Below are 57,335 nucleotides of genomic sequence, written 5' to 3' on the forward strand. Positions count from 1 at the left end.
AGGAAACCTCCAAGACCTTCACCTTCGGCGCGGTGTTCTCGATCCCCGCGATCGAGGGCCTGAACTTCGCGGTCGACTACTTCCAGGTCGAGGTCGAGGACGCGATCACCAGCATCAGCGCCAACCAGATGCTGAGCGACTGCTTCAGCCGCCTGGATCCGGATTCGCCGAGCTGCCAGGCCATCGTGCGCCTGCCCAACGGCCAGATCGACGACGTCCGCTCGACCCTGCAGAACATCGGCCTGCTCAAGGCGAGCGGGCTCGACTTCCAGGCCGACTACCGCTTCCCGGTCTCGTGGGGCCTGGGCGGGAACGAGGGCCAGGTGTCGCTGACCCTGCTCACGAGCTGGCTGTTCGAGCGCTCGATGCAGGTGATCGCCGACCAGGGCGAGGTCGATTGCGCCGGCTTCATGGGCGGCGGCTGCGGCGGCGGCACCGGCAACATCCTGATCCCGGACCTGAAGGTGAACTTCTCGGCCGGCTACCGCAGCGGCCCGCTGTCGGCCCGGCTGCAGGCCAGGATGATCAACGACTTCCGGCTGCGGGAGGGCATCACCGCCGCGGTCCAGGAGTCGCCGCGGACGTGGTACTTCGACGCCAACGCCAGCTACGACGTGACCGGGAAGCTGCAGCTGTTCGGCGGCGTCGACAACCTGTTCGACCGCGATCCGCCGCTGCTGGGCACCGCCCTGGCGGGCGACGCCAACACCGACGTCGGCGTCTACGACGTGCTCGGACGGCGCTACTTCGTGGGTGTGCGCCTGAAGTTCTGACCGGGTCGGGGGGGCCGCGCGCGGCCCCCTCCCTTCGTTTCCACGCGAACCGCCGCCGCCTCCTCCCCGAACTCCCCGGCGGCGGCGGTTCCATTTCCCATCGCCATCGGAGGTCGACTTGATCCGCCTGGTCCGTTTCCTGTGTTGCGCGTTCGCGCTGGCCATGGCGCCGGCGGCGGCCGCGCCCGATTCGCGTGCGCAGATCCCGGCGCGCGACGCCGGCGAAGGGCCCTACGAGCGCCTGGTGATCCGCAACGTGAACGTGATCGACGGGACCGGTGCGCCGATGCAGGGCCCGTTCGACGTGGTGGTCGTGCGCGACCGGATCGCGGAGATCGTGCCGATCGGCGCCCCGGGGGCGATCGTGCCGTCGCGGCGGGCCGCGGCGGGCGACCGCGAGATCGATGGCACCGGCTTCACCCTGATGCCCGGGTTCGTCGACACCCACGTCCACCTGCACACGCTCGACGACGGCCAGGGCGTGCCCCCGGAATACGTGCTCAAGCTGTGGATGGCGCATGGCGTGACCAGCGTGCGCGAGCTGGGCAGTGGCCGCCCGATCGAGTGGCTGGTCGACGTCAAGCGGCGCAGCGAGCGCAACGAGATCGTCGCCCCGCGCATCGACGTCTATCCGTTCTTCAACGCCATCCAGCCCGGGATCAACGACGCGGACACCGCGCGCCAGGCGGTCCGCAACGCCCGCCGCCGCGGCGCCGACGGCATCAAGTTCATCGGCTCGATCCCGGAGGACGTGCTCTACGCCGCCCTGGACGAGGCCGAGGCGATCGGCATGCGCACCACGATGCACCACGCCCAGCAGCTGGTGGCGTACGCCAACGTGCTGCAGACCTCGGCGCGCGGCCTCGACTCGATGGAGCACTGGTACGGCCTGCCCGAGGCCATGTTCACCGACCGCCGGCTGCAGCGCTGGCCGGCGGAGTTCAACAACACCGATGAGCAGATGCGCTTCGCCGAGGCCGGGCGGCTGTGGGAACAGGCGGCCGAGCCGGGCTCGCCGCGCTGGAACGAGGTGATGGAGACCCTGCTCGAGCGCGGCTTCGGCCTCAGCCCGACCTTCACCGCCTACCTGGCCAGCCGCGACCTGATGCGCATGACCAACGCCACCTGGCACGCGCAGTACACGATGCCGGCGCTGTGGGACTTCTACCGCCCCAGCCGCCTGCACCACGGCTCCTACTGGTTCGACTGGACCACCGAGTTCGAGATGGACTGGAGGCGCAACTACCGGCTCTGGATGCAGTTCGTGAACGAGTACAAGAACCGCGGCGGGATGGTCGGCATCGGCAGCGACTGCGGCTACATCTACAACCTGTACGGCTTCGGCTACGTGCAGGAGATGGAGCTGCTGCGCGAGGCCGGGTTCAGCCCGCTCGAGGTGATCCACGCCGCCACCGGCATGGGCGCGAGGATCCTCGGGCGCGAAGACAGCGTCGGCAGCGTGCGCGTCGGCCGCAAGGCCGACCTGGTGCTGGTGCGCGGCAACCCGCTGGCCAACCTCAAGCTGCTGTTCGGTACCGGCACCATCCGCCTGGACGACGACGACCGCGTCGAGCAGGTCGGCGGCGTCGACTACACGATCAAGGACGGCATCGTCTACGATGCCGCGGCGCTGCGCGCGGACGTGCGCGCGATGGTCCGCGAGGCCAAGGCCGCGCGCGGCCTGCCGGACGGGCCGATGCCGCTGGTCGCGGCCCCGCACGCGGAGCACTGAGCCATGCAGACAGGTTCCCGTTCGCTTGCGCCGACCCGGGCCCCCGATAATCGCCGGGATCCGGCGGGCGCCCCGCCGGCCGATGCCGGCCGCCGCCGCTTCCTCGCCTGGAGCGCGGCGGCGCTGGCGCTGGGCTGGAGCGGGTTCGCCGGCCGCGTGCTGGCCTTCGCCCCGGGGCGGGTGGCGCCACCGGCGCCCGGCAGCGTCAGGCTGCTGCCCTCGCTGTTCTCCGAGTCGGTGGCGGCCACCCGTCGCTACCTGATGCGGCTCGACCCGGGTCGCCTGCTCCACAACTTCCACCAGCAGGCCGGGCTGCCCCCGCAGGGGGAGGCGTACGGCGGCTGGGAAGGCGACACCATCGCCGGCCACACCCTCGGCCACTACCTGAGCGCACTGGCGCTGATGCACGAGGGCAGCGGCGACGCCGAGTGCCGCGAGCGCGTGGACGCGATCGTCGCCGAGCTCGCGCGCTGCCAGGAGGCCGGCGGCGACGGCTACGTCGCCGGCTTCACCCGCAAGCGGGCCGACGGCGTGGTCGAAGGCGGCCGCGCGGTGTTCGACGAGATCGAGCAGGGCCGGATCGAGGCGCTGCCGTTCCGGCTCAACGGCAGCTGGGCGCCGTTCTATACCTGGCACAAGCTGTTCGCCGGCCTGCTCGACGCGCACCGCTGCTGCGGCAACGATCTCGCGCTGGAGGTCGCGGTGCGGCTGGCCGGGTACGTCGAGCGCAAGCTCGCGCCGCTGGACCACGCGCAGATGCAGCAGGTGCTCGAATGCGAGTTCGGCGGCATGCCCGAAAGCCTGGCCGAGCTGTCGCAGCGCACCGGCGACGCGCGCTGGCTGGCGCTGGCGCGGCGCTTCCGCCACGACCGCGTGCTGGACCCGCTGGTGGCCGGGGAGGACCGCCTCAACCGGCTGCACGCCAACACCCAGATCCCCAAGCTGCTGGGCGCGGCGCGCGGCTTCGAGGCCGACGGCGACCGCGGCGACGCGGCCGCGGCGCTGTTCTTCTGGGAACGCGTGGTCCACCACCACAGCTACGCGATCGGCGGCAACTCCGACCGCGAGTACTTCCAGGAGCCCGGCACGCTGCCGCGCTACATCACCGAGCAGACCTGCGAGCACTGCAACACGCTCAACATGATGCGGCTCAGCCGGATCCTGCACGGCTGGAACGGCGAGGCGCGCTACTTCGACTTCTACGAGCGCGCGCTCTACAACCACGTGCTGTCGCAGCAGCATCCCGAGGGCGGGCGCTACACCTACATGACGCCGCTGCTCACCGGCGAGGCGCGCAGCTATTCCGACCCGGAAGGACAGTTCTGGTGCTGCGTGGGCACCGGGATGGAAAGCCACGCGCAGTACACCGACGGCATCTACGGTTTCCGCGACGGCGAGCTGCTGGTCAACCTCTACATCCCCTCGACCTGCGACGATTCCGCGCGCGGCGTGTCGCTGCGGATGGAGTCGGGACTGCCCGACGACGGGACCGTGCGCATCACGCTCGGGCCGCTGCGTGAGGGCGCCCTGCCGGCGCTGCGGCTGCGGGTGCCGGAATGGGCCGGCGACTGCCGGATCCGGGTCAACGGGCGCGAGGTGAAGCCCGAGATGCGCGATGGCTACGCGCGGATCCGCCGCGCCTGGCGCGAGGGCGACCGGATCGAGGTCGGGTTCGCGATGCCGCTGCGGCTCGAGCCGTGCGGGGACCACTCCACGCTGGTGTCGCTGCGCCGCGGCCCGTGCGTGATCGCGGCCGACCTGGGCCCGGCCGACGCGCCGTGGGACGGGATCGAGCCCTGGCTTCCCGACGGCATCGAGACCGCGTTCGGCGAGCCCGAGGGCGGGCGCTGGCGCGTGGCCCTGCCCACCCACCCGCAGGGGCTGGAGTTCGTCGCCTTCCACGCCCTGCACGACCGGCGGCAGGCGGTGTACTTCCATCGCTTCGACGCCGCGCAGCGCCAGCGTCACGAGGCCCGGCAGGCCGAGCGCCGGTCCCGGGAACAGGCCCTGCGCGAACGCAGCCTGGACCACATCGAGCTCGGCGACGGCGACAGCGAACAGGCCCACGCGCTGGCGGTCACCGGTGATTCGTATGCGGCCAGCTACCGCCGGGTGAGCGGCCGCGACGTCCGCGACGGCGGGACGCTGGAGTTCACCCTGCGCGGCGATCGTCCGGCGGCGGCGCTGCGCCTGCGCTACTGGGGCGAGGAGCACCGTCGCCGCTTCGCGATCGAGGTCAATGGGCGCGCGGTCGCCCACGAGGTGCTCGACGGCGGCCGCGGCCACGAGTTCGTGATGGTCGACTATCCGCTGCCGGCGAACCTGCGCGCCCCTTCGCCTTCGGGGTGGCGGGTGCGTATCGTGCCCGATGCCGGCTACTCCGCCGGCCCGGTGTTCGGCGCCTGGCTGCTGGCGGGCTGACCACGGCGAAGCCGACGCCTCCCGCGACGCGGGAGGCGGTGCGGGGCGCGGCTACTCCAGCAGCGCCACCAGGTCGGCGTGCAGCGCGGCGGGGATCCGGACACCCTCGGCCAGGCTGCGCTCGCGCGCCTGGTAGCGGCGTTGCGAGGGCAGGCGTGCGCCGGTCCCGTCGAAGGCGTTGAGGAAGGCTTCGGCCCGTGCCAGGTGTTCCTGCGCGCGATCGCCCAGGAAACGCTGCGGGTCGAGCGCCAGCACCAGTTCGCCATGGTAGGGCGAGGCGCCCGCGCCGGCGTCGTACTCCATCGACTCCAGGCTGGTGAGGTCGCCGATCAGCGGGCCGGCGATCAGCTCGATCATCGTCGAAAGCGCCGAGCCCTTGTAGCCGCCGAAGGTGAGCATCGCGCCCTCGTCGAGGACCTTCGCCGGGTCGGTGGTGGGATTGCCCTGCGCATCGATGCCCCAGCCTTCGGGGATCGATTCCCCGGCCCGGCGACGCAGCTCGATCTCGCCCCGCGCCACCGCGCTGGTGGCGAAGTCGAACACGTACGGCGGCGCGCCGGTGCGCGGCCAGCCGAACGCGATCGGATTGGTCCCAAGCAGCGGCACGCGGCCGCCGGCGGGAGCGACCCAGGCATGGCTGGGATTGCACGCCAGCGCGACCAGGCCCATGTCGGTCAGGCGTTCGATCTCCGGCCACAGGGCGGAGAAGTGCACGCAGCGGTTGATCGCCATCGCCGCCAGTCCCTGCGAGCGTGCCTTCTCCGCCAGCAGCGGCAGGCCGGCCTCGAAGGCCAGCAGCGAGTAGCCGCCGCGCGCGTCCACGCGCACGATCGCCGGCGCCTGGTCGTGTACTTCCGGCTCGGCGTCGCCCACGACCTTGCCTGAGCGCAGCGAGTGCACGCACACCAGGGTGCGGTACAGGCCGTGCGCGGCGCAGCCGTCGCGTTCGCCCGACACCATCAGCCAGGTCAGCGTGCGCACGTGGCCTTCGCTGAAACCGGCCTTCCCGAGGATCGATGACACCAGGGCGCCGGCCTCTTCCAGGGTGAGCACCACCGAATCATTCATCTGCAATCACCTGTACGCGGAACACGGGGAGGGCAGGGGACTATTGCCCATCCACCATGCCAGTTGAAGCCCGCGCCGCGGTTTGTGCCGGAATGGCGGAAAAGCCGGTGGTTCGTTGCACAATGCGTGCATGGGCAGGCACCCGACCGGGCAGGTGAGGATCATCGGCGGCAAGTGGCGCAACACGCGCCTGCCGGTGGAGGACGCGCCCGGCCTGCGGCCCACGTCCGACCGCGCGCGCGAAACGCTGTTCAACTGGCTTCAGCCGATGCTGCCCGGCGCGCGCGTGCTCGACCTGTTCGCGGGCAGCGGTGCGCTGGGGTTGGAGGCGCTGTCGCGCGGTGCGCGGTCGGCGGTGCTGGTCGAGCGCGACCGCCGCCGCTGCGAGCGCCTGCGCGCCGTCGCCGACCGCCTGGACGGCGGTGGGGCGGCGAGGATCGTGCACGCCGATGCGCTGGGGTTCCTGCGCGCGCCGACCGGGGAACGCTTCGACCTCGCCTTCATCGATCCGCCGTTCGACCTCGACCTGTGGGGCGCGGCGATCGCGCAGCTCGATCCATGGCTGGCCGACGCCGCGTGGCTGTACGTGGAAGCGCCGTTGCAGCGCAACATGGCGCCACCGGACGGGTGGCACCTGCATCGCGAGGGCGCGACCCGCCACGCGCGCCACGCGCTGTACCGGCGGGGAGGCTGAACAGCGCCGCGCGGCGCTGCTACACTGGCCCGGTCCCGACATCCGCAGCGTCGACGCCTAGCGAACCCATGAGTCCGGCCCGCACCCGCACCGCGGTCTATCCCGGCACGTTCGACCCGATCACCAACGGGCACATCGACCTGGTGCATCGGGCCGCGCCGCTGTTCGAACGGCTGGTCCTGGGCGTGGCCGCGAGCCCGAGCAAGCGCCCCACGCTCCCGCTGGAACTGCGCGTGCGCCTGGCGCGCGAGGCGCTCGCGCAATACCCGAACGTGGAAGTGCAGCCGTTCGAGACCCTGCTGGCGGACTTCGTGCGCAAGATCGGTGGCGGCATCCTGCTGCGCGGGCTGCGCGCGGTGTCCGACTTCGAGTACGAATTCCAGATGGCGAGCATGAACCGCCGCCTGATCCCCGAGGTCGAGACCCTGTTCCTGACCCCGGCCGAGGAATACGGGTTCATTTCGTCGTCGCTGGTGCGCGAGATCTCGCGGCTCGGCGGCGACGTGTCGGGCTTCGTCCCGGCCGCGGTGGCCGAGGCGCTGCAGGCCGAATGGCGGCGCGAGCCCGGCTGATTTCGTCGTTCCACATCTCTAGAACGGGAGTACCACCATGAAACTGATGAAGACCCTGGCGCTGGCCGCGTGCCTGGTGCTGCCGCTCGCGGCCTGCAAGAAGGAGGAGGCGGTCGTGGCCGAGAAGGCGCCGGTGCCGGTCCCCACCACCGACGACAAGGCCGCCTGGCAGGCCTACCTGAGCGACCAGGTGCCGCGCCACATGGAAGGCATCACCGCCCAGCCCTACGTGTACCGGGTGCCGGCGAACCCGAACCCGGACGATCCGGAGGAATACAACCGGCTGCTCGACAAGGCCAAGCTCGACGTCGCGCGTGGCATCGTCAAGGGCAACATCCTGGCCTACGCCGGCCTGGATCCGACCAAGACCGCCGACCTGGTGGTGGCCGCGTTCGAGCAGGTCCCGCCCGACACCATGAAGGGCGTGCGCGTGGTCTACATCGGCGACGCGGCCAACAACGGGCGGGTCAAGGCGGCGGTCGAACCGGCGGGCGTCGACTACGTGTTCGTCGAGGCCAAGTAAGTCCCCGGTCGCGCCCGCCGGCGGGCGCGACCCCTTTACCGTGATCGAAGGGGGGGCCGTGCACGGCCCCCGTCCCGGGGAGGCAGGACCGGTCGGGCCCGGGCTGCGCCCTCCGGCTGACGCCGATCCCGCGCGGATGCGCACCGCCTTTTCCGGTGGTGGAACGGTGCCGCGGCGGCCAGCGCTTACAATGCGCGCATGGCCCTGAAGATCAACGAGCTCTGCGTCAACTGCGACGTCTGCGAGCCGGTGTGCCCGAACCGGGCGATCACGCAGGGCGAAACGATCTACGTCATCGATCCGGCGCTGTGCACCGAGTGCGTCGGCCATTTCGACGAACCGCAGTGCGTGGCCGTGTGCCCGGTCGAATGCATCGACCCGGACCCGGACCACCCGGAAAGCGAACCGCAGCTGCTGGCCAAGCTGCGCCGCCTGCAGCAGGAGTCCGCATGAACCGCATTCTTTCCCTTTTCCTCGCCGCCGCGTTGCTGGCGGCGGCGCCGCTGTCCGCGCGCGACGCGCGAGCGGATGCCCGCCCACCGGGCGCCGCCATCGCCTCGGCGCACGCACTGGCCACCGAGGCCGGGTTCGAGACCCTGGAGGCCGGCGGCAACGCCTTCGACGCCGCGGTCACCGTCTCGGCGGTGCTGTCGGTGGTCGAGCCGATCTCCTCGGGCCTGGGCGGCGGCGGCTTCTTCCTGCTGCACGATGCGCGCAGTGGGCGCGACGTGTTCGTCGATGCGCGGGAGACCGCGCCGGCCGCGGCCACCAGCGAGCGCTACCTCGCCGCCGACGGCAGCTTCGACCGCGACCGCGCGATCAACGGCCCGTGGTCGGCGGGGATCCCGGGCCTTCCCGCGGGCCTGGTGCACGTGGCGCAGACCTACGGCCGGCTGCCGCTGTCGGTATCGCTGGCGCCGGCGATTCGCATCGCCCGCGAAGGCTTCCCGGTGTACGAGCGCATGGCCCGCGGCTACGAGATGCGTCGCGAGGTGATGGAACGCTACCCGGGGACGCGCGAGGTGTTCCTGGCTGGCGGCGCGCCGCCGCGCGTAGGCGACCTGTTCCGCCAGCCTGACCTCGCCCGCACCCTCGAACTGCTCGCGCAGCACGGCCATGACGGCTTCTACCGCGGCGAGGTTGCACGCAAGCTGGTCGAGGGCGTGAACGCCGAAGGCGGGCAGTGGACCCTGGAGGAACTGGCGTCCTACACCGTCAAGGAGCGCGAACCGGTCCGCTTCCGCTACCGCGGCTGGGAGATCGTTACCGCGCCGCCGCCGTCGTCGGGCGGCATCGCCCTGGCGCAGATGCTGCAGATCCTGCAGGGCTGGGAACTGGACCGGCTCGACGAGGTGCAGCGCACGCACCTGGTGGTGGAGTCGATGCGGCGCGCGTATCGCGATCGCACCTTCCACCTGGGCGACCCGGACTTCGTCAAGGTGCCGCAGCGCCTGCTCACCAGTCCCGACTACGCCGCCGGGCTGCGCGCGACCATCCATCCGGCGCGCGCCACGCCCAGCGAACTGCTCTCCGGAGAGGCCACGCCGCTCGAGGACGAGGACACCACCCACTTCTCGATCATCGACGCGCAGGGCAACCGCGCCGCGGTGACCCAGACGGTGAACCTGCTGTACGGATCGGGCCTGGTGGCCCCGGGCACCGGGGTGCTGCTCAACAACGAGATGGACGACTTCGCACTGCGGCCGGGGATCCCCAACGCGTTCGGCGTCATGGGCTACGACGCCAACGCGCCGGCGCCGGGCAAGCGCATGCTCAGCTCGATGACCCCGACCTTCATGGTCTCGCCGGAACGGGTGGCGGTGCTGGGTACGCCCGGCGGTTCGCGCATCATCACCATGGTGCTGCTGGGGATCCTCGGCTACGACGCCGGCCTGGACGCGCAGGCGGTGGCCGCGCTGCCGCGCTACCACCACCAGTGGATGCCCGACCGGATCCAGGCGGAGGCCGGCGCGTTCGACCCGGACGTCGCCCAGGGCCTGCGCGACCTCGGCCATACCCTGCAGCTGCCCGGCGACGAGGCCGAGGGCGGGCGCGGCTCGAGCCATGTCTGGGGCAACCTGCAGACCGTGGAGTGGCGGCTGTCGGACAACAGCCTGGGCGCCGGTTCCGATCCGCGCAACCCGGTCGGCAGCGGCGCGACCCGGCCGGTCGGCGCCGCGGCGGGCGGCCGGCGCGACTGAGGGCCGCGGCCGTGAAGCTGTGGTCGATCGAGGGTAACTCGCAGAAGCTCGACGGCGGCTCGATGTTCGGCAACGCGCCGCGCGCGCTGTGGACGCGCTGGGCCACGCCCGACGACGCCAACCGCATCCAGCTGGCCACGCGGGGCCTGCTGGCCGCACCGCTCAACGGCAAGGTGGTGCTGTTCGAGACCGGGATCGGCGCGTTCTTCGATCCGCGCATGCGCGAGCGCTACGGCGTTGCCGAGCCGCACCACGTGCTGCTCGATTCCCTGCGCGCGGCCGGGTTCGAACACGGCGACGTCGACGTGGTGGTGCTCAGCCACCTGCATTTCGACCATGCCGGCGGCCTGCTGGCCCCCTGGGCGGCCGGCCGTGCGCCCGAACTGTTGTTCCCGAACGCCACCTTCGTCGTCGGTCGGCGCCACTGGGAGCGCGCCTGCCACCCGCATCCGCGCGACCGCGCCAGCTTCATCCCGGAACTGCCGGCGCTGCTCGAGGCCAGCGGCCGGCTCGAGCTCGTCGACGGCGACCATGCGCCGTCGCTGGGCGGGGCGGTGCGGTTCCACTGGAGCGACGGCCACACGCCGGGCATGATGCTGGCCGAGATCCGCGGTCCGGACCTGCGCGACGGCGAGCCCCACGGCGGCGTGGTGTTCTGCGCCGACCTGGTGCCCGGCGTGCCCTGGATCCACGTGCCGATCACCATGGGCTACGACCGCAGCCCGGAACTGCTGGTCGACGAGAAGCAGGCCTTCCTCCAGGACAAGCTGAGGCGCAACGTGCACCTGTTCCTGACCCACGACCCGGACACCGCGCTGGTGCAGCTGGGCCGCGACGAGACCGGGCGCTTCGTCGCCGCCCACGCCTTCGGGCGGCTGGCCGCGCGGCCGCTGGGCGGGGAGGGCGCCGGATGACGCCGCGCATCACCCTGTTCATCGCCTCGCTGCACGTGCTGCTGTACCTGGTGCTGTCGCTGCGCGTGGTGCGGCGCCGGCAGCAGGCCCGCATCGGCGTGGGCAGCGGGGGCGACCAGGCCATGGCCCTGCGCATGCGCGTGCATGGCAACTTCGCCGAGTACGTGCCGCTGGCGCTGGTGATGCTGGCGCTGCTGGAACTGTGCGGGCTGCCGGCTCCGCTGCTGTGGACGTGCGGCCTGGTGCTGCTGGCCGGGCGTGTGCTGCACGCGATCGGCCTGGGCGGTTCGGCGGGCTATTCCTTCGGCCGCTTCGGCGGCGCGATGCTCACTTTCCTGGCCCTGCTGGCGATGGCGCTGGCCGGCCTGTGGCGGTTCGCCGTCCAGTTCCTGGCCTGAACCCCCGGCCCGCACTCAGCCCGGACGCTGTCGACGCTGGCGCGGCGGCGCCTGAGCTTCCACCACGGTCAGGATCGCCTGCCGGAACTGCTCGTTGCAGGCCCGGAAGCCCTCGAGCAGCCGCCGCTCCACCGGATCATCGACGAACTCGGCGTCGGCGGCCGGAATGCCGTCGCTGGGCGCGTACGGCGTCCCGCGGCCGGTGGCGAGCCATTCGTAGGACACGCCGGTGGCCATGGCCAGTTCGCCCAGGCGTTCGGTGGACGGATAGACCCGGCCCTTGGCGCTCTCCCAGTTGGCCACGGCGCTGCGGCTGACGCCGAGTGCGGTGGCCAGATCGGCTTGGGACATCCCGACCCTGACCCGGGCGGTGCGGATGCGCGTACTGATCTTCATTGTGTCTCCTGCGGCCGGTGCGCCGTCGCCAGGCCACTGTCGGGCGGCGCGGACAGTGATCCTGACGTGTCAGCAATACTGGCATCGCTTGTCCAGCTTCGTTGTCAAAATTACGCAAGCTTTTGTTGCATTGGGACATATTTTGAACACGTCAGCAATACTGACTGGTTCCGGGGGGGCCGACCCATTGCGTGTCCAGCGGACATGGGCGAGGGTAAGCCCCGTGTGGTCGCGTCGGCTCCAGGGACCGGGGTCATAGGAGCAGTCTCGCAGGGAAACGCTGGAAGCAAGCGCAGGTTTGGTTGGGTCGGCGGCTTGCCGTCGACCCAACCGGACCGGTCCCTTCCCCGTTCGCCCCGCCCGCTTCCCGCACACTTCCCGCCCACTTCCCGCCCACTTCCCGCTCAGGGCCCTCGTCACTTCCCCGCCCGGTCCGGCACCGCCTTGCAGGCGGCGCAGGATGCGGCCAGCATCCGGGGCTGTTCCGCAGCGAGGCCCGCTCCGTGTTCCGAATCCTCCGAGGAATCCTCCCCGGCGTCGTCCTGTCCGCGGCGCTGCCTGCCCTGGCCGCGTCCGGCCACGGAGGCGCGCCGTCGACCGACGCCCCGGCCATCTTCGTCAACCAGCTCGGCTTCCTGCCCGAAGCGACCAAGGCCGCGGTGGTCGAGGGTGCCGCCGCGGGCACGCGCTTCGAGGTGGTGCGCGAGACCGACGGGAGCGTGGTACTGGAGGGGGAGCTGCCGGCGCCGGCGACCTGGCCCGCGTCCGGGCGTCCAGCCGCGGCCGTGGACCTGGGCGCGCTGCGCGCGCCGGGCCGCTACCGGCTGCGGGTGCAGGGCCGCGAATCGGATCCGTTCCCGGTCGCCGCCGGGGTGTACGACGCGCTCGCCGATGCCGCGCTCAAGGGCTACTACTTCAGCCGCTCGGGGACCGCGCTGGCCCCCGCGCACGCGGGCCGCCATGCCCGGGCCGCGGGGCATCCGGACACCGAGGTCGAGGTCCATCCCTCCGCGGCGTCCGCCACCCGCCCGGCCGGAAGCGTGATCTCGGCCCCGGGCGGCTGGTACGACGCCGGCGACTACAACAAGTACGTGGTGAACTCGGGGATCACCACGCACACGCTGCTGGCCGCCTGGGAGGATTTCCCGGAATGGTTCCGCGACCGCGAACTCGGCATCCCCGAGAGCGGAAACGGGGTCCCGGACCTGCTCGACGAGGCGTGGTGGAACCTGCGCTGGATGCTGGCGATGCAGGATCCGCACGACGGCGGGGTCTACCACAAGCTCACCAACCTGCGCTTCGACCCGATCGTGATGCCGGACCAGGCGCACGAGCGCCGCTACGTGGTGCAGAAGAGTACGGCGGCGGCGCTCGACCTCGCCGCGGTGATGGCGCAGGCCGCGCGCGTGTACGGGCCGTTCGACGCGCAGTTCCCGGGGCTCGCGGCGCGCATGCGCGCGGCGGCGGAACGGGCGTGGGAATGGGCGCAGGCGCATCCGGATGTCCTCTATCGCCAGCCGGCCGACGTCTTCACCGGCGCCTACGGCGATGCGAAGCTCGACGACGAGTTCGCCTGGGCCGCGGCCGAGCTGTTCGTGCTGACCGGCGAGGCGCGCTACCTGCAGGCCTTCGAGCGCCATGCCGCGCCGCCTGGCGTGCCGTCGTGGGCGGACGTGGGCGCGCTGGCCTGGACCACGCTGGCGCGTCATCGCGCGCGCCTGCCCGACGATGCCTGGCGCACGCGCGTGGTCGAAGCGGTGACCGGGCTGGCAGGGGCGCTGGTCGCGCGCGCCCAGGCGTCGCCCTGGCGCCTGGCGATGCAGTCCGAGGATTTCGTCTGGGGCAGCAGCGCGCAGGCGCTCAACCAGGGATTCGTGATGGTCCAGGGCTACCGTCTCACCGGCGACCGCGCGCTGCTCGACGCCGCCCAGTCGCAGCTGGACTACGTGCTCGGGCGCAACCCGCTGGGCGTGTCGTTCGTCACCGGCCACGGCCTGCGCACCCCGCGCAACATCCACCACCGGCCGTCGCAGGCCGACGGGATCGACGACCCGGTGCCGGGACTGCTGTCGGGCGGGCCCAACCCGCGCCAGCAGGACCTGCGCGACTGCGAGGGCGTGGCGTATCCCTCGTCGCTGCCGGCGCTGTCGTGGATCGACCACGAATGCAGCTACGCCAGCAACGAGGTCGCGATCAACTGGAACGCGCCGCTGGTGTACATGGCCGCGGCGATCCCGGCGTTGACCGCGCGCTAGCGGCGCGGTCGGGCGCGCGGCCCGCGGGTCAGCCGATCCGGGTCCCGAAGATCCGGTCGCCGGCATCGCCCAAGCCGGGCAGGATGTATCCGTGTGCGTCCAGGCACTCGTCGATCGCGGCGGTGTAGACCTCGACGTCCGGGTGCGCGGCCTCCAGCCGGCGCAGGCCCTCGGGCGCGGCGACCAGGAAGATGCCCTTGATCCGCCGCGCGCCGGCGCGCTTGAGCATGTCGATGGTCGCGACCAGGGTGCCGGCGGTGGCGAGCATCGGGTCGAGGATCAGCGCGTCGCGTTCGTCCAGCCGTCCGGTCAGGCGTTCGAAGTAGGGCACCGGCTGCAGCGTCTGTTCGTCGCGCTGCAGGCCGACCACGCTGACCTTCGCCGCCGGGATCAGCGCCAGCACGCCGGGCAGCATGCCCAGGCCCGCGCGCAGGATGGGCACCAGGGTGATCTTGGCGCCGGCGATGCGGCGCACCTGCACCGGGCCGGCCCAGCCGGTGGTGGTGGCGGTTTCGGTCTCGAGGTCGGCGGTGGCCTCGTAGGCGAGCAGGGTGCCCAGCTCGGTCACCAGTTCGCGGAACGACTTGGTGCTCAGCGAGGCATCGCGCAGCAGGCCGAGCTTGTGCTGGACGAGGGGATGGCGGACTTCGATCGCGGTCATGTCGGTGGCACGCACGTGGGCGCTCGAAGTGTGACCGATCCATGATGGCCCGGGAAGGCGGCGGCGGGCGCGCTGTCACGCAGCTGAAACCGGGCGGACATAGCGTGCGCATCGTTTCCCGCTTCCCCGGTCCCGCCGCCATGTCGCGCCGCCACCCGCTCCACCTCGCCATCGCCCTCGTGCTGGCATCCTGCGCCTCCGCCGGCTTCGCCCGGGACGCGGCTCCCCCGATGCCCGGCCCGTCCCCCGTCGACCTCGACACGATGGTGGTGCGCGCGCAGTACGAGTCCCAGCTCCGGGCGGTGGATGCCAAGCGTTCGAGCGACGCGATCCAGGACGGCGTGTCGGCCGACTCGATGGGCCAGTACCCGGACCAGAACGTCGGCGAATCCCTCTCGCGCCTGCCGGGCATCAGCGTCACCCGCGACCAGGGCGAGGGCCGCTACGTCGTCATCCGCGGCCTGGACGCGGCCCTGAATTCGGTCACCGTCGACGGCATCGGCATGGGCACGCCGGAGGACGGCAGCCGGGCCGCGCCGCTGGACGTGATCCCCTCCGAATCCACCGAGCGCCTCACCGTGGTCAAGGCAGCCACCCCGGACATGCCGGGGGATTCGCTGGGCGGAACGATCATGGTCGAGTCGGCATCGGCCTTCGACCGCGACGGCCGCAGCATGCGGCTCAAGGCCGAGGCCAGCCACCAGAACCTCAGCGGGGAGACCAGCCCCAAGGCGGCGTTCAACTTCAGCGACGTCTATGGCGGGACCGTCGGCGTCGTCTTCGGCGTCAGCTGGCAGGACCGCGACTACGAATCGGACAACGTCGAGATCGAATACGACGATCAGTTCGAGGACGTCGCCGGCGGCCGCCTGCTGCCGCTGGAGATGCAGCAGCGCAAGTACACCATCAACCGCGAGCGCACCGGGCTGAACCTCAACCTGGACTGGCGCCCGGACAGCGACAGCCAGTACTACCTGCGCACGCTGTTCACGGACTTCACCGACGCCGAGACCCGCCAGCGCAACATCATCCCGCTGGGCGAGGGCGACATCGCCGGCTACGACGGCCACAGCTGGCAGGTGGAGAACATCGCGGCCGACGACTTCAGCCGCCGCCTGCGCTACCGCACCAAGGAAGAGCACACCTTCACCGCCAGCGCCGGCGGCATGAACCGCGTCGGCCGCGCGCGGTTCGACTACCAGCTGGGCTACACCAGGGTGCGCGAGCGCGTGGACGACGAAGTCGAGATGCGCTTCGAGTACCTGGGCGGGGAGGACATGGCGATCCGCCTCGGCCCGGGCGCGATCCCGTCCTTCGACGTGATCGACCCCGCCGGCGACGACGGCTGGCTGCGCAACGCCGGTTATGGCCTCGACCGCCTGGTCGTGGCGCCCAAGCAGGTGGACGACGAGGCGCTGAGCGCGAAGTTCGACTTCACCTGGACCGGCGAGGCGGCGACCTGGAAGGCCGGCCTGCTCGGGCGCTGGCGCGACCGCGATGTGAACGTGGACGAGGCCGAGTTCCGCCGCGGGCCGGAGATCGACCCGTCCGACTGGACCGCGGCGGCGCCGTCGTTCCGTCACGGCCTCTTCGGTGAGGGCCTGTCCTCGTCCGCCATGCGCGACTGGCTGCGCGGCAACCGCGACGCCTTCAGCGCGCGCCCCCAGGACGTGGCCGAAAACACCATGATCTCCCTGGTCGAGGACTACACCGCGGCCGAGGACGTGCTCGCCAGCTACCTGATGGCAACGGTGGACGTGGGCCAGCTGCGCGTGATCGCAGGTGCGCGGGTGGAGCGGACGCAGTTCGAGGCCAACGGCTGGCGCGTGGACCTGGACGAGGACGGCGTGCTCGCCACGACCCGGTCGTCGGCCTCGAGTTCCTACACCAGCGTCCTGCCGGGCCTGCACCTGCGCTACGACACCGACGGCGACTGGGTGCTGCGCGGCGCGGTCACCAAGACCATCGCGCGTCCCAGCTTCGGCGACATCTCGCCGCGGGTGAGCATCAACCGCGACGACGAGGAAGTGGAGCTGGGCAATCCGCAGCTCGATCCCTACGAGTCGATCAACGTCGACCTCTCGTTCGAGCGCTACATCGGCGAGTCGGGCATCTTCTCCGCCGGCGTCTTCCACAAGTCGATCGACGGCTACATCGTCGAGACCTGGACTGACAGCGACGCCCAGTTCCCTGGTTACGAAGTCACCCGCCCCATCAACGGCGAGGACGCGAAGGTGTTCGGCGTCGAGCTGAACTGGCAGCAGAAGCTCGACTTCCTTCCGGGGTTCTGGGGCGGCCTGCTGGTCAGCCTGAGCGGCACCTGGCTCGATACCGAGTTCGTCGCCGGAACCGAGGACCGCGCCGGTGAGACCTTCGTGCTGCCGCTCTCGTCCGAGCGCCTGTACAGTGCGCACCTGGGATGGGAGAACGACCGCCTCAGCGCGCGTCTGGCCGCCGTCTACCGCAGCGAATACCTGGACGAGATCGGCGACGACAGCCGCTACGACCTCTGGGTCGCGCCCAACACCCAGCTCGATTTCAGCTTGGACTACAGCATGGGCGAGCGCTGGAGCCTGTACTTCGAGGCCTCCAACCTGCTCGACGAACCGCTGGAGCTCTACCAGGGTTCGCCGGCCACCACGCTGCAGAACGAACTGTACGGCCGCAGCTACGCGGTCGGCCTGAAGCTGCGTTTCTGACCCGCGCCGCGCACGCCCGCTGACGCTGTCAGCGGGCTGTCAGAGCGGTTTGGCTAAGGTCCCGTCCATGCCGGCGCCATGCCGGACGCATCCACGGGAGAAACATCATGGGTTCCAGATTCGCAGGTTCGTTCGCGTGTCCGCTGTCGCTGCTTGCGCTTGCGCTGGCCGCCTGCACGGGGGCGCAGGACACGGCCGGCGCGGCTTCGCCGGACGCGCAGGCGGACGCCGCGCCGACCGCGCAGGCGCGCGACGTCCCGGTCATCGCCGAAGCGTTCCAGAGCGCGATGACGCCGGACGACAACATCGATTCAGTCGCCTCGTGGACCGCGCCCGACGGCGCGGTCTGGGTGATCGCCACGGCCAAGTCGACCGACCGACTGGTGGTGTACGACGGACACACCGGGCAGACGCTGCGCACCGTCGGCAGCCTCGGCACGGGCGAGGGCGAGTTCGACCGGCCCAACGGCGTGGCGGTCGCCGACGACCTGGCGTTCGTGGTCGAGCGCGACAACCACCGCGTGCAGGTGCTGCGGCTGCCGGAGTTCGAGCACGTGGCGAGCTTCGCCGCCGACGACCTGGTCAAGCCCTACGGCCTGTGGGTGACCCCGGTCGGCGAGGGCTACGAGCTCTACGTGACCGACGCCTACATGGCCGGCGAGGACGCCGACGGCGAGGACATCCTGCCGCCGCTGGCCGAGCTCGACCGGCGCGTGAAGCGCTATTCGCTCACGCCCGACGGCGCGGGCTACCGGGCGCAGCTGGTGTCGAGCTTCGGCGACACGAGCGAGCTCGGCGCGCTGCGCGTGGTCGAGTCGATCTGGGGCGATCCGGCGCACGGCCGGCTGCTGATCGCCGAGGAGGACGAGACCTATGCCAACGAGCTCAAGGTCTACGACCTGGACGGCCGCTTCGCCGGGCGCACCATCGGCGGCGACGTGTTCCATGCGCAGTCGGAGGGCATCATGCTCAAGGAGTGCGGCGACGGCGCGGGCTGGTGGATCACCACCGAGCAGGGCAAGGGCCGCACCGTGTTCCACCTGTTCGACCGCGCCACGCTCGACCATGCCGGCGCGGTGACCGGACAGATGGTGGCCAATACCGACGGCATCTGGCTGCACCAGGCGGCGACTTCGAAGTTCCCGCAGGGCGCGCTGTACGCGGTGCACGACGACCAGGGCCTGGTCGCGTTCGACTGGCGCGACATTGCCGGTGCGCTGTCTCTGCCCGCCTGCGCGGTGGACTGAGATGGCGAGCCGGATTCCGCTGGTTCTCGCTGCCGCGCTGCTGCTCTCGCCGTGGCCTGCGGCGCTGGCCGAGGCGCCGCAGGCGGCGCGCCAGGTCGAGCCCAACACCCTGGTCCCCGAGGGCGTGGTGCGCTACGCGCCGACGGGTTTTCCCGACCGCATCGTCGCCACGCCGCTGCAGGATGCGGCGACCGGGTTCTCGGTCAGCTGGCGCACCGGCGTGGCGGTCGAGTCGCCGGTGCTGGAGATCGCGGTGGCGAAGGAGTCGCCCGACCAGTGGGACGGCGACGTGCCGCCGCGGCGGGTGGTCGCCGCGACGCGCGCGCTTGCCGCGGGCAACGGCAGCGCGCACCACCACCGCGCTGTGGTCGACGGCCTGCAGCCGGGCACGCTGTACGCGTGGCGGGTGCAGGGCGATCGCACCTGGAGCCCGTGGCGGCAGCTGCGCACCGCCGCGCCGGCCGGGACGCCGCTGGAGTTCCTCTACATCGGCGACACCCAGAACAAGAACGCCAGCCTGGTGACGCGGGTGATGCACGAGGCCGTGCGCCATGCGCCGCGGGCGAACCTGGCGCTGTTCGCCGGCGATCTGGTCAGCGAGGCGGTGGACGACGACGAGTGGGGCGAGTGGTTCGACGCCACCGGCCCGCTGGCGACGATGGCGTTCGCGCCCGCGCCGGGCAACCATGAGTTCTTCGAGGAATTCGAGGACACCCCGCAGGAGCGGCGCGTGCTCGGCGAGCAGTGGAAGCATCACTTCGCGTTTCCCGGCAACGGTGCGACTGGCGTGAAGGACACGACCTACTGGTTCGACTACCAGGGCATCCGCTTCGCGGTGATCGACGGCACGTCCGCGCTCGATCTCGACGCCGGGCCGGCGCAGACGCGCTGGCTGGACGAAGTGCTGTCGGGCAACCCGCACCGCTGGAGCATCGTGCTGATCCATCAGCCGTTCTACTCGCCGCGCGCCAATCGCGAGAACCGGGAACTGCGCGAGACCCTGCTGCCGGTGATCGAGCGACACAGGGTCGATCTGGTGCTGCAAGGCCACGACCACGTCTACGGCCGCCGCGGCGGGGAACGGGGCGCGCCACCGGTCTACACCGTGTCCGTGGCCGGACCCAAGCAATACCGCCTGTCCGACGACGCCCGCCACACCATGTCGCCCGTGGGAGAGGATACGCAGCTGTTCCAGGTGCTGCGGCTGGACGGCGACCGCCTGAGCTACGAGGCGCGCACGGCGACCGGCAGGCTGTACGATGCCTTCGCGCTGATCGACGGGGGCGATGGCGGCAAGCGCCTGGAGGAGCGGGATCAAGACCGCATCGGGGAGCGCATGTGCAGCCGTCCGCACGCACCGGGCGGGCGTGCCGATCGCTGCTGGGAGTGAGGAATGAAGAGGATTGCCGGACATTCTGCGCTGTTGCTGCTGTTGGCCTGCTTCGCGCAGGCCGCCGTCGCCGCCGAATCCATCCGGCATCCCTTCCGCGCGAGCCAGCCGCCGGCCGCGCCGGACGAGGTGCTGCTGGCGGTAGAGATCCCCGCCGGCAGCTTCACCAAGTACGAGATCGACGAGCAGGACGGACTGGTCTACGTCGATCGCTTCCAGTCGATGCCGGTGGCGTATCCGGCCAACTACGGTTCGATGCCGCGCACCCTGGCCGGCGACAACGATCCGCTGGACGCGCTGGTGCTCACGCGCGCGCCGCTGCATCCGGGCGTGCTGGTCCGCTTCCGCCCGATCGGCGTGCTGCGCATGACCGACGACGGCGAGGCCGACGAGAAGATCATCGGCGTGCCCACCGACAAGGTGGATCCGGCCTACGCCGGCATCCGCGACATCGGCGACCTGCCGGAGATCGAGCGGCAGCGCATCGAGGCCTTCTTCCGCGTCTACAAGGACCTGCCGGCGGGACGCAACCCGGTGGCGCTGGATGGTTTCGGCGACGCCGCGGAGGCGAAGACGGTGATCCGCGAGGCGCTGCGACGCTACGAGGCGCGGGAGCGCTGAGGCCGTCCTTCGAGCGTCGAGTGGGCGGACCGGCAGCGGGACGGGGTCAGCCCGGCTCCCACTCGAAGCGCACCAGCGCGCCGCCGAGGGCGGACGTGCCCAGCGTCATCCGGCCGCCGGTGGCCTCGGCAAGCTCGCGAGCGATCGACAGGCCCAGGCCCGTTCGCGGACCGGATTCGTCGAGGCGCCTTTCGCTCTCCGCGATGTCGCCGCTCCTCTCAGCGGCGAAGCCGGGGCCGTCGTCTTCCACGCCGAGCACCGTCCACTGCGGTCCGGCCGCGCCGGAAACGCGCACCTGCCGGCGCGCGTGCCGGGCGGCGTTTTCCAGCACTGCGCCGAGGATCTCGGACAGGTCTTCTGGCTGCAGCGCCAGACGCAGGCCGGCGGGAACGTCCACGGTGAACGCAAGCTGCCCGCCCTTGTCGGTATGTTCGATCACGTTGACCAGCCGTTCGACCACCGTGCGTACGTCCGCATTGCCGCCGCGCGCGCTGCGTATGGTCGCGGCGCGCGCGTGCGCGAGCTCGGCGTCGATGGTGCGACGGATCGCGGCGATCGCGCGATCGAGCCCTTCCGCCGCCTGTTCGGCGCCGAGCTCCCGGGCGTGGCGACTCTGCGCGGCGATTGCCGACAGCGGCGTTTTCAGCCCGTGGGCGAGGTTCGCGGCGCGCCGTCGCGCGAGCGCCAGGTCGCGCTCGCGTGCGTCGGCAAGCGCGTTGATCGCGTCGGTCAGCGGCTGTACCTCGCGCAGCGAGGCGTCCGGCAGGCGCGCCCGCGCGCTCTCGCGCAGGGTATTCAGGTCGCCGCGGATGCGGCGCAGCGGATGCAGCCCGAGCCTGACCTGCAGCCACGCCGCCGCCGAGAGCACCAGCCACAGCGCGAGCAGGAACAGCGCCAGTTCGCGCCCGAACTCCGTGCGCGCGTCGGTCAGCGGCGCGCGGTCCTGCGCCAGCTGCACCAGCACCCTCGGCCCGCCCGCATCCGGGACGACCGCGCGTTCGAGGATGGAAACCCGTCCGCCGTAGGGGCCGTCGGCGTGGCGCAGCACCCAGTCGCGGGTCGGCGCCGCACGCGGCGCGGCGAGGTCGGCGTCCCACAGCGAGCGCGAGCGCACCGCGCCGGCCGGTCCGGACACCTGCCAGTAGTAGCCGCCGGCGGGCGTCTGCAGCCGGGGATCCATGGGCGTCGGGTCGATCACCGGCGCACCGTCGGGGGCCAGCGACAGCGCCGCGACCAGGCGCAGGCCGTCGCGGGTCAGTTCGGCTTCGAGCCTGCGCTCGAGATGGCGTTCGAACAGCAGGGTCATGAACAGCCAGGCCACGCCCAGCGCCAGCAGGATCGCCGTCGCCGCGCCGGCCAGGAGGCGCCAGTGCAGCGAGCGCGCGATCACGCGGGTTCGCCCGGCAGGTAGCCGAAGCCGCGCCGGGTCAGGATGACGTCGGCGCCGTACTTGCGCCGCAGCCTGGCGATGATCGCCTCGATGGCGTTGGTGTCCCCCGAGTCGGCGACGCCGTACAGGTGCTCGGCCAGCTCGCCGGCGGAGACGGCACGGCCCGACGCATGCGCGAGGTGGTCGAGCAGCCGGTATTCGAGCGGCGACAGCCGGGCCGGCGCGCCGTCGAAGGTCGCGCTCATGCGTGCGGTGTCGAGCCGCAGCCTGCCCAGCGCGACGATGCTGTTCGTGTGTCCCGCGCCGCGGCGCACCAGCCCGCGCACGCGGGCGACCAGCTCGCCCATCTGGAAGGGCTTTCCCATGTAGTCGTCGGCGCCCGCCTCGATGCCTTCGACCTTCTCGGTCCAGTCGCCGCGCGCGGACAGCACGATGACCGGAAAGGCGCGTCCGGCCGAACGCCAGCGGCGCAAGACCGACAGCCCGTCAAGCCGGGGCAGGCCGAGATCGAGGACGGCGGCGTCGTAATCCTCCGTGTCGCCCAGGAACCAGGCGGTTTCGCCGTCGCCGGCGACGTCGACGGCAAAACCGGAGGCTCCCAGGGCACGCCGCAGGTCGGCCTGGATGTCGGAATCGTCCTCGACGACGAGGCAGCGCATCAGTCGTCCTCGATCTTGCGGATATCGCCGGTCCGGGCGTTGAGGTCGATCTCGAGCACGCGGCCGGTCGGGGTCAACACCTTGACCTCGTATTCCCAGCCGTGTTTCTTGCTGTGGTCGAGCTCCACTTCGATGACGTCGCCGGGGACGCGCCGCTGCACGATCTGCAGGATGTGGTTGAGGGGCAGGATTTCACCGCGCTGCAGCAGCCTGCGCGCCTCGATATGATCGTTCCCGTCGCTCTTGCCGGCCAGGGCCGACGGAGCGACGAACAGGGCCGAAAGCGCGATGCCCAGCGCGAGCGGGAGGAGGGAGCTGCTGGGGGAGGGACTGGTATTCATGGTGGCGATGATGATGAGACGGGTCTGACACCCGGCTGACGGCCGGAATGATCCGGCTGTCAGCGGCGGCCGTCCAGACTGGCGCGGCCTCGGCTCCTGTATACCACCATGCGAATCCCCATTTCTGCGTGCGCCGCGCTCTTCCTGGCGCTACCGCTGTCCATGCGGCCGGTGCCCGGGGCGGCGCAGGAGCGCGAGCCGGCGGCCGAAGCGCGGGGCGTCGCCGTGTTCGAGGCTTCGGACTTTTCGGCGGCGGCGCCCGCCAACGCCTACGACATGGTGACGCGCCTGCCCGGCTTCACCATCGTCGATGCCGATGCGGACGTGCGCGGCTATGCGGGGGCGCGCGGCAACGTGCTGATCGACGGCGCCCAACCGGCCAGCAAGCGGGAGAGCGTCGACGGGCTGCTTAGGCGGATTCCGGCCGCGGCAGTCGAGCGTATCGAACTGGTCCGCGGCGGCGCGCGGGGCATCGACATGGGTGGGTACGCGGTGATCGCGAACGTGGTCCGCCGGCGCGAAGCCGCGGCCGAGATGGCGCTGCAGGCCGGCGTCGCGGTCGCCGCGGACGGCTGGTCCGGATCGCTGGGACAGTTCGAATACGGTCGCCGCCGCGGCGACGAGGCGCTGGAGTTCGCCGTGTCGGTGGAACCGGAGCTGGACGAGGACACCGGCCGCGGCCGCATCCTCGCCTTCGCGCCCGATGGCGCCCTGGTCGAGGCGCTGGATACCGACACCCGCAGGGTCGACAGGGAATTCACCTCGAATGTCAGCTGGAGGCGGACATTGTCCGGCGGCAGCTTCAGCCTGAATGCCGCGCTGCGCGGCGAAAGTGTCGACGAAGCGATGGAGCGGCTGACGCAAGGCGCTGGCACACCGGTCGAGACCGCATACGACACCGAGGACATGAAGGAACTGGAGGTCGGCGGGCGCTTCGTGCGTCCGCTTGGCGACCGCTCGACGCTTGAATTGATGGCCAGCCAGCGGCTGGACAGGCTGGACGCCCTGTCGCTGTCCCGTGAAGAGGACGAGGAGGAGCGTTTCGAGGAAAAGACCGAAACCGGAGAAACCCTGCTGCGCGTGGACGTCGGTCGCGCGCATTCGGACCAGCTGCGTCTCTCCGTGGCGCTGGAGGGAGCGTTCAACTTCCTCGAAAGCCAGGCGCGCCTGAGCGAGAACGGTGAGCGGATCGAACTGCCCGGCTCCGACGTGCGCATCGAGGAGCGACGCATGGAAGCGGCATCCGCGGCGGTCTGGCGGCCGCATGCGGACTGGTCCATCGAGGGCGGCATGCGGGTGGAGACCTCGGCGCTGCGGCAGAGCGGCGATACGCCGATGGAGCGGGATTTCGTCTATCTCAAGCCGCGCCTGGCGGCCTACTGGGAACGCGACGACAGGGATAGTTTCCACTTGGGTCTGTCGCGTGAGGTGGGGCAGCTGGATTTCGAGGATTTCGTCGCCTCGGCCGCGCTCGACACGGGCGCGGTCAGCGCCGGCAACGCGGAGCTGGAGCCGGACAAGACCTGGCGTCTCGTCGCGGGGTGGGAGCGGCGCTTCCGGGACGACGGCGCCCTGGGCATGACCTGGACGCACGAGCGTATCGCCGACGTCGTCGACCGCGTGCTGGTGGCGTCCGGGGACGACGTGTTCGATGCGCCGGGCAACATCGGTGAAGGCAGGCGCGATACGTTCGAGATCGAGTTCTCGGCCTCGCTGGACGGAATCGGCATGGCCGGCTTCCGGTTCTCGTCCGTGGTGCTGTGGCGATCGAGCTCGGTGACGGACCCGGCCACCGGCGACAGGCGCGGGATCTCGGGGGAGCCGCCCGTGGAGGGCCGGATCAGGCTGATGCAGACGGTTCCCGCATACCGCATCGCCTGGGGCCTCGGCGTCGACCTTGCGGAACGTGAGACCAAGTACCGCTACGACGAGGTCAAGATCGAACGCGAAGCGCTGTCGTGGAACCTGTTCGCCGAAAGGCGCATCGGCGCTGGCTGGCGTCTGCGCGCCGAGGCGATGGATCTGTTCGGACGCCGTTTCTCGGAGAGCCGGAGCAAGTACGATGGACCCCGGTCTCAGGTGCCGCTGGACGAGCGCAAGTACCGGATGCACCGCACGCCGGGCCAGCTACTGGTCACCGTTCGCCGTAATACGGGCGATTAGGCCAGCCTTCCGGAGGGTCGAAGCCGTAATAGCCGCGGCCTTTCCTGAACCGCTCGAGCCGTTCAAGCTCCACCGGATCGGACTTGCGGTCCCAGGTGCGCACGCCGTTCCTCAGGTCGTCAGGGGTCAGCACGAGGGGCTCCCAGACCGCCTCGCCCATGTCGTCGTGCAGGGTATAGGTCAGCGTCGGCGTGTCGCCGGTCAGGTCGAAGCGGAGCAGGCCGACGTTGACGGTGCGCGTCCACACGTCGCGCACGCGCACCTCGGGCACCTGGCGGGTGTGCTTGGCCGCCGGCACCTGCGCCAGCGGCGACGAGCAGAAGTCGTAGATGTCGTAGCCGCCGCGCTCGGACCAGGGGATGCAGTTCAGCTCGCCCATGTGCGAATCGCCCGAGATGCAGACCACGCCGCCGATGCCCTCGTCGCGGATGAAGTCGAAGATCTCGTTGCGCTCGGTCATGTAGACCGCCCAGGAGTCGCCGCCCGCCTCGTTCTCGGCCGACGACCAGCCACCGCCGATCGCCAGCACCTTGAACGGAGCGGCGCTGCGCTTGAGCTCGCGCTTGAGCCAAGCCTTCTGCTTCGCGCCGAGCATGGTCTTGGCGGCAGTGTCGGGCTTGTCGGTCGGATCGCGGTGGTAGCGGCCGTCGAGCACGAAGAAGTCGACGCCGCCGTAGTGCTGCTTGAAATAGACGCCGGGGTTGTCCCGCTCGCCGTAGGATGGGTTCGCCCAGAAGCGCTTGAAGATGCGCAGCGATTCGCGCTTGAACGGGCTGCGGCCGTCAGAGTCGTTGTAGCCGAAGTCGTGGTCGTCCCAGGTGGCCAGGTGCGGCACCGAGCGCAGCAGCGGCTCCAGGCTCGGCACCACCCGGCCGCGGCCGTAGAGGTCGGTGATCGCGGCGGGCTGGTCGCTGTCGGCGTAGATGTTGTCGCCGAGCCAGAAGAACAGGTCCGGTTCCAGCGCGCGCACGGTGTTCCAGATCCGCTGGTGCGGGTCGTACTGGATGCGGCAGCAGGAGCCGAAGGCGACCCGGAACGCGGCCCTGCCCGCCGGCGCGGTGCGCGCCCGGTACGGCAGGAACTGGAAGCGGTCCTCGACGCCGTCGTACCTGAGGCGGTACCAGTATTCGGTGTCCGGCTGCAGGCCCTCGGCGCGCAGCACCAGGCAGCAGTCGTCCTCGGCCGAGGCGACGGCCGTCGCGGTCTGCACCACGTGCCGGAACTCGCGGTCGGTGGCGACTTCGAGTTCGACGCCGAAGGCGCCGCTGGCGCGCACCCAGACCGACAGCTGCCGCGGCCCGGGCGCGCCGAGCATCGGGCCCTGCAGCGCGCGCGGGTAGCCGAGCGCGCCGGCGATCGCCCTGGGCAGCGCCGCGAACAGGCCGACCAGGCCGGTGGCGGCGAGGAAGCCGCGTCGGTGCAGTGTCGTCATGCGATGGATGCCTCCTCGCGTAGGGCCTGATCGAGCGTCGCGACCAGCGCGGCGTGGATCGCGCCGTTGCTGACGCAGACGTTGCCGCCGCCGATGTCCAGCGCATCGCCGGCGACGGAGGTGGCGACGCCGCCGGCCTCGCGCACCAGGATCACGCCGGGCGCCATGTCCCAGGCGCTGAGCGCGCGCTCCCAGTAGGCGTCCCAGCGGCCCGCGGCGACCCAGGCCATGTCCACCGCGCAGGCGCCGGTCCGGCGGATGCCGGCCGTGCCGGCGCTGAGCAGCGCCATCTCCCGCGCGAACACGGGATGGTCGGGCTTGCCGGCGAAGGGGATGCCGCAGGCGAGCACGCTGGCGATCAGTTCGCCGCGCGCGGAGACGCGGATCCGGCGGCCGTTGAGCCAGGCGCCCTTGCCGCGCTCGGCGACGAACAGTTCGTCGAGCACAGGAAGATAGGTCACGCCGGCGACCACCTCGCCCTCGCGCTCCAGCGCGACGTTGACGCCCCACAGCGGGCAGCCGAACAGGAAATTGGTGGTGCCGTCGAGCGGGTCGACGATCCAGCGCTGCGCCTGGTCACTGCCGCCGGCGACGCCGCCTTCCTCGCCGAGGAAGGCGTAGGACGGCCGTGCCTTCGCCAGCAGCCCGCGCACGGTGTCCTCGGCCTCGCGGTCCGCGATCGAGACCAGGTCGGCGGGACCCGACTTGGTCTGCACCATGAGCTCGGAGAGCTGCGCGTGGCGCCGCAGCAGTCCGCTTCCCGCCGCCTGCGCGGCCTCGATCATCGCCTTCAGTTCGCCGGATGCATCGATCACGTTCAGTCCCTCAGTCTGGTGCGCCACAGGCTGGCGGCGAGCAGCATCGACAGCACCGACGCGCCGATCCAGAAGGTGATGACCGGGCCGAAGTCGTAGCTGCGCACGCCGTCGACGACGGTCATGCCCTGCTGGATCAGTCTGCCCGAGACGTATTCCTGGATGCCGGCGCCGATGTAGCTGAAGATCCCGATCACGCCCATCGCGGCGCCGGCCACGCGCTTGGGCGCGATGTCGACCGCGAACAGGCCGCCGAGCGAGGTGACCAGGCCGGTGAGTCCGAGGCCGAACAGCAGCATTCCGGCGATCAGCACCGGCATCGTGTTCGGCCCGTAGAAGAACAGCAGCAGGCCGCCGATCTCGAGGATCGCGAACAGCAGGTTGGCCGGCGGGCGCCGGGCCTTGAACACCAGGTCCGAGACGAAGCCGAACGCGACCGCGCCGGCGATCCCGGCCAGCGTGCTGATCATCAGCACGGTCCCGGCCATCGGCAGCGACAGCCCGCGCTCCTGCTGCAGGTACAGGATGCCCCAGGAATTGATCGCGTAGCGGGTCACGTAGATCGCCGCCGCCGACAGGCACAGCACCCAGATCGCGGGGATCTTCAGGATCGACAGCTGCAGCCCCAGCACCGACTTGATGCCCGGTTTCGGCTTCTCGTCGTAGTGGTCGTTCTTCCAGTCGGCGACCGTGGGCAGGCCGAGCGTGCGCGGGCGGTCCTGCAGCCACAGGTAGCAGCCGATCGCGGTGGCGATGCCGATCAATCCCGGGCCCCAGTAGCCCCAGCGCCAGCCCAGCCACGCCACCGCGCTGCCGACCACGAGGAAGGTCAGGCCTTCGCCGATCGAGTGCGCGGTGCTCCATACGCCGTAGACGCGGCCGCGCTCGCGGTTGGAGAACCAGGCGGTCATCGCCACCACGCCGCCCGGCGCGCCGAAGCTCTGCACCCAGCCGTTGAGTCCCCACAGCAGCACCGCGCCCCACAGCGCCGTGGTGAAGCCCATCGCCAGGTTGCACAGCGCCGTGGCCAGGAAGGCGAAGGCGAGGAAGCGCTTCACGTTGGCGTGGTCGGCGAGGAAGCCGTTGGTCAGCTTGCCGAGCGCGTAGGTGTAGAACAGCGCCGAACCGATCATGCCCAGCTCGACCGGGGTGAACACGCCCTGGTCGATCAGCGGCTTCTTGACCACGCCCAGGGCGAGGCGGCAGGTGTAGATCAGGCCGTAGCCCAGGGTGATCGCGGTCATCACCCGGAAGCGGTGGCGGCGGAACAGCGCGTCGATGGTCGCCGGGTCTTCGATCCGGGGCTTGTCCTCGCCGGTCGCGAAGAACTTGAGCAGGCGTGAGGCCATGAAACGTTCCCTCCCCAGGGCGTCCCGGCCCGCCTCGTGGGGCGGGCCTCGTTGTCGGCCGGCGCCGGCGTCGCGGCGCCGGATGGTTACTGCATGGTCGGGATCACGAACGCGCTGCCGGCGGACGCGCCGCCCTTCGGCCAGCGCTGGGTGACGACCTTGGTGCGCGTGTAGAAGCGCACGCCGTCCATGCCGTACTGGTTGAGGTCGGCGAAGCCCGAGCGCTTCCAGCCGCCGAAGCTGTGGTAGGCCACCGGTACCGGGATCGGCACGTTGATCCCGACCATGCCCACCTCGACCCGCTGCGCGAATTCGCGCGCGGCTTCGCCGCTGCGGGTGAAGATCGCGACACCGTTGCCGTACTGGTGCGCACTCGGCAGCGCCAGCGCCTGCTCGAAGCTGTCCGCGCGCACGATCTGCAGCACCGGGCCGAAGATCTCCTCGCGCCAGGCCGACATGTCGCTGGTCACGCGGTCGAACAGGGTTGGGCCGAGGAAGAAGCCGTCCTCGTGCCCCGGCAGCGAGAGGCCGCGGCCGTCGACGACCAGCTCCGCGCCTTCGTCGACGCCGGTCCGGATCCACTGTTCGATCCTGGCCTTGTGCGCGGCGGTGACGACCGGGCCGTAGTGCGCGTCGGGATCGGTGGACACGCCCACGCGCAGGTCGCCGATCGCCGTAACCAGCTTCTCGCGCAGCGCATCGGCCGTGGCTTCGCCGACCGGCACCACCACCGGCAGCGCCATGCAGCGCTCGCCGGCCGAACCGTAGGCGGCGCCGATGATGTCGGCCACGGCCTGGTCGAGGTCGGCGTCGGGCAGCACGATGCCGTGGTTCTTGGCGCCGCCCATGCACTGCACGCGCTTGCCGTGCTGCGCGCCGAGCGCGTACACCGTCTGCGCGATGTCGGAGGAGCCGACGAAGCTGACCGCCTTGATCTCCGGGTGGCGCACGATCGCCTCGACGATCTCCCTGTCGCCCTGCACGACGTTGAGCACGCCCGGCGGCAGGCCGGCCTCGATCATCAGCTCGGCCAGCCGCAGCGGCACCGAGGGATCGCGCTCGGAGGGCTTGAGGATGAAGGCGTTGCCGCTGGCGATGGCCGGGCCGAACATCCACATCGGGATCATCGCCGGGAAGTTGAACGGGGTGATCCCGGCGACCACGCCCAGCGGCTGCCGCAGCGAGTACACGTCGATGCCGGGGCCCGCGCCCTCGGTGTACTCCCCCTTGAGCAGGTGCGGGATGCCGCAGGCGAACTCGATCACCTCCAGCCCGCGCTGGAGGTCGCCGCGCGCGTCTGAGATCACCTTGCCGTGCTCGGAGGCGAGCAGCCGGGCCAGCTCATCCATATGCGCCTCCAGCAGGCGCTTGAACTCGAACATCACCCGTGCCCGCCGCTGCGGGTTGACCTTCGCCCACGCCGGCTGCGCGGCAGCGGCGCTGGCCACGGCGCGCTCCAGCTCGCCGGCGCTGGCGAGCGACACCCTGGCCTGGACCCGGCCGGTGTTGGGATCGAAGACGTCGCCGTGGCGGCCGGAGGCGCCGGCGACGACCTGTCCGTCGATGAAATGTTCGATGCTGCGCATGCTCATGCTTCCGGTGGGGGCGGGGCGACGATCCAGGCGTGGTCGGGATCGTTGCGGAACAGCCAGCGACGTTCGGGGCCGGCCATCACGTTGAGGTAGTAGAGGTCGTAGCCGTGCGCGGCGCCGACCGGGTGGTAGCCGCGCGGCACCAGCACCACGTCGCCGTCGCCGACGCTGAAGCTCTCGTCGAGCGAGCGGTCGTCGCTGTAGACGCGCTGGAAGGCGAAGCCCTGCGGCGGGTCGATGCGGTGGTAGTAGGTTTCCTCGAGCACGGTTTCCTCGCCGGGCACGGCGGTGTCGTGCTTGTGCGGCGGGTAGCTCGACCAGTGCCCGGCCGGCGTGATCACCTCGACCACCAGCAGGCCTTCCGCCGGCTCGGTCTCGGGCAGGATGTTGCGCACGTGGCGGGTGTTGGTGCCGCTGCCGCGGGTCTCGTGCGACATCCGCGTCTCGTCGATCAGGCGCGGCGTGCCGGCGCCGGTGCCGGGCGCGGTGCAGACCGCGAGCTCGACCTCGCCGCGCGCGGTCACGCCGTAGCGCATCCCGGCGGGCACGTAGACCGCGCCGGGCGCGCGATCCTCGAACGGCGAAGCGCGCCCGCCGATGGCGTCGTAGCGATGCTCGCCGGCGGTCACGTCGGCGCTGCCGCTGACCAGCACCAGGCAGGCTTCGCGCCCGTCCTCGCCGCCTTCGTAGCGCTGTCCGTCGGCGAGCCGCACCAGCCTGAACCCGACGTGCGACCAGCCGGCGCTGTCCGGAGTGATGTCGATGCAGGTGCCGTCGGCGGCCGGGTCCTGCGGGCGGATGCGCAGCCGGGACATCAGACCAGCCCCGCCTTTGCCGCCTCGGCCTTCAGCGTGCGCAGTCCGAGTTCGGCGTAGGGTTTCGGTGCGGCGATGGCCGGGTCCTGCTCGGCCTCGATCACGATCCAGCCCGAATAGCCGATGTCGACCAGCGCGCGCATCACCTCGCCGTAGTCGATGCCGCCGTCGCCGGGCACGGTGAACATGCCGCCGAGCACGCCGTCGAGGAAGCTGGCGCCGCCGTCGCGCAGCCGGACGAAGGTGTCGGCGCGGAAATCCTTGCAGTGCACGTGGGCGATGCGCGCCGGGTGTTGGCGGATCACGCCGAGATAGTCGACGCCGCCGAGCGCGGCGTGGCCGGTGTCGAGGGTGAAGCCGACCGAGGCGCCGGTGTGGCGGATGAAGGCGTCCACGTCGTCGGCGCGCTCGACCACGGTGCCCAGGTGGTGGTGGTAGGCGAACTTCAGGCCCTGGCCGGCGACGTAGTCGGCGACGGCGGTCATGCGTTCGCCGAAGCGCGGCCAGTCGCCGTCGGCCAGCCGCGGTGCGGCAGTGAGCGGGACGCTGCGGTCGCCGTGCACGGCGTTGCTGGTCTCGGCGAACACGAACACCGCGCTGCCCATCGCCTTGAGCAGCTGCAGGTGCGGCTGCAACGCGGCGATCTCGGCCTCGGCATCCTGCACCAGCAGCGAGCCGCTGTACCAGCCGCCGATCAGGCCGAGGCCATAGCCGTCGAGCAGCGGCTTGAGCACCGCGGCGTCGCGCGGGAACCTGCCGCCGAGTTCGACGCCTTCGAAGCCGACGTCGCGAATGTCGGCCAGGATGCTCTCCAGCGGCGTGTCGCCGCCGAGCTCGGGCATGTCGTCGTTGGCCCAGGCGATGGGGCTGACGCCGAAGCGGATGCTCATGACAGGTCCCTCTTCATGCGGATGCGTCGTTCGTAGTCGCGTCGCGCGGCGGCAACCTGCGGGCGTTCGGACACCTCGGGCACCGCCACGTCCCACCACCAGCCGCCGGCCTCGGTGGTCTTCAGCGGATCGGTGTCGATCACCACCACGCTGCTGCGGTCGGCGGCGCGGGCGCGCGCCAGCGCGGCGCGCAGCTCGCCCAGCGTGGACGCCTTCTCGGCCAGCGCGCCGAGGCTGCGCGCGTGCGCGACGAAGTCGATCTCGGGCAGGATCTCGTGGCGCGCGTCGGCCAGCAGGTTGTTGAAGCCGGGGCTGCCGGTGGCCTGCTGCAGGCGGTTGATGCAGCCGAAGCCGCGGTTGTCGAGCAGCACCACGACCAGTTTCAGGCCGAGCATCACCGAGGTGGCGAGCTCGGAGTTCATCATCAGGTAGCTGCCGTCGCCGACCATCACCACCACCTCGCGCTCCGGCGCAGCCAGCTTCACGCCCAGGCCGCCGGCGATCTCGTAGCCCATGCACGAGTAGCCGTACTCGAGGTGGTAGCCGTCGCTGCGCGTGGTGCGCCACAGCTTGTGCAGTTCGCCCGGCAGGCCGCCGGCGGCGCAGACCACGATCGCGTCGTCGTCGAACGAGGACTGGACCGCGCCGATCACCTGGGCGTCGCTGGGCAGGACGGTGTCGTCGTCGCCGGCGGTGGCGTCCGCGACCGCGGCGTTCCACTGCGCCACCGCCTCGTGATCCACGCCCTGCGCGCAGCGCCAGCCGGCGAGCGCGCCGTCGAGGGCCTCGATCACCGAGCGCGCATCGCCAACCACGGGCGCGGCGCCGTGCTTGTGCGCGTCGAAGGCCTGCACGTTGACCTGGAACAGCCGCGCCTGCGGGAACAGGCTGCGCGAGCCGGTGGTGAAGTCCTGCAGGCGGGTGCCGATGCCGATCACCAGGTCGGCGGCGCTGGCGGCCGCGTTGGCGGCGGAGGAGCCGGTCACGCCGATGGCGCCGAGCGCGTTCGCATGGTTCCAGGGCAGGGCGCCCTTGCCGGCCTGGGTCTCCGCCACCGGCAGGCCGGTGCGCTGCGCGAACGCCGCGAGCGCGGTTTCGGCGCCGCTGTACAGCACGCCGCCGCCGGCGACCAGCAGCGGACGCTTCGCGCCGCGCAGCGCCTCGGCGAGCGCGGCGAGCTCGCGCGGATCCGCGGGCTGCCGGCGCGGATGCCAGACGCGGCGCGAGAAGAAGTCCGCCGGCCAGTCGAAGGCCTCGGCCTGCACGTCCTGGCAGAACGCCAGGGTGACCGGCCCGCAGGTGGCCGGGTCGAGCATCGTCGCCAGCGCCCTGGGCAGCGAGTCCAGCAGCTGCTCGGGACGCACGATGCGGTCGAACCAGCGCGAGACGGGGCGGAAGCAGTCGTTGGCCGAGACCGTGGCGTCGGCGAAGTCCTCGACCTGCTGCAGCACCGGGTCCGGCCGGCGGCTGGCGTAGACGTCGCCAGGGAGCAGCAGCAACGGCAGGCGGTTGACGTGGGCGAGCGCCGCGGCGGTGACCATGTTGGTCGCGCCGGGGCCGATGGACGTGGTGCACACCATTGCCCGCCTGCGCCGCATCTGCTTGGCGTAGGCGACGGCGGCATGGGCCATGCCCTGCTCGTTGTGCGCGCGGAAGGTCGGCAGCGCGTCGCCGGCCGCGTGCAGCGCCTCGCCGAGCGCGGCGACGTTGCCGTGCCCGAAGATCGCCCAGGCGCCGGCGAAGTAGGGCACCTGCTCGCTGTGGATGACCACGTGCTGGGCCGCCAGCCAGCGCACGGTGGCCTGGGCGGCGGTGAGTCGGACGGTGCGGCCGGGGTTCGTGTCCATGTCAGGCAGTCTCGCGGATCGCCTGCGTTTGCGCCCGCCGCTTCGCATCGCGCCAGGCCTCGACCAGGACCGAGAAGCGCCGCGCGAGGTCGTCGATCGCCGCATCGTCGTCGATCGCGCCGCGCAGCCACTGCTCGGCGGTATCGGCGAAGATGGTGCGGCCCACCGCGAAGCCCTTGACGATCGGCGACTGCGCGGCGGCGGCGAACGAGGCCACCAGCTCGTCCGGCGGCGCCGACATGCCAAGCAGCACCACGCCGCGGCAGTGCGGGTCGTGTTCGAGGATGGCGGCCTCGATGTTGCGCCAGGTGGCGGCGCGGCCGTCGGGCTCGAGCTTCCACCAGTCCGGGCGCATGCCGAGCTGGTACAGGCGCCGGATCGCGCGCGCCGCGGTGTCCTCGTCCACGGCGCCGCCGCGCGAGGCGATGATCTCGACCAGCAGCTCGTGCCGGGTCTTGCGCGCGGCGTCCTGCAGGCGCAGCAGCTGGCGCTCCTGGCGCTCGCGCAGCTCCGGCGGGTCGTCGGGATGGTAGAGCGCCAGGCACTTGACCACGTGGCTGGCCGGCCAGGTGAGCAGTTCGGTCGCCACGTCCGGCGAGGACTCGAATTCGAGCGGGCGCGAGCCCGGCAGCTCGATTGGGCGCCCGATCCAGTACGGATACGCGGCCGCGGTCTCCAGTGCGCGCATCCCGAAGCGGCCGTCGAGCAGGACCCCGAAGCCGGGGTCGCCGCCGGCCACGCGGTCCACCGCGCGCACCGCCAGCGACTTGAACGCGGCGATCCGCTCGGGCGCCGCGCCGGTGCGTTCGCACAGCGCCTCGAACTGGCTGCGGTGGTCCATCGCCAGGACGGTCAGGGACGGGTATGCACCGACCCGGGTGCTGGCCCAGTGCAGGTGCTCGAGCGCCCGGTCCTCGCGCAGCCGGTACGGCCGCTCGCCGCCGTGCAGGAACGCCTGCAGCTCTTCCCAGGTGGGCATCGCCGGCGAGCAGCCGTGGCGCGAGACCACGATGGCGCCACAGGCGTTGGCCCACTCGCAGCACTGCGCCAGCGGCGCCTCGCGCAGCCAGCCGCGCAGGAAGCCGGCCATGAACGCATCGCCCGCGCCGAGCACGTTGAACACTTCCACCGCGAAGCCGCGGCCGACCACGCCCTCGTCGAGGCTGTCGGGAATCTCGCCGGGGAACGCCGAACAACCCTGCGCGCCGCGCTTGCACACGAGCAGGGCGGGGCTGCGCTCGCGGATCGCGCGCAGCGCGGCGATGGTGTCGGTGCTGCCGCCGAGGATGTGTACCTCCTCTTCGGTGCCGACGATCAGGTCGCACAGCGGCAGCACCTGCTGCAGGCGGGCGGTGACGCCGGCGTCGGCCACGAAGCGGTTCTCGCCCGCGTCCTTCCCGGTCAGGCCCCACAGCACCGGGCGGTAGTCGATGTCGAACACCACCTTGCCGCCGGCCGCGCGCGCCAGCTCGCAGGCCCTGAGCGAGGCGGCGAACACGCCCGGCTGCGACAGGTGGGTGCCGTTGATCAGCACCGCGCGCGCGGAGGCGACCAGGGCCGGGTCGACGTCGTCGGCGACCAGCGCCATGTCGGCGCAGTTCTCGCGGTAGAACAACAGCGGGAAGGTGTCCGGGTCGCGGATGCCGAGGAAGGCCAGCGCGGTCAGCCGCTCCGGGTCCGGGACCACGCCGCGGGTGTCCACGCCCTCGCGGACCAGCTGCTCGCGAATGAAGCGGCCGAAATGGTCCTCGCCGACGCGGGTCAGCAGGCCCGTGCGCAGGCCCAGGCGCGAGGCGCCGACCGCGGTATTGGTGGGGCTGCCGCCGATGTACTTGGCGAACGACAGCATGTCCTCCAGCCGGCCGCCGGTCTGCTCGCCATACAGGTCCACGCAGGACCGCCCGATCGCGATCAGATCCAGCCTCTCCGCCTTCGCCATCACCGACGCTCCTCTGGCCGGGTGGTACGCCCCGGTTTTGTAAAATCTATTCTATTTTTATTGAATGAGCAAGATCTGTTTCATTCTCTTTCTACCGGGGAAGGCGCCTGCCGGCTGCGGCGTCGTCCAAGCATGGATCGATCCGTTCGAATGCCGCAGCCCTCCCGGCCCGCGCCCATTCCGGCCCGGAACCGGCCCCTGCCGTCTAAACGGCGGGCCCTTACTTCCTGCCCGGCCGCCGCTTCGTCCCCAGCGCCGAGGCGTTGCGGGTGGCGGTGGCGGTGGAGAAGGCGTAGGAGATCACCAGCGCCTGCGCCAGACACATGGAGGCCGACAGCGAGCGGAACTTGCGGATCTCCGCCTCCCTGACCTGCAGCACCAGGGTCGCCGGCTTGGCCACCGGGCTGACCGGGCTGTCGCTGATCGACAGCACCTTGCAGTGGTTGTCCACCGCGGCATCGATCAGGTGCACCGCCTCCTCGGCGTAGGGCTGGTAGCTGACCACCAGCAGCAGGTCGTCGCGGGTGATGCCGTGGATCTGCTGCCGGGTCATGCCGCCGACGCTGTCGATGAACACGGTCTTCTTGTCCACCTGGTGCAGCGAGTAGGCCAGGTAGGCCGCCACCGGGAAGGAGCGCCGGAAGCCGGCGACGAACACGGTGTTGGCCTGGGCGATCAGCTTCACCGCCTCGGTCAGCTGCTTCCTGTCGATCGCGTCGCCCAGGTGCTTGAGCGCCAGCACGTTGCCCTCGACGAACTCCGACAGCACCTGGGCCGGGTCGCCCACGCCCTTGCCGTCGACGGCCTTGCTGAACTCGCGGATGCGCTCGCCGTAGCCGAGCGAGGCGTTGGCCGAGAGCAGGCCGTCGCGCAGCACCCGCTGCATCTGGGTGGCGCCGTCGAAACCGAACGACTTGGCGAAGCGCACGATCGCCGAGGGTTGTACCTCGCAGCGCCCCGACAGTACCGACAGGGTCTCCAGCGCCACCGTGTTGGGCTCGTCCAGCACGTAGCGCGCGATCTGCTTGAGCCGCTTGCTCAGGCCGTCGTAGCGGGCCAGGATCGCCTCGCGCAGTTCCTCGGCGCTGGCCGGCGGGGGGGTCGGTTCGGACATCGTCGCTGCCTCTGGGTCGTTGCGTCGCCGGTCGCGGCAGTGTCCTGCAAAAAGATGGAGCGCGGCCAGATTTCCGGGAATTCTATTGATTTTCAATATGGAAATTATATTCTATTGAAAACCGGGTGCGGGAGAGTCGCGTGACGCGGATCGACGTGGTGCTCATCGGCGCCGGCCGCATGGGCCAGGTGCACGGAGCCAATGCCGCCCGCACCCCGGGCCTGCGCCTGCGCTACGTGGTCGACCCGCGGCCCGAGGCGGCCCGGGCCATGGCCGCAGCCACCGGCGCCGATCCGGCAAGCCTGGAGCAGGCGCTGACCGACCCGGACGTGGGCGGCGTGCTTGTGTGCAGCTCGACCGACCAGCACCTGGACAACGCGCTGCAGGCGGTCGCGGCCGGCAAGGCGGTGTTCTGCGAGAAGCCGATCGACCTGGACCTGGGCAAGGTGCTGGCCGCGCAGCCGCGCTTCGAAGGGGCGCGCTTCCTGCTCGGCTTCAACCGCCGCCACGATCCGCATTTCCGCGCGCTCAAGCGCCGCGTCGACGCGGGCGCGGTCGGGGCGCTGGAAAGCCTGCACATCGTCAACCACGACCCGGCCGCGCCGCCGCCGCACTTCATCCCCACCAGCGGCGGGCTGTTCAAGGACTTCACCATCCACGACCTCGACATGGCGCGCTGGCTGCTGGGCGAGGAACCGGCCGAAGTGTTCGCGACCGCGAGCTGCCTGGTCGATCCAGAGATCGGCCGGCTGGGTGACGTCGATACCGCGCGCACCGTGCTGCGCACCGCGAGCGGGCGGCTGTGCGTGATCTCCAACACCCGCCGCAGCGGCTACGGCTACGACCAGCGCATCGAGGCCTTCGGCTCGGCGGGCATGATCGCGGCGGGCAACGTCTCGCGCGATACCGTGCAGGTCCTCGGCGAGTCCGGCGCGACCGCGGCGCCGATAGCCCGGGACTTCCCCGAGCGCTACGCCGAGTCCTACCGCGCGCAGATTGCGCACTTCGCCGAGGTCGCGCACGGGCGCGCGACCCCGGCTTCCGGTTACGCCGACGGCGTCGCCGCGCTCGCGCTGGCCGAGGCCTGCCAGCGCTCGATGCGCGAAGGCCGCACCATTTCCTTGCAGGAGACACGCTGATGCACAAGGTGGCACTGATCGGAGCCGGCCGCATCGGCCGCATCCACGCCCGCAATGCGGCGCTGCACCCGCGGCTGACGCTGGCCGCGATCGTCGACCCGGTGGAGGCCTCCGCGGCTTCGCTGGCGGGCGAGTGGAGCGCGCCGGTGGCCACGCTGGAGCAGGTGCTGGCCGACCCGGCGATCGCCGGCGTGATCGTCGCCAGCTCCACCGACACCCACCTGGACTACAGCGTGCGCGCGATCGCCGCCGGCAAGGCGGTGTTCTGCGAGAAGCCGATCGACCAGGACCTGCAGCGCGCGCGCTCGGCCGCCCACGCGCTGCAGGACGCGCGCCTGCTGCTCGCGTTCAACCGGCGCTTCGATCCCAACTTCCAGGCGCTCAAGGCGCGGCTGGACGACGGCGTGATCGGTGCGATCGAATCGCTGCAGATCACCTCGAACGACCCGGCGCCGCCGCCGCCGTCCTACGTCGCCGTCTCCGGCGGCCTGTTCAAGGACATGGCGATCCACGACTTCGACATGGCGCGCTGGCTGCTGGGCGAGGAGCCGGTCGAGGTGTGGGCGACCGGAAGCTGCCTGGTCGATCCGGAAATCGGGCGGCTGGGCGACGTCGACACCGCGCGCACCGTGCTGCGCACCGCCTCGGGCCGGCTCTGCGTGATCTCCAACAGCCGGCGCAGCGGCTACGGCTACGACCAGCGCATCGAGGCCTACGCCTCGCGCGGCATGGTGCGCGCGGACAACGTGCTCGAAAGCACGGTGCAGGTGCTCACCGAGGACGGCGCCGGCGGCGACCGGCTGCAGAACTTCTTCCTCGACCGCTATGCCGAGGCCTACCGGCGCGAGATGGACCACTTCGCCGACATCCTCGACGGCGCCGCGCCGCTGGTCGGCTATGCCGACGGCGTGGCCGCGCTGGCGCTGGCGGAAGCGGCGACGCTGTCGGCGAAGACCGGCGAGGTGGTGAGGCCCTGAGGACGTCACTGTCATCCCGAGCGCAGCGAGGGATCTGCTTCCACGCCTCCTGCACCGTCCACAAGCAGTTGCTTGCCTGTGGGAGCGACCTTGGTCGCGAATGCCTTTCGCGCGCAAGCGCGCTCCCACGGTCCACTCCTTCCTTCGCCGTCCCCGGGATGACGGCCTGTCGGCCGTTCCCGCGCGCCGCCGGCGCCGGTCAGCTGTCGGCGGCGGCCAGCTTCGATTCCACCAGCGCCTCGAAGTCCGGGAGCCGGCACGGTGCGTCGCAGCCCGGGATCGACAGGTATTCGAAGTAGGGTGCGTTGTCGTCGCCCAGCGGCTGCAGTTCGCGCACCTGGTCCATCGTCTGCGCGCGGTAGAAGGCGCGCACGCTGCGCCCGCCGTCGTCGTCGGCGAACAGCGCGAAGCCGAGCGCGCCGCCCGGCGGCGGATCGTCGCGCGGGTAGCCCGGCACCTGCCAGTGCAGGTCGAGCAGGCCGCCGAGGTCGGCGATGTTGGTGTCGTGCCCGACGAGCACGGTCACGCGCGCGCCGTCGAGGAGCGAGGCCACCATCCGCTTCGCCAGCGGCGCGGCCGCATGCGCGGCGACGTATGGCGCGCGGCCCTCGTACAGGAACTTGATGCGGTGGAATTCGAGCAGTTCGCCGATCTCGTCGCGGGACAGTCGACCCCAGGCGACCTGGTCCATCGGGAAGCCCTCCAGGTACTCGAGCAGGAAGGTCTGGCTGACCGTGGACGCGGTGCCCAGCAGTTCGCCCACCTTGGGGCGTCCCGCATCGCTGCTCTTGAACTGCTCGGGCAGCGCGTCGAGGCCGCAGCCGGAGGCGGCAGCCGCCGTTTTGCAGAATGTCGCCGAGCAGCAGCCCAGCGCGCGCTCGAGCAGCGCGAATCGGGCCGCGTTCTCCGCCACCAGCGCCTGCTCGCCGCCTTCGGGCAGCATGGCGCGCGCCTCGGCCATGGCGCGTGCCGGATCCATGCGCGTCGCACCGGCATCGAGCGGGTGGAACTCGACGTCGTCGGCGGCGCTGGCCGGGAAGGCGATCGGGACCTCGCATCCCGGGAACATGCCTTCCAGCAGCGCGCGCGCGGTGTCCTGGGTGCGCGGCTTCGCGCTGGCGGCGAGCGCCAGGTCGCCCTGCCAGGGACAGCCGGCTTCGGGCAGCAGGCCTTCCTCGACCCAATGGCCGCGGTCCCAGGCGCCGAGCAGCGCCACGGCCTTGTATCCGTGTGGCGTCAGTTCGCCGAAATCCACCGGCCATTCAGGCCAGGGCCGGTCGTGCGTGCCTTCCGGCGAGACGGTCGCCTTGGTCGGCGGGCGCACGCCGTGGCGCATCAGCATGACCACGCGCTCGATGCGCGGCGGCGCCGCGCCGGTCGATGCGTCCTCGTCCGCCGAGGACGCGCTGCAGCCCGCCAGCGACAGCGCGGGGCCGAGGATCAGGGTCGCCAGCAAGGCGATACGAAAAGGGGACATCGCGGTCTCCGTAATGGACCACGGCGGCACGCGGCCGCCGTGGTCGAATGACGCGCCGCCCAGGGCGCGGAAAGGGACTAGAAGCTCAGCTGGATGCCGGTACGCACCGACCAGCCGTAGCGCTCTTCTTCCGAGAGGTGGCTGCGACGGCCGTAGTACTGGCGGAAGGCGGCATCGTTGAGGTTGCTGCCTTCCAGGAACACGGTGGCGAACTTGCCGATGGCGTAGCTCATGCGCGCATCCCACTGGCCGAAGCGATCGGTGTACAGGTCGCTGTCGGCGGAATCGCCGACCTCGGCCAGCGACGCGGACCGGTAGCTGTAGGCGACGCGGGCCGAGAAGCCGCCCTTCTCGTAGCTGAGGTTGGCCGAGGCGACGCGGTCGGACTGGGTGGCCAGCGGCACGCCTTCCGGCCGCCCGGGCACGCCGTTGGCCTCGGAGTCGACGAAGGTCATGCTCGCGCCCGCGCTGAACCCGTCCCATGGCGCGGGCAGGAAGCTCAACTCGAACTGCGCGTTGAACTCGATGCCCGAGACCGACGCGTCGACGGCGTTGGTCGGCGTGCTGACCACCGCTTCCGGCAGCACCCGTCCGGCGAACGTGCCGTCGATGACCGTTTCCCGCGTCCAGAAGATCGGGTTGCTGATCTTCTTGTAGAACGCGGCCGCCGACACGATGCCGCGGTTGCCGACGTAGTACTCGAGCGCCACGTCGAGGTTGGTCGAGCGCAGCGGATCGACGTCCGGGTTGCCCTTGGTGACCGCGTAGCGTCCGTTGCCGGCGTCCTCGATCATCACGTAGGGGGCGATGTCCTCGTAGTTCGGCCGGCCGATCGCGCGCGTGGCGGCGGCCCGGAGGCTGATGTTGTCGCCGATCTCGTAGCGGAAGTTCAGACCCGGGAACAGGTCGGTGTAGCTCTGGCTGCCGAAGGAATCGAAGCCCTGGTCGAGGGTGGAATCCTCGGTCACGGACTTGGCGGCGTAGGTGCTGCTGGTGTGTTCGATGCGCACGCCGGGAAGCACGGTCGCGTCGCCGAAACGCAGGCTGGCCATGGCGTAGGCCGCGGTGATGCGCTCGCTGATCCGGTAGTCCGAGGCGAGGCTGTCGGACAGCGTGGAATCGGCACGGTAGCTGAAGTGGCCGGGGTTGGCGTTGAAGTAGGCGTCGGCGAGCGCGTGGTCGGCGCCCGGGCCGAACACGTCGCCGGTGAAGACCGGCCCGTAGGAGCCCGCCAGGGCCTGGTCGAGCGTCAGGGTGCCGGAGCCGCTCTGGCGCCAGGTGGCGCGATCCTCGTCGTTGTCCTTGTCGCGGTCGATGATCTTGGCGCCGAGCTTGAACCAGGAACCGGAATCGCCGTCGATGGGGAACTGGTAGTCGGCGCGGGCCTGGAACAGGTCCTCGTTGGCGCGACGGCTGCCGTAGCGGACCTGGTAGCCGCGGAAGTTGGCCGCGTCGTAGGCGGCCGCGGCGGGCTCGACCCGGAACGGATCGCGTCCCAGGTCGTAGCTCCCGCCGATGTTCGACGATGTCCGGAACGTCCACTCGTCGCGGCGCGGATCGCGCTTGCGCGCCTTGGAGAACGTGGTCTCGACGTTGAGGATGCGGTCGTTGAACTCGCCGAACTTGAATTCGCCGCCGACCAAGGCCGACGAGGTGCTGGTGTCCTCGCGGCGCATGCGCACCCGGCGTTCGGCGCGTCCGCCGTCGGTGAAGCTGCCGGTCGACCCGGTCTGGCTCGCGTAGTCGTCCTCGTCGTCGGGCAGGGTGACCCCGAAGTGCTGCCGGGTCTCGTCGTCCTTGTACACCGAGTGCATCAGGCGCAGGAACATCTTGCTGCGGTCGCTGGGCTTCCAGTCGAAGTTCGCGACCGCGCCCTGCCGCGTGCGATGCGGCTGGTAATGGCGGATGGCGAACTCCTCCGGCAGTTCCTGCCCGTTGATGTCCATCCAGTCCTCGGAGCCGGCGAACTGCTGCGAGCCGATCTTGCGGCTGGAATGGTTGATCGCCAGCACCGCGCCGAACTGCTTGTCCGCGCCGAACAGGCCGCCGACCGTCGCGTCGAACTCGTAGGGGTTCTCGCCGTTCATGTCGTAGTAGCCGTAGGCCGCCCGCGCCGTGGCGAAGTTGCGGCCGCGGTCGAACGCGCTCAGCGTCTCGATGTTCACCTGTCCGGCGATCGCGTTGGCGTCCAGGTCGGGCGTCAGGGTCTTGACCAAGGTGACCGAGCCGATCAGCGCCGAGGGAATGTCGTCGAGCTTGACCTGCCGCCCGTCGGGTTCGGGGGCGGCGGCGGTCTGGCCGTTGAGGGTGACGTTGAGCAATTCCGGCGCGACGCCGCGCACCGTGAGGTAGCGGCCTTCGCCCTGGTCGTTGCTGACCGAAACGCCGGGCAGCCGGCGCACGGCTTCGGCCACGTTCTGGTCGGGCAGCCGGCCGACGTCGTCGGCACGGATCGAATCGACCTGGTTGTCGGCCAACCGCTTGTCGTCGATCGCCAGGCGGTCCGCCGCGCGGCGGCCGGTGACCACGATGCCGTCGAGTTCGACGGGGCTGGATTGCGGGGAAGTGCCGCCGGTCGCGTCCTGCGCGAACGCGATGGTGGGCAGTACGGCGCACTGGCAGAGCACCAGTGCCTTGAAGAGTGCATTACGACGCAAGGTCCGCATGTTCGAGTCCCTCCCGAGGACGATCCGCTGCTTGTCGCAGTCCGATCCGGCGGCAGCCGGCAGGAGGAGAGTACGAACAAAGATTCCAGTATTCAAGAAAAATAGAATTTCTCTTGCAAATTGGTCCGGATCGACGGTAGTTTGGACCCGCAGAAGGGACTGGTCCGCACATCGTGGACGCGCCTGGAACAGACGGGAGAGATCATGAAAAACCGCCTTTGCACTGGATATGCGCTGGCCCTGGCCGCCTGCTGGCTGGCGTCGCCTGCGGCGCATGCCGGGGATGCTGCGTCGCAACAGGCCGCGACCGTGAGTGCCGCGTCCTCGACCACCGCCCCCGCCTCGTCCAAGATCGGCGGCGCCGCGCTGATCCTCGCCGCGGACGGCAGGGGCCAGCCGCGCATCGTCGCCGCCACCGCGCTGGGCGGCCTGGAGCTGTACGCGCTGGACGGGAAGCGCCTGGGCGCGACGCCGGCGGGTGAGGCGGCGGCGGTCGACGTCGCCTACGGCGTGCCGCTGGGCAAGGGCACGGCCACCGTGGTGGCCGCCCTCGACGGCAGCAGCCATAGCCTGCGCCTGTTCCGCTTCGCCGACGACCGGCTCGATGAAGTCGGCGCCCGCCCGATCGCGCTGGGCTTCGCGGCCGAGGGCCTGTGCCTGTACCGGCATCCGTTCGACGGCGCGCTGCACGTGTTCGTGGTCGGCGACGGCGGCGAGATCGACCAGCTGGCCGTCTACGCGACCGCCGACGGCATGCTCGACGCGCGCCAGGTGCGTCGCATCGGCGTGCCCTCGCCGCTGGTGCAGTGCGCGGTCGACGCCGCCGCCGGGCACGTGTACGCCTCGGAGGAGGAAGTCGGCATCTGGCGCTTCAACGCCGACCCGGAGGCGGAGATCGCCGCGGTGCTGGTCGATTCGCCGCGCGGCGGGCACATCGATGAGGAGGTGGGCGGATTGGCGATCCACGACGGCGGCCCGGGAAGCCGCTGGCTGATCGCCTCGAACGCGTCCGCGGGCACGCTCAACGTCTACGACCTGGAGCGCGACGCGGCTTTCGTGGCCAGCGCGGCGGTCGCCGCCCGCGACGGCAGCAGGGTCGACGAACCCGGCCTCCTGCACGCCACCAGCGTGGCGGTCGGCCGCCGCTATCCGCACGGGGTGCTGCTGGTCGCCGACGAGGACGGCCCCGACGTGAAGTCGATCGCGATCGAGGCGCTGGCCGCGGCGATCGGCGCGTCCCCGGGCCGTGCGCCCGCCGCGCGGGCCGGCGCACCGGCGGTGCCCGCAGTGACGGCGCTGGCCGAAACCGCGCCGGTGGCGAGCTACGGCGACGCCGCCGACGACCCGGCGATCTGGGCGCATCCGACGCAGCCCGGGCGCAGTTTGATCGTCGCCACCGACAAGAAGGCGGGCCTCTACGTCTACGACATGCAGGGGCGGGTGAAGCAGTTCCTGCCCGACGGCAAGATGAACAACGTCGATCTGCGCGACGGCTTCCGCCTCGGCGGCGACACCGTCACCCTGGTGGCGGCCAGCAACCGCACCGACAAGACCATCGCCCTGTACCGACTCGACCCCGAGGCGGGGCTGGTGGAGGTGGCCGACGGGCCGCAGCCAACCGGGATGCTGGATCCCTACGGGCTGTGCATGTACCGCAGCGCGCGCAGCGGCGAGACCTATGTGTTCGTCAACGGCGACGACACGGTCATGCGGCAGTGGCGGCTGGTGGACGCGGGCAACGGCCGCGTGCGCACGGAGCTGGTGCGCGAACTGGCGTTCGACTCGCAGACCGAGGGCTGCGTGGCCGACGACGAGACCGGCGTGCTGTACGTCGGCGAGGAAGACGTGGCGCTCTGGAAGCTGTCTGCCGAACCCAATGGCGGCGACGACAAGGTCGCGGTCGACCGCATCGAGGCCAACCCCGCGCTCAAGGACGACATCGAAGGCATGGGCCTGTATGACCTCGGCGATGGCCGCGGTTACATCGTCGTGTCCAGCCAGGGCAACGACACCTACGCGGTCTACCGCCGCGAAGGCGCGCAGGAATACCTCGGTTCGTTCAGGGTCGTGGCCGATCCGGCACGCGGCATCGACGGCATCTCGGAAACCGACGGACTCGAGGTCAGCAGCCGCAACCTCGGCCCCGGGCTCGAGCACGGCGCGATGGTCGCGCAGGACGGGCGCAACGTGATGCCTGTCGAGAACCAGAACTACAAGATCGTGTCGTGGAAGGCGATCGCCGACGCGCTCGGCCTCGAGGTGCGGGACCCGTGATCCCGGAGCACGGGAGCCGGAGAATGCTGGCTCCGGCGCGCCGCTTGCACCGGGAAGCAGCCGGCCTCGCGTCGAGCCGGCCGAGGATCCGGCGGGATCGTCGGCCGCTCCGCTCCGGGAGATCGTTCGTGGAACAATCGTGTGACATGGCGGGCAGGCAAAGGGGCATCCCGATGAGGCGGTTGTTTGCATCGGCCGGCATCGGCAACGCGGGCACCGAGGGTGCGTCGTTCGACCTGGCGGGCAAGCCGGTCGGGGAATGCGGCGCGCCTGGCGCGCTGGCCCCGATGCGTGCGTCGACGATGGCCGGTCGCCGCACGACCGGTCGATCCGGCTTCGTCTTCGCTGCGGCGATGGGGCTCGCGCTGGCCGCGTGTTCCGAGGGGGGCGCGCCGCGAACCGAAGGCGGCAGCGCCAGCTACACCATCGCGATGGTCACCCACGAGACGCCCGGCGATGTGTTCTGGGACAAGATCAGGGCCGGCGCCGAACAGGCGGCCAAGGACACCGGCACGGTGCTCAGGTACGCCAGCGACCCCAATGCCGGGGAGCAGGCGAAGCTGATCCGCAACGCCATCGACTCCAGGGTGGACGGCATCGCGACGACGATGGCCACTCCGGACGCCCTGCGTGGCGTGATGCGCGACGCCGTCGGTGCGGGCATTCCGCTGGTCGCCTTCAATGCCGGCATCGAACAGTACAGGGACGCGGGTGCCTTGATGTACTTCGGCTCGGACGAGACCCTGGCCGGGGTCGCCGCCGGCGAGCGGATCGCCGCCGACGGCGGCATCAATCCGCTTTGCGTGATCCAGCAGACCGGTTCGGTCGCGCTCGAGGCCCGCTGCGCAGGCGTGAAGTCGAAGGTGCCCGGCACGAGGAACATCCAGGTCAACGGCGCCAACAACGCCGAGGTGACCGCCACCCTGCAGGCGGCGCTGTCCACCGACCCCTCGATCGACTACGTCGTCACCCTCGGTGCGCAGCAGGCGCATGCCGCGATGATGTCGAAGGAGTGGGCCGGCAGCGATGCCAGGGTGATCACCTTCGACCTCGATCCCGATGTCGCCGAGCTGATCAGGGACGGCCGGATCGAGTTCTCGATCGACCAGCAGCCCTATGTCCAGGGCTACATGGCGGTGACCGCGCTCTACCTGAACCTCAGGAACGGCAACGACATCGGTGGTGGCCAGGCCGTCCTGACCGGTCCGTCCTTCGTCGATCGGGAGAATATCGACCGGATTCTCCCGTTCGCGCGGAACAACACTCGCTGAGTTCGCGGCGGGGCCGCCCTGGCGGCCTCTCTTGCTCATCCGGAGGAATCCATGTTGGACGCGGAATCGCGGAGCGGCCTTTCCAGGGTTTCGGGCACCGTCGCCGGCGCGCACGCCGATGACGCCCACCGGGTGCGGCTCGGCTGGTCCCACCGGCTGCTCGCCCGTCCCGAGGTCGGCGCCATCGTGGCGGCCGTCGCCATCCTCGTCTTCTTCCTCATCGTGGCGCCGGCGTTCCGCTCCGGGGCCTCGTTCGCCACCGTCCTCTACGCAGCCTCGACGATCGGCATCGTCTCGGTCGGGGTGGGGATGCTGATGATCGGCGGAGAGTTTGACCTGTCGGCTGGCGTCATGGTCTTCGCGGCCGTGTTGTTCAACTCGATGTTCTGCTACCAGCTCGGCATCAACCTCTGGGTCGGCGCAATACTGTCGCTGCTCTTCGCGCTGGCCATCGGGTTCCTGAACGGCTATCTGACGGTGCGGACCGGCATCCCGAGTTTCCTGATCACCCTCGGCTCGTTCTTTGTCCTGCAGGGTGCGAACCTGGGCTTGACCAAGCTGATCACCGGTGCGGTGATCTCGCCCAACATCAACCGGATGGACGGCTACCAGTCGCTCAAGGCGGTCTTCGCCCACCAGTTCCACCTGGGCGGCATGACCATCAACATCACGGTGCTGTGGTGGATCTTCTTCGTCGCGCTGTCTTCGTGGATCCTGCTGCGGACGCGGATCGGCAACTGGATCTATGCCGTCGGCGGCAGCGTCGCCAGTGCCCGTGCCGCCGGCGTCCCGGTGCTGCGGGTGAAGATCGGACTGTTCATGGGGGTCGCGTTCCTGGCCTGGTTCACCGGCATGCACCAGCTCTACATGTACGACACCGTGCAGGCCAACAACGGCGTCGGAGACGAATTCCTCTTCATCATCGCGGTGGTCGTGGGCGGAACGTTGATGACCGGCGGCTACGGCAACGCGGTCGGCGTGGCCATCGGCGCCTTCATCTTCGGGATGACCAGACAGTGCCTGGTCTACGCCGGTTGGGATCCGAACTGGTTCAAGGCCTTTCTCGGCGTCATGCTGCTGCTCGCCGTCATCGTGAACCTGTACGTCAAGAAGCTCTCGACCGTGCGGAAGGCGGGTTGACCCGATGGCCGCCACCGTGCACGAACGCGTGACTTTTCCCTCCGCCCCGGGCGTTCCTCTGATCCAGATGATCGACGTCGGGAAGTGCTACGGCGCCGTTCGCGCGCTGCGCGGGATCGACATGACGGTCCGGGCCGGCGAGGTCACCGGAGTCCTCGGAGACAACGGTGCCGGCAAGTCCACGCTGATCAAGATCATCGCCGGGCTGCACCAGCACAGCGAAGGCGTCATGAGGGTGGACGGGAGGAGGGTGAGGTTCCGCTCTCCGCGCGAGGCGCTCAAGCACGGCATCGCCACCGTGCACCAGGACCTCGCGATGGTCGGCCTGATGGAAGTCTGGCGCAACTTCTTCCTGGGTTCGGAGCTGACCGCAGGCAGGTTCCCGCTTGCGCCGCTGAAGTCCAGGCGGATGCGCGAGATCGCCGACGGCGAACTGCGCAAGATGGGGGTCGTGGTCAAGGACATCGACCAGCCGATCGGCGAGCTGTCCGGCGGCCAGCGGCAGTGCGTCGCGATCGCCCGCGCCGTGTACTTCGGGGCGCGCGTGCTCATCCTCGACGAACCGACCGCCGCGCTCGGCGTCAAGCAGTCGGGCGTGGTGCTGAAGTACATCGCCGCTGCCCGGAATGCAGGTCTCGGCGTCGTGTTCATTACCCACAATCCCCACCACGCCTACATGGTGGCCGACCACTTCATCGTCCTGAAGCTCGGCCGTGCCGTGCTGGACAAGGCGCGGGAGGACGTTCCACTGGACGAGCTGACCCGGATGATGGCCGGTGGCGACGAGCTCGCCGAGCTGTCGCACGAGCTGCGGCCCGGTCCCTGATCATGCTCGATCGGCAAGGGAACCGCATGACTTCAGCCTGACAACAATCTGACAGCCGTTGAAACGCGGCTGTCAGCGTCCGTCCCGCATCCTTGCGGGACAGTCGTCCAACCACGTCCACAGCACCGCATAGACTGGGTGAATCATGTCCAAGAATCCGCTTTCGCGCCTGACGGCCACAGCTGCCGCCCTGCTGGCCTGCAGCATCCCGTTCCATGCCGCGTACGCACAGCCGCAGCCGGCATCCGATCGTGAAGCGTCGTTCGTCATCTTCGGAGACCACGGCTTCATCCCTTCGTACGAGCAGTTCGATGACGACGAAGAGCCGATCCGTACGCTGGGGGAGTACCTTGCGGTGGAGGCCGAGGACTGGCTGGAGCGCAATCCATCGCTGGAAGGGTTCACCCCGACGCCGTGGACGTTCGAATCGTCGCTGGGCAGCTTCTACCAGGCCAGCGGCATGTATCCCGTCGCCTGGGCGATGGAAGGCTACTGCAAGTCATGGGGCTGCGATTTCGCGACCATGCTCGGCGACAACATCTATCCCGATGGCGCCACCCTGGGCGCCGACGGCATCTCGGACGAGCGGCGGTTCCGTGAAATGCTGGACCAGCCGCTGGGCAGGCTGGGCGAGGGCGTTGCCGATTTCACGATCTATTCGATGATGGGCAACCACGACTGGCGCGTATCGCGCGAGGCCACATTCGCCCAGGTGGAGTACCTGCAGCAGCACCCGAATTTCCACATGCCCGACCTGTTCTACCGCGTCGTGCCGCCGGGTTTCGAAGGCAGGCTGGAGCTGTTCGTGATCGACACCGAGATGCTGCTGGCCGGGACCACGGTGCACAAGGACCGGCTGGACGAGGAGGGCAGGGAACTGCGCACCGGCGAGATGGAGGAGTGGGACCCGCATATCCGCGCACAGACCGAAGCCGAGAAGAACATGGTCCCGTGGCTGGAAGAGGCCCTGGCCAGCTCCACTGCGAAGTGGAAGATCGTGCTGGGCCACCACGCGCTCTGGTCGGGAGGGGGAAGCAAGTACGAGAAGGCCAGGTCGCTGCGGGCGCTGTACATGCCGATCCTGTGCCGCCATGCCGACGCCTATTTCGCCGGCGACGACCACGTGCTGGAGGTCTACACCGACAGCTGCGCGGGCGTCGAGGGCGCCCGCCCGGGGCCGCTGCCGCTCTTCGTTTCTGGCGCCGCGTCCAAGTACCGGCCGCTGCACCCGAAGTTCATGGCGCAGCAGCTGGCGAACAACCCGCAGCTGCAAAGCCTCTGGTCGAAGGGCGCGACCTGGGGATTCATGCACGCGCGGACCGACGGGGATGACTTGGTGGTCCGGGTGTTGACGGCCCCCACCGACTTCTCGGGCGGTTCCGTGCTGGAGGCCGACTTCAGCTTCCGGAACCGGACGGGGGCGGACTGACAGCCCGAAGCACGGGATGCGAGCCGGGATCAGGTTGCATCGGCGGCCTTGTTCCGCGGCCCTTCGCGCAGGGCGCGGCCGACCATGGACACCAGCAGTTCGAGTTCGTCGGACGTGGTTTCGAAGCGCGGAGTGAAGCGCAGCGAGTTGGCGCCGCCGTGGATCACGCCAATGCCGTGCTCGCGCAGCCACTCCTCGGTCGAATCGGCGCCGTAGCACTTGAACTGCGGGGCGAGTTCGCAGGAAAACAGCAGGCCGGTGCCCTGGACCCCGGTGATCAGGCCGTCGAGCCCGGCTTGCAGCGCCTGCAGCCGCTCCACCGCCTCGCGCCCGCGCTCGCGGATGTTGGCGCGCAGCTCCGGGGTGAGCTGGTCGAGCACCGCGCAGGCCACGTCCAGGGCGCGCGGATTGGTGGTCATCGTGTTCCCGTATACGCCCGTGCGGTACAGGCCCGCGGCGCGCTCGGTCACCGCCAGCACCGACAGCGGATACTGGCCCGCGTTGAGCGCCTTGGAATAGGTTTCCATGTCGGGCGCCTCGATGCCCTCGAAGCCCGGGTAGTCGACGATCGACAGCACGCCGTGCGCGCGCAGGCCGGCCTGGATCGAATCGACCAGCAGCAGCGAGCCGTGCGCCCTGGTCAGCTCGCGCGCCGCGTCGTAGAACGCGCGCGGCAGGGCGCGACCGGGGTCGCCCTCGCCCATCACCGGCTCGAGGAACACCGCCTCGACGAACCAGCCGTTGGCCTCGGCGTCGGCGAACGCGCGGCGCAGCGCATCGACGTCGTAAGGCGTGATCGCGATGAGCGAATCCTCGCCGCGGAAGCTGGCCAGGTGCTGCAGGTAGGTCTTGCGGGTGGAATCGGAGTACAGCGCGGGCCGCTCGGTGCGGCCGTGGAAGCTGCCCTTGACCACGATCCGCTTGACCGTCGCGCCGGCGTGGCGCGCGCCCGGATCGGTCATCAGCCGGGTGTTGACGTCGGCGATGCGCGCCGCCAGGCCCACCGCCTCGGAGCCGGAGTTCAGGCACAGGAAGTGCGAGAACGGGCAACCGCCGATGCTGTGCCCGATCTCGCGGCGCATGGCGCGGTCGAAGCGCAGCTGCGACAGGCTCGGCGTCATCACGTTGGCCATCGCCTGCGGCCGGGCCATCGCTTCGAGCACGGCCGGCGGCGCGTGGCCGAGGCCGAGCATGCCGTAGCCGCCCGAGTCGTGGACCACCGCGCCCTTGAGGGTCACGATCCACGGTCCGCGCGCGGTCAGGGCCACGTACGGATTGACCGCGTCGGTCGCGTAGAAGTTGACGTAGCCGGCCTGCACTGCCTGGATCTGCGCCGGCTCGTCCAGTTCGAGCAGGTCGGCAAAGCCGTCGCGGATGCGCCGGTGCTCGGCCACGGCGGCATCGATCGCTTCGCGCAGCTCCGGGTGGCCCGCCGCCATGCGATCGATGGTGGCGTCGTCCAGGCCGGTGGTGCGGCGCTGGCCGCCGTGGGCGCGCAGGGGGGCGAGGGCATCGGTCACGGACATCGGCGTTCCTCCGGAAGTGGGGCCGCTGCCGCCGGTGGGCCGGCGTCGTCGGGCGGGAGGCCAGCAAGCGGCATTGGATTCCAATTATCGGGGGCCTGTTCGTCGCATGACAGGGCCGATCCGCGCAAAATTCAGTATGATTTCGGCATATCGACGAAAGTTCTGGACGATTCATGAAGATCACCCCGGCCGATCTGCAGCTGCTGTCGGCGCTGCGCGAGAACGCCCGTGCCTCGACTGCCGAGATCGCCCGCCGGCTGGGGCTGTCGCGCACCACGGTGCAGAGCCGGATCGACCGGCTCGAGCGCGATGGCGTGATCCGCGGCTACACCGTGCGCGTGAACGAGGACGTCGAGCGCAACCACATCCGCGCCCACATCCTGATTACCGTGCTGCCCAAGCAGATGCCGGCGGTGGTCCAGGCGCTGTACGCGATGCCTGAGGTGCGCAGCCTGCATTCGGTGAGCGGCGCGCACGACCTGGTGGCCATGGGCGTGGTGCCGACCGTGGGTGACATGGACGAGCTCACCGACCGCATTGGCGCGGTCGACGGCGTGGAGCGCACCACCTCCGCGGTGATCCTCTCCACCAAGTTCGAAAGGTAAGCGTCCTTCGCCGCAAGCGAAGGACACCACCGCCCCTCCCCCGCCCGCGGGGGAGGGTGGAACCGCTTGCGGAGCAAGCGGTGGGGTGGGGGCAGGCTCCGTGGCGAAGCTGGTCGGTGCTGTGCGTGCCCCCCTCCCGACCTCCCCCCGCAAGCGGGGGGAGGAGCGGATGGCGCGTCGCATGTGCCCCTCCCCCGCCCGCGGGGGAGGGGGGAACCGCTTGCGAAGCAAGCGGTGGGGTGGGGGCAGGCTCCCTGACGAAGATGGTCGGTGCTGCGCATGCCCCCCCTCCCGGCCTCCCCGCAAGCGGAGGGAGGAGCGGATGGCGCGCGGTCGGGGCGGGTCCCCTGCGGGCAAGCGGTGCTGTCTGGGGGGCGTCGGAAAGTCGAGGCGGATTTGCGGCCGCGGGTGCCCCGTCGCCCCTCCCCCCGCTTGCGGGGGGAGGCTGGGAGGGGGGCCGGCGAACGGCCGCCGCCCTACAATTCCCCGATGAAGAAGTCCGACTTCCACTACGAACTGCCGCCGGAGCTGATCGCGCAGGAGCCGCTGCCCGAGCGCTCTGGCAGCCGGATGCTGGTGCTTCCGCCCGGCCAGGCGCCGCCGGTGGATGCGCGCATTCGCCAGCTGGGCGACTGGCTGCGGCCGGGCGACCTGCTGGTGTTCAACGACACCCGCGTGATCCCGGCGCGGCTGTTCGGGCAGAAGGACACCGGCGGGCGGGTCGAGATCCTGGTCGAGCGACTGCTGCCCGGCAACCGCGCACGTGTCCAGCTGGGCGTGAGCAAGCCGCCGAAGCCAGGCGCGCGCATCGCGCTCGACGCCGGGGGCGCCGCGGTGGTGATCGCGCGCGAGGGCGGCTTCTACGACCTCCGGTTCGAAGTCGACGACGCGCTCGAGTCCTGGCTGTTCAAGGCCGGGCGACTGCCGCTGCCGCCCTACATCCGGCGCGAGCCGGGGCGCGACGACATCGAGCGCTACCAGACCGTGTTCGCGCGCGAGGCCGGCGCGGTCGCCGCGCCCACCGCCGGGCTGCATTTCGACGATGCGCTGCTGGACGCGCTGCGCGCGCGCGGCGTGGACTTCGGCCACGTCACCCTGCACGTGGGCGCGGGGACCTTCCAGCCGGTGCGTAGCGACGACCTGCGCCAGCACGCCATGCACAGCGAGTGGATCAACGTCGGCCCGGCGCTGGTCGCGCAGGTGCGGCGCGTGCGCGAGGCCGGCGGCCGCGTGGTGGCGGTCGGGACCACCGTGGTGCGCGCGCTGGAAAGTGCGAGCGCCGGCGGCGAGCTGCGGCCGCATTCGGGCGAGACCTCGATCTTCATCTTCCCCGGCTACCGGATCCGCAGCGTCGATGCACTGCTGACCAACTTCCACCTGCCCGAATCGACCCTGCTGATGCTGGTGTCCGCCTTCGCCGGGCGCGAGCGCATCCTGGCCGCGTACACGCACGCGGTGCGCGAGCGCTACCGGTTCTTTTCCTACGGCGACGCGATGCTGCTGCTGGGCGAGGCCTTCGCCTGAGCCGGCGGGACCGGGCGTTCCAGCCGCGTGGGGTGCCGTGCGGAAAGCGGATGAGTACAATTCTCATTTCCGGCCCGCCCCGGCCGCCCCCACGCCAGGAGTGACACCATGCAACCATTCCGTGCCGTCCGCGCGGCCGTGACCGCCACCTTGCTGCTGCTGCTCGCGGCCTGCGGAGGCCAGGGCACCCCGGACGCCGCCGCGCAGGGCACGGGCGCCGCCCCGGCCGACGCCGGCGAGGTCAACCTCTACACCACGCGCGAGCCCGGCCTGATCCAGCCCCTGCTCGATGCCTTCACCGCGTCCACCGGGATCCGCGTCAACACCGTGTTCGTGCGCGATGGCCTGCTCGAGCGGGTGCGCGCCGAGGGCGAGCGCTCGCCGGCGGACGTGCTGATGACGGTGGACACCGGCAACCTGCTCGACCTGGTGGACGACGGCCGCACCCAGCCGGTGGAGTCTGCGGTGCTGGCCGAGGCGATCCCGGCGCACCTGCGCGGCGCGGACGGGCACTGGTTCGCGCTGTCGCTGCGCGACCGCATCCTCTACGCGGCCAGGGACCTGGAGCTGGACACCTTCACCTACGAGGAACTGGCCGACCCGAAGTGGAGGGGCCGGGTGTGCATCCGCTCCGGCCAGCATCCCTACAACACCAGCCTGATCGCGGCGATGATTGCCCACGCCGGCGCGGAGAAGACCGAACAGTGGTTGCGCGGCGTCAAGGCCAACCTGGCGCGCAAGGCCGCCGGCGGCGACCGCGACGTGGCCCGCGACATCCTCGCCGGCATCTGCGACATCGGCATCGCCAACGCCTACTACGTGGGGCGGATGAAGAACGCCGAGCCCGGCAGCGAGCAGCACCAGTGGGGCGAGGCGATCCGGGTGGTCCGCCCGACCTTCGCCAGCGCCGCGGACGGCGGCACCCACGTCAACATCAGCGGCGCCGCGGTCGCCAGGCACGCGCCCAACCGCGACAACGCGGTGAAGCTGCTCGAATACCTGGTCTCGGACGAGGCGCAGAGCCTGTACGCGCGCGCCAACTACGAGTACCCGGTGAAGGCCGGGGTCGAACTCGACCCGGTGGTCGCCAGCTTCGGCGCGATGAAGGTGGACGCGCTGCCGCTGACCGAGGTCGCCAGGCACCGCCGCCAGGCCAGCGAGCTGGTGGACAAGGTGGGCTTCGACCACTGACGCCATGGCGGCCGGCACGCGCCGGCCGCGGATCCCGCCGCCGACATGAACGCGATCGCCACCGCCATCGTGCCCGCGCCCGCAGGCGCGGCCCGGTCGCGCCCGGACGGCTGGCTGCTGGCCGCGCTGCTGGTCGCGGCGCTGGTGGTGCTGCCGCTGCTGGCGCTGGCCTGGACCGCGGCCCAGGGCAGCGACGGGCTGTGGTCGCACATCGCGGCCAACGTGCTGCCGCGCGCGGCCTGGAACACGGCCCTGCTGCTGCTGGGCGTGGGCGCGCTGGTGGTGTCGATCGGCACCGGGGCCGCCTGGCTGGTGACCGCCTACGAGTTCCCGGGCCGGGCCACGATGGCCTGGGCGCTGCTGCTGCCGCTGGCGGTGCCCACCTACATCGTCGCCTACGCCTACCTCGACCTGCTGCATCCGCTGGGGCCGGTGCAGGGCGCGGTGCGCGCGCTGCTGGGCTACGACAGCCCCCGCGACTTCCGGTTGCCCGACATCCGCGGCCTGGCCGGCTGCATCGTGCTGCTGGGCTTCGTGCTGTACCCGTACGTGTACATGACCACGCGGGCGATGTTCATGACCCAGGCCGCCAGCCTGCTGGAGGCCGCGCGCACCCTGGGCGCGGGCCGCGCGGCGCTGTTCTTCCGGGTGGCGCTGCCGCTGGCGCGGCCGGCGATCGCGGTGGGCGCGGCGCTGGCGCTGCTGGAAACGCTCAACGACATCGGCGCCTCGGAGTTCCTTGGCGTGCAGACGCTCACGGTCTCGGTCTACACCACGTGGATCACCCGCAGCGACCTGCCCGGGGCGGCCCAGATCGCGCTGGCGATGCTGCTGCTGGTGGTGGGCCTGATCGCGCTGGAACGTCATGGCCGCAAGCGCCAGCGCTACGCCAGCACGCTGCGGCCGCGGCCGATGCAGCGCCAGCGCCTGCGCGGCGCGGCGGCGTGGCTGGCGCTGGGCCTGGCGGCGCTGCCGGTGCTGGTCGGCTTCGTGGCGCCGAGCGCCTACCTGGTGGCCGAGACCTGGCAGCGGCTGGGGCAGGGTGCCGGGGTGGCACCGGCGTTGTGGACCAGCGCGTGGAACACGCTGCGGGTGGCGGCGCTGGCGACCGTGGCCACGGTCCTCGCCGGGCTGGTGCTGGCCTGGGCGCTGCGGCTGGCGCAGGCCCGCCGGCGCACGCGCCTGGCCGCGACCGCGCTGCGCCTGGGCAGCCTGGGCTACGCGGTCCCGGGCACGGTGCTGGCAATCGGCCTGCTGGCGCCGCTGGCCTGGTTCGACAACGGCGCCAACCTGGTGCTGGGCAGCCTGGGCCTGGAGCCACGGATGCTGCTGATGGGGTCGTCCTGGGCGCTGGTGCTGGCCTACGTGCTGCGCTTCGCGATCATCGCCGCGGGCGGCACCGAGGCCGGGCTGGCGCGGATCCCGCCATCGCTCGACCAGGCCGCGCGCGGTCTGGGCGACAGTCCCGGGACGATGCTGTGGCGGGTGCACCTGCCGCTGCTGCGGCCGGCGCTGGCGGCGGCGGCGCTGCTGGTGTTCGTCGATGCGATGAAGGAGCTGCCCGCGACCCTGCTGCTGCGGCCGCTCAACTTCGAAACCCTGGCGACCTGGCTGTACGCAGACGCCGCGCGCGGGGCCTACGAGGACGGCGCGGTGGCGGCGCTGCTGATCGTGCTGGCCGGCCTGCTGCCGGTGATCCTGCTGGCGCGCACCGGGCTGGCCTGGGGGCGCGAGGGGGCGGGGCGATGAGCGCGGACGCGACGGTGCCGATGCTCGCGGTGCGCGGGATCCGCGTCGCCTATCCGGGGCCGGCGGGTCCGCGGGTGGTGGTGGACGGGCTGTCGCTGGCGCTGGCCCACGGCGAGATCGGCTGCCTGCTCGGTCCCTCGGGCTGCGGCAAGACCACGGTGCTGCGCGCGATCGCCGGGTTCGAGCCGTTGCAGGCCGGCAGCATCCTGCTCGACGGCCGGCCGCTGTCCAGCGCCGGGCGGACGGTGCCGCCGGAGCTGCGCGGGATCGGGATGATGTTCCAGGACTACGCGTTGTTTCCGCACCTGGACGTGGCGGCCAACGTCGGCTTCGGTTTGTCGCGGCGGCCGCGGCGCGAGCGCGAGGCGCGGGTGGCCGAGGTGCTGCAGCTGGTCGGGCTGCCCGACCGCGCCGACGCCTGGCCGCACGAACTGTCCGGCGGCCAGCAGCAGCGGGTGGCGCTGGCGCGCGCGCTGGCGCCGTCGCCGTCGCTGCTGCTGCTCGACGAGCCGTTCTCCAACCTCGACAACGATACCCGCGAGCACCTGGCGGCCGAGCTGCGCTCGATCCTGCGCCGCACCGGCACCACCGCGCTGCTGGTCACCCACGACCAGGCCGAGGCGTTCGCCA

At 71.0% G+C, this 57,335-nt stretch carries 46 protein-coding genes (2 of these 46 only partly in view); 28 read left to right on the forward strand and 18 right to left on the reverse strand.

Annotated elements, in window-relative coordinates; genetic code table 11:
• The 3 genes from FQY79_RS08445 to FQY79_RS08455 form a co-directional block, all read left to right on the forward strand.
• A protein-coding gene (locus tag FQY79_RS08445) for a TonB-dependent receptor domain-containing protein (protein WP_146312453.1) crosses the window boundary here: on the forward strand, window positions 1-773 show its end. The gene continues 2,200 nt to the left of window position 1, outside the view; 773 of the gene's 2,973 nt are visible here — the last part of the coding sequence; its start codon lies beyond the left edge, outside the window; its stop codon occupies window positions 771-773.
• Between the two features lie 118 nt (window positions 774-891).
• On the forward strand, window positions 892-2,505 hold the full coding sequence (locus FQY79_RS08450) for an amidohydrolase family protein (RefSeq protein WP_222434260.1): 1,614 nt from the start codon (window positions 892-894) through the stop codon (window positions 2,503-2,505).
• A 3-nt stretch (window positions 2,506-2,508) separates the two neighbouring features.
• Window positions 2,509-4,926, forward strand: a complete 2,418-nt coding sequence (locus FQY79_RS08455) for a glycoside hydrolase family 127 protein (protein ID WP_146312454.1) — start codon at window positions 2,509-2,511, stop codon at window positions 4,924-4,926.
• Window positions 4,927-4,977: 51 nt separating this feature from the next.
• Here the strand turns inward: FQY79_RS08455 and FQY79_RS08460 are convergent, their stop codons facing one another.
• Complete coding sequence (locus tag FQY79_RS08460; RefSeq protein ID WP_186759875.1) at window positions 4,978-5,994, reverse strand: Ldh family oxidoreductase; 1,017 nt, start codon at window positions 5,992-5,994, stop codon at window positions 4,978-4,980.
• Window positions 5,995-6,124: 130 nt separating this feature from the next.
• On the opposite strand from FQY79_RS08460, the gene rsmD reads away from it, so the two are divergent.
• The 7 genes from rsmD to FQY79_RS08495 all read left to right on the forward strand — a co-directional run bounded on the left by rsmD (window position 6,125) and on the right by FQY79_RS08495 (window position 11,296).
• Window positions 6,125-6,688, forward strand: coding sequence for a 16S rRNA (guanine(966)-N(2))-methyltransferase RsmD (gene rsmD / locus FQY79_RS08465; RefSeq protein WP_146312456.1), 564 nt, complete (start codon window positions 6,125-6,127; stop codon window positions 6,686-6,688).
• Window positions 6,689-6,756: 68 nt separating this feature from the next.
• Window positions 6,757-7,260: a pantetheine-phosphate adenylyltransferase gene (coaD, locus tag FQY79_RS08470; RefSeq protein ID WP_146312457.1), complete on the forward strand. Its 504-nt coding sequence runs from the start codon at window positions 6,757-6,759 to the stop codon at window positions 7,258-7,260.
• A 37-nt stretch (window positions 7,261-7,297) separates the two neighbouring features.
• Window positions 7,298-7,783, forward strand: a complete 486-nt coding sequence (locus tag FQY79_RS08475; RefSeq protein ID WP_146312458.1) for a hypothetical protein — start codon at window positions 7,298-7,300, stop codon at window positions 7,781-7,783.
• A 198-nt stretch (window positions 7,784-7,981) separates the two neighbouring features.
• Window positions 7,982-8,236 carry a YfhL family 4Fe-4S dicluster ferredoxin gene (locus FQY79_RS08480; protein WP_146312459.1) on the forward strand — a complete coding sequence of 85 codons (255 nt, stop codon included), beginning with the start codon at window positions 7,982-7,984 and terminating at the stop codon, window positions 8,234-8,236.
• The gene (ggt, locus tag FQY79_RS08485; RefSeq protein WP_146312460.1) at window positions 8,233-9,984 is read left to right on the forward strand and encodes a gamma-glutamyltransferase; all 1,752 of its coding nucleotides are present in this window, start codon (window positions 8,233-8,235) and stop codon (window positions 9,982-9,984) included. The genes FQY79_RS08480 and ggt overlap by 4 nt, the downstream gene beginning before the upstream one ends.
• Window positions 9,985-9,995: 11 nt before the next feature.
• On the forward strand, window positions 9,996-10,898 hold the full coding sequence (locus tag FQY79_RS08490) for an MBL fold metallo-hydrolase (RefSeq protein ID WP_146312461.1): 903 nt from the start codon (window positions 9,996-9,998) through the stop codon (window positions 10,896-10,898).
• Complete coding sequence (locus tag FQY79_RS08495) at window positions 10,895-11,296, forward strand: MAPEG family protein (protein ID WP_146312462.1); 402 nt, start codon at window positions 10,895-10,897, stop codon at window positions 11,294-11,296. Before FQY79_RS08490 ends, FQY79_RS08495 begins: the two co-directional genes overlap by 4 nt.
• A gap of 15 nt (window positions 11,297-11,311) precedes the next feature.
• Here FQY79_RS08495 and FQY79_RS08500 read toward each other — a convergent pair whose 3' ends face one another.
• Complete coding sequence (locus tag FQY79_RS08500; protein ID WP_146312463.1) at window positions 11,312-11,692, reverse strand: helix-turn-helix domain-containing protein; 381 nt, start codon at window positions 11,690-11,692, stop codon at window positions 11,312-11,314.
• Window positions 11,693-12,195: 503 nt separating this feature from the next.
• Between FQY79_RS08500 and FQY79_RS08505 the strand changes: the two genes are divergently transcribed.
• On the forward strand, window positions 12,196-13,947 hold the full coding sequence (locus tag FQY79_RS08505; protein ID WP_146312464.1) for a glycoside hydrolase family 9 protein: 1,752 nt from the start codon (window positions 12,196-12,198) through the stop codon (window positions 13,945-13,947).
• Window positions 13,948-13,975: 28 nt separating this feature from the next.
• Here FQY79_RS08505 and upp read toward each other — a convergent pair whose 3' ends face one another.
• Complete coding sequence (upp, locus tag FQY79_RS08510; protein ID WP_146312546.1) at window positions 13,976-14,608, reverse strand: uracil phosphoribosyltransferase; 633 nt, start codon at window positions 14,606-14,608, stop codon at window positions 13,976-13,978.
• A 140-nt stretch (window positions 14,609-14,748) separates the two neighbouring features.
• Between upp and FQY79_RS08515 the strand changes: the two genes are divergently transcribed.
• The 4 genes from FQY79_RS08515 to FQY79_RS08530 all read left to right on the forward strand — a co-directional run bounded on the left by FQY79_RS08515 (window position 14,749) and on the right by FQY79_RS08530 (window position 20,565).
• On the forward strand, window positions 14,749-17,307 hold the full coding sequence (locus FQY79_RS08515; protein ID WP_146312465.1) for a TonB-dependent receptor: 2,559 nt from the start codon (window positions 14,749-14,751) through the stop codon (window positions 17,305-17,307).
• Window positions 17,308-17,414: 107 nt separating this feature from the next.
• Window positions 17,415-18,554 carry an NHL repeat-containing protein gene (locus FQY79_RS08520; protein ID WP_146312466.1) on the forward strand — a complete coding sequence of 380 codons (1,140 nt, stop codon included), beginning with the start codon at window positions 17,415-17,417 and terminating at the stop codon, window positions 18,552-18,554.
• Window position 18,555: 1 nt separating this feature from the next.
• Window positions 18,556-19,944, forward strand: a complete 1,389-nt coding sequence (locus FQY79_RS08525; RefSeq protein ID WP_146312467.1) for a purple acid phosphatase family protein — start codon at window positions 18,556-18,558, stop codon at window positions 19,942-19,944.
• 3 nt (window positions 19,945-19,947) lie between these two features.
• Window positions 19,948-20,565 (forward strand): inorganic diphosphatase, encoded by a 618-nt coding sequence (locus FQY79_RS08530; RefSeq protein WP_146312468.1) that lies wholly within the window; start codon window positions 19,948-19,950, stop codon window positions 20,563-20,565.
• A 46-nt stretch (window positions 20,566-20,611) separates the two neighbouring features.
• Here the strand turns inward: FQY79_RS08530 and FQY79_RS08535 are convergent, their stop codons facing one another.
• From FQY79_RS08535 to FQY79_RS08545, 3 genes are read right to left on the reverse strand one after another with little or no spacing between them, the layout of a single operon-like run.
• Window positions 20,612-21,955: a sensor histidine kinase gene (locus tag FQY79_RS08535; protein WP_246123046.1), complete on the reverse strand. Its 1,344-nt coding sequence runs from the start codon at window positions 21,953-21,955 to the stop codon at window positions 20,612-20,614.
• Window positions 21,952-22,614 (reverse strand): response regulator transcription factor, encoded by a 663-nt coding sequence (locus FQY79_RS08540; protein WP_146312469.1) that lies wholly within the window; start codon window positions 22,612-22,614, stop codon window positions 21,952-21,954. The genes FQY79_RS08535 and FQY79_RS08540 overlap by 4 nt, the downstream gene beginning before the upstream one ends.
• Window positions 22,614-22,955 (reverse strand): PepSY domain-containing protein, encoded by a 342-nt coding sequence (locus FQY79_RS08545; RefSeq protein ID WP_146312470.1) that lies wholly within the window; start codon window positions 22,953-22,955, stop codon window positions 22,614-22,616. The genes FQY79_RS08540 and FQY79_RS08545 overlap by 1 nt, the downstream gene beginning before the upstream one ends.
• A 108-nt stretch (window positions 22,956-23,063) precedes the next feature.
• Between FQY79_RS08545 and FQY79_RS08550 the strand changes: the two genes are divergently transcribed.
• Entirely contained in the window at window positions 23,064-25,118 is a 2,055-nt protein-coding gene (locus FQY79_RS08550; RefSeq protein WP_146312471.1) for a TonB-dependent receptor plug domain-containing protein, read from the forward strand.
• On the opposite strand, the gene FQY79_RS08555 is transcribed toward FQY79_RS08550, so the two are convergent.
• From FQY79_RS08555 to FQY79_RS08595, 9 genes are all read right to left on the reverse strand, one after another.
• A complete protein-coding gene (locus tag FQY79_RS08555) occupies window positions 25,090-26,550 on the reverse strand; it encodes an alkaline phosphatase D family protein (protein ID WP_146312472.1) in 1,461 nt (486 codons plus the stop codon). The two genes, FQY79_RS08550 and FQY79_RS08555, sit on opposite strands and share 29 nt — an antisense overlap.
• Window positions 26,547-27,365 carry an inositol monophosphatase family protein gene (locus FQY79_RS08560; RefSeq protein ID WP_222434261.1) on the reverse strand — a complete coding sequence of 273 codons (819 nt, stop codon included), beginning with the start codon at window positions 27,363-27,365 and terminating at the stop codon, window positions 26,547-26,549. The genes FQY79_RS08555 and FQY79_RS08560 overlap by 4 nt, the downstream gene beginning before the upstream one ends.
• A gap of 2 nt (window positions 27,366-27,367) precedes the next feature.
• Window positions 27,368-28,714 (reverse strand): MFS transporter, encoded by a 1,347-nt coding sequence (locus FQY79_RS08565; RefSeq protein WP_146312473.1) that lies wholly within the window; start codon window positions 28,712-28,714, stop codon window positions 27,368-27,370.
• A gap of 86 nt (window positions 28,715-28,800) precedes the next feature.
• Window positions 28,801-30,306 carry a CoA-acylating methylmalonate-semialdehyde dehydrogenase gene (locus FQY79_RS08570; RefSeq protein ID WP_425463194.1) on the reverse strand — a complete coding sequence of 502 codons (1,506 nt, stop codon included), beginning with the start codon at window positions 30,304-30,306 and terminating at the stop codon, window positions 28,801-28,803.
• A complete protein-coding gene (gene iolB, locus FQY79_RS08575) occupies window positions 30,303-31,121 on the reverse strand; it encodes a 5-deoxy-glucuronate isomerase (protein ID WP_146312474.1) in 819 nt (272 codons plus the stop codon). The genes FQY79_RS08570 and iolB overlap by 4 nt, the downstream gene beginning before the upstream one ends.
• Window positions 31,121-32,011 (reverse strand): myo-inosose-2 dehydratase, encoded by an 891-nt coding sequence (gene iolE, locus FQY79_RS08580; protein ID WP_146312475.1) that lies wholly within the window; start codon window positions 32,009-32,011, stop codon window positions 31,121-31,123. The genes iolB and iolE overlap by 1 nt, the downstream gene beginning before the upstream one ends.
• Window positions 32,008-33,858, reverse strand: a complete 1,851-nt coding sequence (gene iolD / locus FQY79_RS08585) for a 3D-(3,5/4)-trihydroxycyclohexane-1,2-dione acylhydrolase (decyclizing) (protein WP_146312476.1) — start codon at window positions 33,856-33,858, stop codon at window positions 32,008-32,010. The genes iolE and iolD overlap by 4 nt, the downstream gene beginning before the upstream one ends.
• A gap of 1 nt (window position 33,859) precedes the next feature.
• Entirely contained in the window at window positions 33,860-35,797 is a 1,938-nt protein-coding gene (locus FQY79_RS08590) for a bifunctional 5-dehydro-2-deoxygluconokinase/5-dehydro-2-deoxyphosphogluconate aldolase (RefSeq protein WP_146312477.1), read from the reverse strand.
• Window positions 35,798-36,017: 220 nt separating this feature from the next.
• A complete protein-coding gene (locus FQY79_RS08595) occupies window positions 36,018-36,911 on the reverse strand; it encodes a MurR/RpiR family transcriptional regulator (RefSeq protein WP_146312478.1) in 894 nt (297 codons plus the stop codon).
• A 140-nt stretch (window positions 36,912-37,051) separates the two neighbouring features.
• On the opposite strand from FQY79_RS08595, the gene iolG (FQY79_RS08600) reads away from it, so the two are divergent.
• Both iolG (FQY79_RS08600) and iolG (FQY79_RS08605) read left to right on the forward strand, forming a co-directional pair.
• Complete coding sequence (gene iolG / locus FQY79_RS08600) at window positions 37,052-38,050, forward strand: inositol 2-dehydrogenase (protein WP_222434262.1); 999 nt, start codon at window positions 37,052-37,054, stop codon at window positions 38,048-38,050.
• Window positions 38,050-39,027: an inositol 2-dehydrogenase gene (gene iolG / locus FQY79_RS08605; RefSeq protein WP_146312479.1), complete on the forward strand. Its 978-nt coding sequence runs from the start codon at window positions 38,050-38,052 to the stop codon at window positions 39,025-39,027. Before iolG (FQY79_RS08600) ends, iolG (FQY79_RS08605) begins: the two co-directional genes overlap by 1 nt.
• A 199-nt stretch (window positions 39,028-39,226) precedes the next feature.
• On the opposite strand, the gene FQY79_RS08610 is transcribed toward iolG (FQY79_RS08605), so the two are convergent.
• Entirely contained in the window at window positions 39,227-40,504 is a 1,278-nt protein-coding gene (locus FQY79_RS08610) for a histidine-type phosphatase (RefSeq protein WP_146312480.1), read from the reverse strand.
• A 77-nt stretch (window positions 40,505-40,581) separates the two neighbouring features.
• Complete coding sequence (locus FQY79_RS08615; protein WP_186759876.1) at window positions 40,582-43,170, reverse strand: TonB-dependent receptor; 2,589 nt, start codon at window positions 43,168-43,170, stop codon at window positions 40,582-40,584.
• A gap of 204 nt (window positions 43,171-43,374) precedes the next feature.
• Here FQY79_RS08615 and FQY79_RS08620 point away from each other — a divergent pair, with 204 nt between their 5' ends.
• The 5 genes from FQY79_RS08620 (at window position 43,375) to FQY79_RS08640 (ending at window position 50,110) form a co-directional block, all read left to right on the forward strand.
• On the forward strand, window positions 43,375-45,444 hold the full coding sequence (locus FQY79_RS08620) for a phytase (RefSeq protein ID WP_146312482.1): 2,070 nt from the start codon (window positions 43,375-43,377) through the stop codon (window positions 45,442-45,444).
• A 173-nt stretch (window positions 45,445-45,617) separates the two neighbouring features.
• Entirely contained in the window at window positions 45,618-46,715 is a 1,098-nt protein-coding gene (locus FQY79_RS08625; protein WP_222434263.1) for a substrate-binding domain-containing protein, read from the forward strand.
• A gap of 51 nt (window positions 46,716-46,766) precedes the next feature.
• Window positions 46,767-47,855, forward strand: a complete 1,089-nt coding sequence (locus tag FQY79_RS08630) for an ABC transporter permease (RefSeq protein WP_146312483.1) — start codon at window positions 46,767-46,769, stop codon at window positions 47,853-47,855.
• Window positions 47,856-47,922: 67 nt separating this feature from the next.
• On the forward strand, window positions 47,923-48,681 hold the full coding sequence (locus FQY79_RS08635; protein ID WP_222434264.1) for an ATP-binding cassette domain-containing protein: 759 nt from the start codon (window positions 47,923-47,925) through the stop codon (window positions 48,679-48,681).
• A 145-nt stretch (window positions 48,682-48,826) separates the two neighbouring features.
• A complete protein-coding gene (locus tag FQY79_RS08640) occupies window positions 48,827-50,110 on the forward strand; it encodes a metallophosphoesterase (protein ID WP_146312485.1) in 1,284 nt (427 codons plus the stop codon).
• A gap of 29 nt (window positions 50,111-50,139) precedes the next feature.
• On the opposite strand, the gene FQY79_RS08645 is transcribed toward FQY79_RS08640, so the two are convergent.
• Window positions 50,140-51,636, reverse strand: coding sequence for an aminotransferase class III-fold pyridoxal phosphate-dependent enzyme (locus FQY79_RS08645; RefSeq protein WP_146312486.1), 1,497 nt, complete (start codon window positions 51,634-51,636; stop codon window positions 50,140-50,142).
• A 173-nt stretch (window positions 51,637-51,809) separates the two neighbouring features.
• Here FQY79_RS08645 and FQY79_RS08650 point away from each other — a divergent pair, with 173 nt between their 5' ends.
• From FQY79_RS08650 to FQY79_RS08670, 5 genes are all read left to right on the forward strand, one after another.
• Window positions 51,810-52,241, forward strand: a complete 432-nt coding sequence (locus tag FQY79_RS08650; RefSeq protein ID WP_146312487.1) for an Lrp/AsnC family transcriptional regulator — start codon at window positions 51,810-51,812, stop codon at window positions 52,239-52,241.
• Between the two features lie 489 nt (window positions 52,242-52,730).
• Window positions 52,731-53,765 (forward strand): tRNA preQ1(34) S-adenosylmethionine ribosyltransferase-isomerase QueA, encoded by a 1,035-nt coding sequence (queA, locus tag FQY79_RS08655; protein WP_146312488.1) that lies wholly within the window; start codon window positions 52,731-52,733, stop codon window positions 53,763-53,765.
• Window positions 53,766-53,873: 108 nt separating this feature from the next.
• Complete coding sequence (locus FQY79_RS08660) at window positions 53,874-54,956, forward strand: Fe(3+) ABC transporter substrate-binding protein (RefSeq protein ID WP_146312489.1); 1,083 nt, start codon at window positions 53,874-53,876, stop codon at window positions 54,954-54,956.
• A 45-nt stretch (window positions 54,957-55,001) separates the two neighbouring features.
• Entirely contained in the window at window positions 55,002-56,705 is a 1,704-nt protein-coding gene (locus FQY79_RS08665; protein WP_146312490.1) for an ABC transporter permease, read from the forward strand.
• A protein-coding gene (locus tag FQY79_RS08670) for an ABC transporter ATP-binding protein (protein WP_222434265.1) crosses the window boundary here: on the forward strand, window positions 56,702-57,335 show its 5' portion. 374 nt of this gene lie beyond the right edge of the window; 634 of the gene's 1,008 nt are visible here — the first part of the coding sequence; its start codon is at window positions 56,702-56,704; the stop codon falls past the right edge of the window. The genes FQY79_RS08665 and FQY79_RS08670 overlap by 4 nt, the downstream gene beginning before the upstream one ends.

This window comes from Luteimonas wenzhouensis (genome assembly GCF_007859305.1).
Classification (GTDB): Bacteria; Pseudomonadota; Gammaproteobacteria; order Xanthomonadales; family Xanthomonadaceae; genus Luteimonas; species Luteimonas wenzhouensis.

Bases quoted from the DNA above. Each gene is read 5' to 3' on its own strand.
- FQY79_RS08455 (WP_146312454.1), top strand. From the start codon at position 2,509: ATGCAGACAGGTTCCCGTTCGCTTGCGCCGACCCGGGCCCCCGATAAT.
- FQY79_RS08460 (WP_186759875.1), bottom strand. From the start codon at position 5,994: ATGAATGATTCGGTGGTGCTCACCCTGGAAGAGGCCGGCGCCCTGGTG.
- rsmD (WP_146312456.1), top strand. From the start codon at position 6,125: ATGGGCAGGCACCCGACCGGGCAGGTGAGGATCATCGGCGGCAAGTGG.
- coaD (WP_146312457.1), top strand. From the start codon at position 6,757: ATGAGTCCGGCCCGCACCCGCACCGCGGTCTATCCCGGCACGTTCGAC.
- FQY79_RS08475 (WP_146312458.1), top strand. From the start codon at position 7,298: ATGAAACTGATGAAGACCCTGGCGCTGGCCGCGTGCCTGGTGCTGCCG.
- FQY79_RS08480 (WP_146312459.1), top strand. From the start codon at position 7,982: ATGGCCCTGAAGATCAACGAGCTCTGCGTCAACTGCGACGTCTGCGAG.
- ggt (WP_146312460.1), top strand. From the start codon at position 8,233: ATGAACCGCATTCTTTCCCTTTTCCTCGCCGCCGCGTTGCTGGCGGCG.
- FQY79_RS08495 (WP_146312462.1), top strand. From the start codon at position 10,895: ATGACGCCGCGCATCACCCTGTTCATCGCCTCGCTGCACGTGCTGCTG.
- FQY79_RS08500 (WP_146312463.1), bottom strand. From the start codon at position 11,692: ATGAAGATCAGTACGCGCATCCGCACCGCCCGGGTCAGGGTCGGGATG.
- upp (WP_146312546.1), bottom strand. From the start codon at position 14,608: ATGACCGCGATCGAAGTCCGCCATCCCCTCGTCCAGCACAAGCTCGGC.
- FQY79_RS08515 (WP_146312465.1), top strand. From the start codon at position 14,749: ATGTCGCGCCGCCACCCGCTCCACCTCGCCATCGCCCTCGTGCTGGCA.
- FQY79_RS08520 (WP_146312466.1), top strand. From the start codon at position 17,415: ATGGGTTCCAGATTCGCAGGTTCGTTCGCGTGTCCGCTGTCGCTGCTT.
- FQY79_RS08525 (WP_146312467.1), top strand. From the start codon at position 18,556: ATGGCGAGCCGGATTCCGCTGGTTCTCGCTGCCGCGCTGCTGCTCTCG.
- FQY79_RS08530 (WP_146312468.1), top strand. From the start codon at position 19,948: ATGAAGAGGATTGCCGGACATTCTGCGCTGTTGCTGCTGTTGGCCTGC.
- FQY79_RS08540 (WP_146312469.1), bottom strand. From the start codon at position 22,614: ATGCGCTGCCTCGTCGTCGAGGACGATTCCGACATCCAGGCCGACCTG.
- FQY79_RS08545 (WP_146312470.1), bottom strand. From the start codon at position 22,955: ATGAATACCAGTCCCTCCCCCAGCAGCTCCCTCCTCCCGCTCGCGCTG.
- FQY79_RS08550 (WP_146312471.1), top strand. From the start codon at position 23,064: ATGCGAATCCCCATTTCTGCGTGCGCCGCGCTCTTCCTGGCGCTACCG.
- FQY79_RS08555 (WP_146312472.1), bottom strand. From the start codon at position 26,550: ATGACGACACTGCACCGACGCGGCTTCCTCGCCGCCACCGGCCTGGTC.
- FQY79_RS08565 (WP_146312473.1), bottom strand. From the start codon at position 28,714: ATGGCCTCACGCCTGCTCAAGTTCTTCGCGACCGGCGAGGACAAGCCC.
- FQY79_RS08570 (WP_425463194.1), bottom strand. From the start codon at position 30,306: ATGAGCATGCGCAGCATCGAACATTTCATCGACGGACAGGTCGTCGCC.
- iolB (WP_146312474.1), bottom strand. From the start codon at position 31,121: ATGTCCCGGCTGCGCATCCGCCCGCAGGACCCGGCCGCCGACGGCACC.
- iolE (WP_146312475.1), bottom strand. From the start codon at position 32,011: ATGAGCATCCGCTTCGGCGTCAGCCCCATCGCCTGGGCCAACGACGAC.
- iolD (WP_146312476.1), bottom strand. From the start codon at position 33,858: ATGGACACGAACCCCGGCCGCACCGTCCGACTCACCGCCGCCCAGGCC.
- FQY79_RS08590 (WP_146312477.1), bottom strand. From the start codon at position 35,797: ATGGCGAAGGCGGAGAGGCTGGATCTGATCGCGATCGGGCGGTCCTGC.
- FQY79_RS08595 (WP_146312478.1), bottom strand. From the start codon at position 36,911: ATGTCCGAACCGACCCCCCCGCCGGCCAGCGCCGAGGAACTGCGCGAG.
- iolG (WP_146312479.1), top strand. From the start codon at position 38,050: ATGCACAAGGTGGCACTGATCGGAGCCGGCCGCATCGGCCGCATCCAC.
- FQY79_RS08610 (WP_146312480.1), bottom strand. From the start codon at position 40,504: ATGTCCCCTTTTCGTATCGCCTTGCTGGCGACCCTGATCCTCGGCCCC.
- FQY79_RS08615 (WP_186759876.1), bottom strand. From the start codon at position 43,170: ATGCGGACCTTGCGTCGTAATGCACTCTTCAAGGCACTGGTGCTCTGC.
- FQY79_RS08620 (WP_146312482.1), top strand. From the start codon at position 43,375: ATGAAAAACCGCCTTTGCACTGGATATGCGCTGGCCCTGGCCGCCTGC.
- FQY79_RS08625 (WP_222434263.1), top strand. From the start codon at position 45,618: ATGAGGCGGTTGTTTGCATCGGCCGGCATCGGCAACGCGGGCACCGAG.
- FQY79_RS08630 (WP_146312483.1), top strand. From the start codon at position 46,767: ATGTTGGACGCGGAATCGCGGAGCGGCCTTTCCAGGGTTTCGGGCACC.
- FQY79_RS08635 (WP_222434264.1), top strand. From the start codon at position 47,923: ATGATCGACGTCGGGAAGTGCTACGGCGCCGTTCGCGCGCTGCGCGGG.
- FQY79_RS08640 (WP_146312485.1), top strand. From the start codon at position 48,827: ATGTCCAAGAATCCGCTTTCGCGCCTGACGGCCACAGCTGCCGCCCTG.
- FQY79_RS08645 (WP_146312486.1), bottom strand. From the start codon at position 51,636: ATGTCCGTGACCGATGCCCTCGCCCCCCTGCGCGCCCACGGCGGCCAG.
- FQY79_RS08650 (WP_146312487.1), top strand. From the start codon at position 51,810: ATGAAGATCACCCCGGCCGATCTGCAGCTGCTGTCGGCGCTGCGCGAG.
- queA (WP_146312488.1), top strand. From the start codon at position 52,731: ATGAAGAAGTCCGACTTCCACTACGAACTGCCGCCGGAGCTGATCGCG.
- FQY79_RS08660 (WP_146312489.1), top strand. From the start codon at position 53,874: ATGCAACCATTCCGTGCCGTCCGCGCGGCCGTGACCGCCACCTTGCTG.
- FQY79_RS08665 (WP_146312490.1), top strand. From the start codon at position 55,002: ATGAACGCGATCGCCACCGCCATCGTGCCCGCGCCCGCAGGCGCGGCC.